The 48,248-nt window shown below is 43.2% G+C and carries 52 protein-coding genes and 1 pseudogene; 37 read left to right on the top strand and 16 right to left on the bottom strand.

Features of this window, described 5'->3' with window-relative positions; translation table 11 throughout:
* Positions 1-42 precede the first annotated feature (42 nt).
* From DSOL_RS17985 to DSOL_RS17970, 4 genes are all read left to right on the top strand, one after another.
* Positions 43-1,242 carry an iron-containing alcohol dehydrogenase gene (locus tag DSOL_RS17985; RefSeq protein WP_075366190.1) on the top strand — a complete coding sequence of 400 codons (1,200 nt, stop codon included), beginning with the start codon at positions 43-45 and terminating at the stop codon, positions 1,240-1,242.
* A gap of 5 nt (positions 1,243-1,247) precedes the next feature.
* The gene (locus DSOL_RS17980) at positions 1,248-3,146 is read left to right on the top strand and encodes an aldehyde ferredoxin oxidoreductase family protein (RefSeq protein WP_139314515.1); all 1,899 of its coding nucleotides are present in this window, start codon (positions 1,248-1,250) and stop codon (positions 3,144-3,146) included.
* A complete protein-coding gene (locus tag DSOL_RS17975) occupies positions 3,143-3,391 on the top strand; it encodes a MoaD/ThiS family protein (RefSeq protein WP_075366189.1) in 249 nt (82 codons plus the stop codon). Before DSOL_RS17980 ends, DSOL_RS17975 begins: the two co-directional genes overlap by 4 nt.
* A gap of 245 nt (positions 3,392-3,636) precedes the next feature.
* Entirely contained in the window at positions 3,637-4,494 is an 858-nt protein-coding gene (locus DSOL_RS17970) for a DegV family protein (RefSeq protein ID WP_075366188.1), read from the top strand.
* 101 nt (positions 4,495-4,595) lie between these two features.
* Here the strand turns inward: DSOL_RS17970 and DSOL_RS17965 are convergent, their stop codons facing one another.
* Entirely contained in the window at positions 4,596-5,759 is a 1,164-nt protein-coding gene (locus tag DSOL_RS17965) for an iron-containing alcohol dehydrogenase (protein WP_075366187.1), read from the bottom strand.
* 282 nt (positions 5,760-6,041) lie between these two features.
* Here DSOL_RS17965 and DSOL_RS17960 point away from each other — a divergent pair, with 282 nt between their 5' ends.
* Together DSOL_RS17960 and DSOL_RS17955 are read left to right on the top strand one after the other, a co-directional pair.
* Positions 6,042-7,766 carry an aldehyde ferredoxin oxidoreductase family protein gene (locus DSOL_RS17960; protein WP_075366186.1) on the top strand — a complete coding sequence of 575 codons (1,725 nt, stop codon included), beginning with the start codon at positions 6,042-6,044 and terminating at the stop codon, positions 7,764-7,766.
* Positions 7,767-7,799: 33 nt separating this feature from the next.
* Positions 7,800-8,024 carry a MoaD/ThiS family protein gene (locus DSOL_RS17955; protein ID WP_075366185.1) on the top strand — a complete coding sequence of 75 codons (225 nt, stop codon included), beginning with the start codon at positions 7,800-7,802 and terminating at the stop codon, positions 8,022-8,024.
* Positions 8,025-8,193: 169 nt separating this feature from the next.
* Here DSOL_RS17955 and DSOL_RS17950 read toward each other — a convergent pair whose 3' ends face one another.
* Positions 8,194-8,502, bottom strand: coding sequence for a thioredoxin family protein (locus DSOL_RS17950; protein ID WP_075366184.1), 309 nt, complete (start codon positions 8,500-8,502; stop codon positions 8,194-8,196).
* Between the two features lie 372 nt (positions 8,503-8,874).
* On the opposite strand from DSOL_RS17950, the gene DSOL_RS17945 reads away from it, so the two are divergent.
* Complete coding sequence (locus DSOL_RS17945) at positions 8,875-9,576, top strand: 4Fe-4S double cluster binding domain-containing protein (protein ID WP_075366183.1); 702 nt, start codon at positions 8,875-8,877, stop codon at positions 9,574-9,576.
* Between the two features lie 82 nt (positions 9,577-9,658).
* Positions 9,659-9,832: a hypothetical protein gene (locus DSOL_RS28075; protein WP_170871550.1), complete on the top strand. Its 174-nt coding sequence runs from the start codon at positions 9,659-9,661 to the stop codon at positions 9,830-9,832.
* A 39-nt stretch (positions 9,833-9,871) separates the two neighbouring features.
* Here DSOL_RS28075 and DSOL_RS17940 read toward each other — a convergent pair whose 3' ends face one another.
* Positions 9,872-10,072 carry an SGNH/GDSL hydrolase family protein gene (locus DSOL_RS17940; RefSeq protein ID WP_235838878.1) on the bottom strand — a complete coding sequence of 67 codons (201 nt, stop codon included), beginning with the start codon at positions 10,070-10,072 and terminating at the stop codon, positions 9,872-9,874.
* Between the two features lie 104 nt (positions 10,073-10,176).
* Complete coding sequence (locus tag DSOL_RS17935; RefSeq protein WP_075366182.1) at positions 10,177-10,605, bottom strand: GNAT family N-acetyltransferase; 429 nt, start codon at positions 10,603-10,605, stop codon at positions 10,177-10,179.
* A gap of 303 nt (positions 10,606-10,908) precedes the next feature.
* Here DSOL_RS17935 and DSOL_RS17930 point away from each other — a divergent pair, with 303 nt between their 5' ends.
* From DSOL_RS17930 to DSOL_RS17915, 5 genes and pseudogenes are all read left to right on the top strand, one after another.
* Positions 10,909-11,856 carry an ADP-ribosylglycohydrolase family protein gene (locus DSOL_RS17930; protein ID WP_235838877.1) on the top strand — a complete coding sequence of 316 codons (948 nt, stop codon included), beginning with the start codon at positions 10,909-10,911 and terminating at the stop codon, positions 11,854-11,856.
* A 289-nt stretch (positions 11,857-12,145) separates the two neighbouring features.
* The gene (locus tag DSOL_RS30345) at positions 12,146-12,472 is read left to right on the top strand and encodes a JAB domain-containing protein (RefSeq protein ID WP_486598770.1); all 327 of its coding nucleotides are present in this window, start codon (positions 12,146-12,148) and stop codon (positions 12,470-12,472) included.
* A 27-nt stretch (positions 12,473-12,499) separates the two neighbouring features.
* Positions 12,500-12,811: pseudogene (locus tag DSOL_RS30340) on the top strand (JAB domain-containing protein); the annotation flags it as partial.
* A gap of 59 nt (positions 12,812-12,870) precedes the next feature.
* Entirely contained in the window at positions 12,871-13,632 is a 762-nt protein-coding gene (locus DSOL_RS17920) for a transposase (RefSeq protein WP_075366181.1), read from the top strand.
* A gap of 43 nt (positions 13,633-13,675) precedes the next feature.
* Positions 13,676-14,038 carry a YccF domain-containing protein gene (locus DSOL_RS17915; protein ID WP_075366180.1) on the top strand — a complete coding sequence of 121 codons (363 nt, stop codon included), beginning with the start codon at positions 13,676-13,678 and terminating at the stop codon, positions 14,036-14,038.
* 91 nt (positions 14,039-14,129) lie between these two features.
* On the opposite strand, the gene DSOL_RS17910 is transcribed toward DSOL_RS17915, so the two are convergent.
* The 5 genes from DSOL_RS17910 to DSOL_RS17890 form a co-directional block, all read right to left on the bottom strand.
* Positions 14,130-14,888, bottom strand: a complete 759-nt coding sequence (locus DSOL_RS17910; protein WP_075366179.1) for an SDR family oxidoreductase — start codon at positions 14,886-14,888, stop codon at positions 14,130-14,132.
* Between the two features lie 243 nt (positions 14,889-15,131).
* Entirely contained in the window at positions 15,132-16,025 is an 894-nt protein-coding gene (locus DSOL_RS17905; protein ID WP_075366178.1) for an RluA family pseudouridine synthase, read from the bottom strand.
* A gap of 109 nt (positions 16,026-16,134) precedes the next feature.
* Entirely contained in the window at positions 16,135-17,352 is a 1,218-nt protein-coding gene (locus DSOL_RS17900) for a BREX system ATP-binding domain-containing protein (protein WP_235838876.1), read from the bottom strand.
* Positions 17,352-18,572: a BREX system ATP-binding domain-containing protein gene (locus tag DSOL_RS17895; protein ID WP_235838875.1), complete on the bottom strand. Its 1,221-nt coding sequence runs from the start codon at positions 18,570-18,572 to the stop codon at positions 17,352-17,354. The genes DSOL_RS17900 and DSOL_RS17895 overlap by 1 nt, the downstream gene beginning before the upstream one ends.
* A gap of 30 nt (positions 18,573-18,602) precedes the next feature.
* A complete protein-coding gene (locus DSOL_RS17890; protein ID WP_075366176.1) occupies positions 18,603-19,415 on the bottom strand; it encodes a hypothetical protein in 813 nt (270 codons plus the stop codon).
* A 303-nt stretch (positions 19,416-19,718) separates the two neighbouring features.
* Here DSOL_RS17890 and DSOL_RS17885 point away from each other — a divergent pair, with 303 nt between their 5' ends.
* Positions 19,719-21,329, top strand: a complete 1,611-nt coding sequence (locus DSOL_RS17885) for a DEAD/DEAH box helicase (RefSeq protein ID WP_083642713.1) — start codon at positions 19,719-19,721, stop codon at positions 21,327-21,329.
* Positions 21,330-21,512: 183 nt separating this feature from the next.
* Here the strand turns inward: DSOL_RS17885 and DSOL_RS17880 are convergent, their stop codons facing one another.
* Positions 21,513-22,121 (bottom strand): nitroreductase family protein, encoded by a 609-nt coding sequence (locus tag DSOL_RS17880; protein WP_075366175.1) that lies wholly within the window; start codon positions 22,119-22,121, stop codon positions 21,513-21,515.
* Between the two features lie 423 nt (positions 22,122-22,544).
* Here DSOL_RS17880 and DSOL_RS17870 point away from each other — a divergent pair, with 423 nt between their 5' ends.
* From DSOL_RS17870 to DSOL_RS17840, 12 genes are all read left to right on the top strand, one after another.
* Positions 22,545-23,264, top strand: coding sequence for a M48 family metallopeptidase (locus tag DSOL_RS17870; RefSeq protein WP_075366173.1), 720 nt, complete (start codon positions 22,545-22,547; stop codon positions 23,262-23,264).
* Between the two features lie 23 nt (positions 23,265-23,287).
* A complete protein-coding gene (locus DSOL_RS29015) occupies positions 23,288-23,644 on the top strand; it encodes an aldehyde ferredoxin oxidoreductase N-terminal domain-containing protein (protein WP_235838874.1) in 357 nt (118 codons plus the stop codon).
* A complete protein-coding gene (locus DSOL_RS29595; protein WP_282433555.1) occupies positions 23,598-24,137 on the top strand; it encodes an aldehyde ferredoxin oxidoreductase N-terminal domain-containing protein in 540 nt (179 codons plus the stop codon). The genes DSOL_RS29015 and DSOL_RS29595 overlap by 47 nt, the downstream gene beginning before the upstream one ends.
* The gene (locus DSOL_RS29590) at positions 24,122-24,472 is read left to right on the top strand and encodes an aldehyde ferredoxin oxidoreductase C-terminal domain-containing protein (RefSeq protein WP_282433554.1); all 351 of its coding nucleotides are present in this window, start codon (positions 24,122-24,124) and stop codon (positions 24,470-24,472) included. Before DSOL_RS29595 ends, DSOL_RS29590 begins: the two co-directional genes overlap by 16 nt.
* Entirely contained in the window at positions 24,430-24,891 is a 462-nt protein-coding gene (locus tag DSOL_RS29585; protein WP_282433553.1) for an aldehyde ferredoxin oxidoreductase C-terminal domain-containing protein, read from the top strand. The genes DSOL_RS29590 and DSOL_RS29585 overlap by 43 nt, the downstream gene beginning before the upstream one ends.
* A 196-nt stretch (positions 24,892-25,087) precedes the next feature.
* Positions 25,088-25,894 (top strand): DUF3786 domain-containing protein, encoded by an 807-nt coding sequence (locus DSOL_RS17860; RefSeq protein WP_075366172.1) that lies wholly within the window; start codon positions 25,088-25,090, stop codon positions 25,892-25,894.
* Between the two features lie 168 nt (positions 25,895-26,062).
* Positions 26,063-26,215: a hypothetical protein gene (locus DSOL_RS29010; RefSeq protein ID WP_235838873.1), complete on the top strand. Its 153-nt coding sequence runs from the start codon at positions 26,063-26,065 to the stop codon at positions 26,213-26,215.
* Positions 26,212-26,499: a VWA domain-containing protein gene (locus tag DSOL_RS29005; RefSeq protein ID WP_075366171.1), complete on the top strand. Its 288-nt coding sequence runs from the start codon at positions 26,212-26,214 to the stop codon at positions 26,497-26,499. The genes DSOL_RS29010 and DSOL_RS29005 overlap by 4 nt, the downstream gene beginning before the upstream one ends.
* A gap of 60 nt (positions 26,500-26,559) precedes the next feature.
* Complete coding sequence (locus DSOL_RS29000) at positions 26,560-26,754, top strand: hypothetical protein (RefSeq protein ID WP_075366170.1); 195 nt, start codon at positions 26,560-26,562, stop codon at positions 26,752-26,754.
* A 250-nt stretch (positions 26,755-27,004) separates the two neighbouring features.
* Entirely contained in the window at positions 27,005-27,115 is a 111-nt protein-coding gene (locus DSOL_RS30130) for a type II toxin-antitoxin system HicA family toxin (protein ID WP_427854428.1), read from the top strand.
* Between the two features lies 1 nt (position 27,116).
* Positions 27,117-27,200 carry a type II toxin-antitoxin system HicA family toxin gene (locus DSOL_RS30125; protein WP_427854429.1) on the top strand — a complete coding sequence of 28 codons (84 nt, stop codon included), beginning with the start codon at positions 27,117-27,119 and terminating at the stop codon, positions 27,198-27,200.
* A 23-nt stretch (positions 27,201-27,223) separates the two neighbouring features.
* Positions 27,224-27,625 (top strand): type II toxin-antitoxin system HicB family antitoxin, encoded by a 402-nt coding sequence (locus tag DSOL_RS17840; protein ID WP_075366169.1) that lies wholly within the window; start codon positions 27,224-27,226, stop codon positions 27,623-27,625.
* 110 nt (positions 27,626-27,735) lie between these two features.
* On the opposite strand, the gene DSOL_RS17835 is transcribed toward DSOL_RS17840, so the two are convergent.
* Positions 27,736-27,954, bottom strand: a complete 219-nt coding sequence (locus DSOL_RS17835; protein ID WP_075366168.1) for a hypothetical protein — start codon at positions 27,952-27,954, stop codon at positions 27,736-27,738.
* 149 nt (positions 27,955-28,103) lie between these two features.
* Here DSOL_RS17835 and DSOL_RS17830 point away from each other — a divergent pair, with 149 nt between their 5' ends.
* From DSOL_RS17830 to DSOL_RS17815, 4 genes are all read left to right on the top strand, one after another.
* Positions 28,104-29,420, top strand: a complete 1,317-nt coding sequence (locus DSOL_RS17830) for an ABC1 kinase family protein (protein ID WP_075366167.1) — start codon at positions 28,104-28,106, stop codon at positions 29,418-29,420.
* Positions 29,421-29,561: 141 nt separating this feature from the next.
* Positions 29,562-30,437: an ABC transporter ATP-binding protein gene (locus DSOL_RS17825; protein ID WP_075366166.1), complete on the top strand. Its 876-nt coding sequence runs from the start codon at positions 29,562-29,564 to the stop codon at positions 30,435-30,437.
* A gap of 29 nt (positions 30,438-30,466) precedes the next feature.
* Positions 30,467-31,273, top strand: coding sequence for an ABC transporter permease subunit (locus DSOL_RS17820; protein ID WP_075366194.1), 807 nt, complete (start codon positions 30,467-30,469; stop codon positions 31,271-31,273).
* 123 nt (positions 31,274-31,396) lie between these two features.
* Complete coding sequence (locus DSOL_RS17815; RefSeq protein ID WP_083642711.1) at positions 31,397-32,446, top strand: phosphodiester glycosidase family protein; 1,050 nt, start codon at positions 31,397-31,399, stop codon at positions 32,444-32,446.
* A 60-nt stretch (positions 32,447-32,506) separates the two neighbouring features.
* On the opposite strand, the gene DSOL_RS17810 is transcribed toward DSOL_RS17815, so the two are convergent.
* On the bottom strand, positions 32,507-32,833 hold the full coding sequence (locus DSOL_RS17810) for an SCP2 sterol-binding domain-containing protein (RefSeq protein ID WP_075366165.1): 327 nt from the start codon (positions 32,831-32,833) through the stop codon (positions 32,507-32,509).
* Positions 32,834-33,059: 226 nt separating this feature from the next.
* On the opposite strand from DSOL_RS17810, the gene DSOL_RS17805 reads away from it, so the two are divergent.
* The 3 genes from DSOL_RS17805 (at position 33,060) to DSOL_RS29765 (ending at position 39,226) form a co-directional block, all read left to right on the top strand.
* Positions 33,060-33,971: an Fpg/Nei family DNA glycosylase gene (locus DSOL_RS17805; RefSeq protein ID WP_075366164.1), complete on the top strand. Its 912-nt coding sequence runs from the start codon at positions 33,060-33,062 to the stop codon at positions 33,969-33,971.
* Positions 33,972-34,051: 80 nt separating this feature from the next.
* Positions 34,052-35,662 carry a gamma-glutamyltransferase family protein gene (locus tag DSOL_RS17800; protein WP_075366192.1) on the top strand — a complete coding sequence of 537 codons (1,611 nt, stop codon included), beginning with the start codon at positions 34,052-34,054 and terminating at the stop codon, positions 35,660-35,662.
* Between the two features lie 75 nt (positions 35,663-35,737).
* Positions 35,738-39,226 carry a hypothetical protein gene (locus DSOL_RS29765; protein ID WP_075366163.1) on the top strand — a complete coding sequence of 1,163 codons (3,489 nt, stop codon included), beginning with the start codon at positions 35,738-35,740 and terminating at the stop codon, positions 39,224-39,226.
* Positions 39,227-39,369: 143 nt separating this feature from the next.
* On the opposite strand, the gene DSOL_RS17790 is transcribed toward DSOL_RS29765, so the two are convergent.
* Together DSOL_RS17790 and DSOL_RS17785 are read right to left on the bottom strand one after the other, a co-directional pair.
* The gene (locus DSOL_RS17790; protein ID WP_075366191.1) at positions 39,370-40,152 is read right to left on the bottom strand and encodes an enoyl-CoA hydratase/isomerase family protein; all 783 of its coding nucleotides are present in this window, start codon (positions 40,150-40,152) and stop codon (positions 39,370-39,372) included.
* 239 nt (positions 40,153-40,391) lie between these two features.
* Complete coding sequence (locus tag DSOL_RS17785) at positions 40,392-40,901, bottom strand: DUF2680 domain-containing protein (RefSeq protein WP_075366162.1); 510 nt, start codon at positions 40,899-40,901, stop codon at positions 40,392-40,394.
* Between the two features lie 250 nt (positions 40,902-41,151).
* On the opposite strand from DSOL_RS17785, the gene DSOL_RS17780 reads away from it, so the two are divergent.
* The 4 genes from DSOL_RS17780 (at position 41,152) to DSOL_RS17765 (ending at position 45,254) form a co-directional block, all read left to right on the top strand.
* The gene (locus DSOL_RS17780) at positions 41,152-42,327 is read left to right on the top strand and encodes an amidohydrolase family protein (RefSeq protein WP_075366161.1); all 1,176 of its coding nucleotides are present in this window, start codon (positions 41,152-41,154) and stop codon (positions 42,325-42,327) included.
* A 160-nt stretch (positions 42,328-42,487) separates the two neighbouring features.
* Positions 42,488-42,946, top strand: coding sequence for a C-GCAxxG-C-C family protein (locus tag DSOL_RS17775; RefSeq protein ID WP_075366160.1), 459 nt, complete (start codon positions 42,488-42,490; stop codon positions 42,944-42,946).
* 154 nt (positions 42,947-43,100) lie between these two features.
* A complete protein-coding gene (locus DSOL_RS17770) occupies positions 43,101-44,795 on the top strand; it encodes a M3 family oligoendopeptidase (RefSeq protein WP_075366159.1) in 1,695 nt (564 codons plus the stop codon).
* 114 nt (positions 44,796-44,909) lie between these two features.
* Positions 44,910-45,254, top strand: coding sequence for a toprim domain-containing protein (locus DSOL_RS17765; protein WP_075366158.1), 345 nt, complete (start codon positions 44,910-44,912; stop codon positions 45,252-45,254).
* 261 nt (positions 45,255-45,515) lie between these two features.
* Here DSOL_RS17765 and DSOL_RS17760 read toward each other — a convergent pair whose 3' ends face one another.
* On the bottom strand, positions 45,516-46,202 hold the full coding sequence (locus tag DSOL_RS17760; protein ID WP_345788400.1) for a response regulator: 687 nt from the start codon (positions 46,200-46,202) through the stop codon (positions 45,516-45,518).
* Complete coding sequence (locus tag DSOL_RS17755) at positions 46,199-47,803, bottom strand: ATP-binding protein (RefSeq protein ID WP_075366156.1); 1,605 nt, start codon at positions 47,801-47,803, stop codon at positions 46,199-46,201. Before DSOL_RS17755 ends, DSOL_RS17760 begins: the two co-directional genes overlap by 4 nt.
* Positions 47,804-48,248: the final 445 nt, after the last annotated feature.

Here is a 48,248-nt window from a genome sequence, read left to right as displayed (position 1 = left end):
CTAATAAAATGCCATAACTTTAAGCAGAAAGAAGGTTTTGTAATGTATAAATTGTATTGCAGGATTTATCAAAGTGTTTTCAAATTGGTTTCTCACATACTACCCTGGCGTAAACCAGAGTTAATTCAGGGAGTGAACAGTTTAAACAAGCTGCCAAGGCTAATAAAAAGCAAGGGTATTAATAGCGTTTTGATAGTAACAGACAGGGTTATTGCATCACTTGGACTTATGGACGGACTGCTTAAAGGCTTAAATGATGAGAGTGTGGACTTTATTGTGTATGACAAAACTGTTCAGAACCCCACCATTGATAACATCGAGGAAGCATTGGTGATGTACAAAACAAACAATTGCCATGGTATTGTTGCTTTTGGTGGTGGCTCGCCAATGGATTGCGCGAAGGGTGTGGGTGCACGTGTAGCAAGACCCAAAAAGAGCATTTCTCAGATGAAGGGAGTATTTAAGGTTATGAAAAAAATCCCTCCTCTGTTTGCTATTCCAACAACCTCTGGTACCGGGAGTGAAACCACAATTGCAGCAGTGATAACTGATAGCAGGACCCATGAAAAGTATGCAATTAATGACACCTCACTGATTCCGGCTTATGCTGTCCTTGACCCGGTGCTTACAGCAAATCTGCCGCCGCATATTACTTCGACAACCGGGATTGATGCTTTGACACATGCAGTCGAGGCTTACATTGGCAGAAGTAATACAAAAGAGACGATAAAGTACAGTAGAGAAGTGGTAACATTAATTTTTGAAAATATCTTTGAAGCATTTTCCAACGGCAAAAACCTTGCAGCACGTGAGAAAATGCAAAAAGCTTCATTTTTGGCAGGCTTAGCATTTACACGTGCCTATGTTGGTAATGTACATGCGATTGCACATACGCTTGGTGGATTTTACTCAGTTCCTCACGGACTAGCGAATGCCATCATCTTGCCTTATGTTTTAGAGTATTATGGCAAGTCAGCACATAAACCTTTGGCAGAGCTTGCTGACTTGATTGGTTTAGGTGTACCAGGCGATACCAGTGAACAAAAGGCTGTAACGTTTATTGAAGCAATTAAGAAACTCAACAAGAGTATGGAGATTCCAAACAAGGTGAACGGTATTGTTGAAAGCGATATTCCGTTGATGGTAAAACGTGCTTTATCAGAAGCCAACCCACTTTATCCTGTGCCAAAGATTATGTCAAAAGAGGATATTATGAGTATTTATTATAGTATTAAGGAGTAGATAGCGTGTTTGGATATGCTGGAAAAATTGCTAAGATAAATTTGAGTAGTGGTATAGTTGAGGACTACCTTGTATCCGATAAGGATAGAGAAATGTTTTTAGGAGGCAAAACGCTGGCTGCAAAGATTATTTATGATTCTTTTAAAAGCAAGGTGGAAGCTTTTTCTGAGGAAAACATTATTGTCATCACGACTTCACCTCTTACTGGCTCAACGTCGCCATCTTCGTCTAGATTTAATACGTCTACAATTTCACCTTTGACAGGTCTGTTGGTTTCCTCAAATTGCGGTGGAAGCTTTGGATTGCATCTTAGGCGCGCGGGTTACGATGGACTGATTATTTGCGGAAAAAGCAAAGAAAAAGTATATATTGATATTACAAACGAAGAAATATTAATTAAAAATGCTGATCATTTATGGGGTAGAAATACTAGTGAAGTACAAGAACTCTTGGGTGGAAAAAACATAGGTAAGTTTGTTATAGGGATTGCTGGCGAAAATATGGTCAGGTATGCTGCTGTGATCAGTGAGGAGCGTGCTGCGGGGCGTGGCGGAGTTGGTGCTGTGTTTGGTTTCAAGAATCTTAAAGGGGTTGTTGCCAGTGGAAAAGAAAGAATAGAAACTTTTGCTAAGGAAAAGTTTAAAAACCACAACTTGAATTGGATTAAAAAGCTGAAAAAACATATACTCACAGGCGAGCAGTTGCCAAAGCTTGGAACCGCGTCACTTGTGAGTATGATGAATTATCGCAATCTTCTTGCTACAAAGAATTATTCAAGGGGTAGTTATGACGACTTTGAAACGATTAACGGTGAAACCTTAAGGCAAGATTATTTAATCAAAAACAAGGGCTGTTTAACTTGCCCAATTCAGTGTGGCAGGGTGGTTAAAGCCTATGGAAAAGAGGTTAAAGGACCTGAGGTAGAAACATTGGGCTTGCTTGGCAGCAATTTGCTTAATAATGATATGCAAAGTATATTAAACCTGAATCATCTATGCGACGAGTATGGACTTGATACCATTAGCTTTGGTAGTTGTGTTGGTTTTGCTATGGAGCTCAATGAAAAAGGCTTATGGAATAATGGTTTGACCTTTGGTGACTGCTCACGTCTGGAAGAATTGGTTAAAAAAGTAGCAACTCGTCAAGGGATAGGTGATGAGTTGGCAGAGGGAACAAAACGTATTTCAGACAAATATGGCGGTAGTGATTTTGCCATGAATGTCAAGGGGCTTGAAATTGCAGCTTATGAACCACGTGCAGCACAAGGAATGGGATTAGGTTATGCAACGGCAAACAGAGGTGGTTGCCATTTAAACGGGGGGTACCTTGTTGTGCTTGAAGGACTGGGATTGAACATTAGTGGAAAGGTTTCCAGGGGAAAAGCTGCCTATACCGTCTTCTTTCAAGATTTGATGGAGGTAGTATCAGCAGGTGGTACTTGTCTATTTACCACCTATTCTTTATTACCACAGGCTTTGGTAAATAACCCAAATAAGAGCATTGTAAGGTTTATTAACAAGACAATACCTTCTTTTGGTTGGTTAGTGAGTTCTTTGCATAACCACACCTGGTTAATGAGCTTTAACATCAAGGGTATACTGCCGCATCCCTATTCAATTAAATCAGTGTCAGGCTTCAAAATGACGATTGGAAGCTTTATCATGACAGGTGAAAGGGGCTACAATCTAGAAAGGATTATCAACCTTAGACAAGGACTGAAGGGTAGTGACGATACCCTGCCAAAGAGACTTACAAGCGAACTTCAAAGGGCAGATGATACTGACAGTAAGGTTAAACTGCAAGAAATGATTAAAGACTACTACAAAATCAGAGGCTGGGATGAACAGGGAGTGCCAACAAAACGCAGACTGAAAAAGCTGGGGTTGGAAGGCTACTGTGTATGATTATTGTTAAGTTTTTTGGGTTGATTAGTGTTGACAGCAATATAAGGCAGCTGCTTGTAAAAGAAGGCACAGTAAGACAGGTGTTAAATGAGGTCATGCAAAGCTGCCCAAACATCTCGGAACAGCAGTTAATGCAGGTAATTATGTTTGTCAATAAACTGCACATTAGTGGGAAGAAACGTTTTTCTGTAGTACTCAAGAATGGTGACGAATTAGCATTAATAAGTCCTTCAAGCGGAGGTTGAGGCGCGGGTAATATGATGATGGTACTTACAGGTATAAAGAAAACCCTATTATGGGAGATTTTATCTGTCCAGTAATGGGGTTTCAGTTTATGACGCCCAAATAACATAGACAGAACGGATAGTGATCGATTAGAATAGGTATAAACTGTGATAATTTGAGATCAAGGTCGTGAACTATCATATAACAAAATATGCCTATAGAGATTGAAGTATTAGATAGGCAAGAAATGAAAGAGAGACAAAGCATGGCTGTACAAATTTTAACAGATAGCACAAGCTACTTAAGCGAGGATATTAGAGAAGAGTTAAATATCAGGATGGTGTCGTTAACTCTTTCCTTTGGTAAGGACAGCATGAGGGAAGTTGATATAGATAACGATCTGTTTTATAAAATGATGGTTTTAAAAGGAATTCCAACATCCTCACAGCCTTCAGTTGGTGAATTATATAATGAAATGATAAGTGTAGTAGAGATGGGCGATAGTCTATGCTGCGTTTTCTTGTCTTCTGACATGAGCGGAACTTTAGCAACCAGCCAAATTGCAAAAGAAATGGTTTTGGAAAAGTATGAAACGGCAAAAATAGAGATCGTCGATTCTAGGTCTAACTGTATGCAGCTTGGCTATGCTGTCATCATGGCAGCAAAAGCGGCAAAAGCAGGTAAGACATTGGAGCAGGTTAAAGAAGCTGCGTTAGAAAACATAAAAAGAAGTCGGTTTTTATTTATACCTGAAAATCTTGAATACTTAAAGAAGGGTGGAAGAATCGGCGGAGCAAGTGCTTTAATCGGAAACCTTTTTAAAATTATCCCGATATTGACGGTAGAAAACGGGAAGACCTCAATAATGACAAAGGTTCGAACGAAGAAAAATGCTGTTATGGCTATGATGGATAAGATGCTTCAGGATATCAGCAAGTTTGGTTTAGGTGAGATTGTAGTTCTTCATATTAATTGTCTAGACGAAGCAAAAGAACTTGCAAAAGAGATCATAAAAAAGCTAAAAATAAATATAGATGTTATGGATATCGGACCAGTCATTGGATTGCACGTAGGTCCAGGTACAATCGGAATTGCTTATTATACGGAAAAGGTCATGAGATAGACAAAACGAACGCCTTCGAAATATTGAAAGGCGTTCGTTTTTTAGTTTTAATGTTCCCTAAGGAAAAGCTGATTCAATTCGATTCTCGGAAGGGCGTTGGATTATAATGCGGACTTTAATATTTGAAGGACATCTTGTGCGCTAATGGGTCGGAATTCTCCTAAAGGACCATGCTTTGTCGCGGCATTTGCCATTAGTCCAAGATTTTCATCGTCAATATTTACCGCTCTAAGGGTTGTCGGTAGACCTAGGGAGACGAAGAAGGCTTTAGTTTTGGCAACCGCTTTTCGGGCAACGGTGTAGGCGTCTTCCTGAGGGTTCAATCCCCATACATTGACCCCATAGTCCTTAAAGACTTCGACCGTACTATCGTCTAGAACATAGCTCATCCAATGTGGGGTTATTATTGCAAGTCCAACGCCATGAGTAATATCATAATAAGCACTGAGTTCGTGCTCAATGGGGTGGCAGCTCCATTTTCGTTCTTTTCCGTAACTCAGAAGGCCGTTAATGGCGAGGCTGGAGGCCCACATTAAGTTAGCACGAGCTTCATAGTTTTCCGGTTCTTCCATAGCGAGAGGACCATATTTAATACAGGTTTTCAAAATTGCTTCGGCCATTCGGCTTTGCAAATAAGCACTCCGTTGGTTACTGAAATACGATTCAAGAACATGGCTCATAATGTCTGCCGTACCCGCTGCAGTATGGTGTTTGGGGACTGTATATGTGTACGTGGGATCTAGGATTGAGAATTTAGGGGCCATTGCTGGATGTCCCATCCCAATTTTTTGATTCGCATGGGGATTGCTAATCACAGCAATAGGATCCATTTCAGAACCTGTTGCGGCGAGGGTCAAGATCGTACCGATGGGTAAAGCCTTTTCAATTTGGGCTTTGCCAATCATTAGATCCCAGGGATCTGCTTCATAGTAGAACCCTGCAGCGATCACTTTAGCACAGTCAATAGTGCTTCCACCCCCGATCGCTAAGACAAAGTCAATTTGATGTTTACGGCAGAGGTCAATTCCAGTACGGACGGTCTCAATCCTTGGATTGGGATCCACACCTGAAAGCTCCCAAAACGGAAGGTTATTTTCGGTTAGAAACGCTACAGCTTTGTCATATAAGCCAATTTTCTTAATGCTTCCCCCACCGTAGACAAGGAGTATTCGGGAGCCATATTGGCTTATTTGGTCTGCTAATTTCTGGATTTGGTCTTGTCCGAAGAAGATTTTGGTCGGAATTGAGTAGTCAAAGTTTAGCACAGTATTTCCCCCTTTTATGCTACATTATTATTTTATTGGATTAAGTTATCCTTTGCAAGTTGATGCATGTTGGAGAGTATTAGGCCCCTTAATAATGCCTTAGCTAAACAGAAGAAAAAATAGATAGGGCAGTTTTTAGATTATTTGGTTGTTCGAATGCCGTACAGACATGATACGTAATTTGGTTAAAAAATACCTTATAGAATAGTAAACGTGCTTTCTTCAAATGATATCCGTATGTGAAGCGAGTTCACAAAATTGAGGTTCTTGGAGGGTGTATTCGTGAAAATTTATCGAATCAACATGTCCAATCTTTCGTTTGTTGCGGAGGAAGTACCTGAAGAATGGAAACTGCTTGGCGGTCGTGGGCTAACTTCGGTTATTGTGGCCAAAGAGGTTGACCCAACCTGTCACCCATTAGGCAATAAAAACAAATTAGTGTTTGCGCCGGGTTTGCTGGCGGGCACAATGGCCGCTAACTCTGGACGTCTATCGGTTGGGGCTAAAAGTCCATTAACCGGTGGCATCAAAGAGAGCAATTCAGGAGGGACGGCGGCCCAACGACTGGCGAAGCTAGGGGTAAAAGCCCTAATCATTGAGGACATTCCAGAAGGAGACCAATGGTACTCTCTCCATGTTCATAAGGACGGCGTAAAAATCAAAGAAGAGACCGAACTTCTTGGAAAGGGTAATTATGAAGTGATCCATACTTTAACGTCTAGATATGGGGAAAATACGGGAGTCATCACCATCGGGCAGGCTGGAGAATATAAAATGTCCGCCTCAAATATTTCTGTCAAAGACCCTAAAGGGCATATTCGCAGCTTAGGACGAGGTGGACTTGGCGCGGTGATGAGTTCTAAAAGAATAAAGTATATAACATTGGATGATAACGATGGCAAAGGAATCAAGATCCTCGACAAGGAAACGTTCAAAACAGCAGCTCAGATTTTCAATAAGGGGTTACTTAGTCACCCAGTAAGCGGGAATGCTCTGCCTAAATATGGAACCAATGTACTTGTCAACATTCTCAATGAAGCTGGAGGATTACCGACTAAGAACTTCAGGATGGGTCAATTCGAGGGGACCGAAAAGATCTGTGGCGAAACCATGTATGATACCATCATGAGCAGAAAAGGAGATCCCACTCATGGATGTCACGTCGGTTGCGTCATTCGTTGCTCCCAAACCTATAATGACAAAGACAACAAATACCTCACCTCTGGTTTTGAATATGAAACGATTTGGGGATTCGGGGCGGGTTGCACAGTCGACGATCTCGATATTATCGCGAATATTGATCAGATCTGCGATGATATTGGCATAGATACTATTGAAACTGCTGGAGCCATGATGGTGGCTATGGAAGCAGGTATCCTCCCTTGGGGGGATGGACTTGGAATGCTGAAATTATTTACAGAAGAGATTAAAGAAGGCACTTACCTTGGTCGTATTCTTGGTAATGGAGCCGATTTTACGGGTAAAGCCTTTGGGGTAACCCGCATTCCGACGGTCAAACATCAGAGTATGCCAGCCTATGACCCACGGTCGGTCAAGGGTATTGGTGTGACTTACGCCACGACAACGATGGGCGCCGACCATACTGCAGGGTACTCAGTTACCTCAAATGTGTTAAATGTGGGGGGGCGTATTGACCCATTAGCTAAGGAAGGGCAGATTGAACTTTCCAGGAACTTGCAAATTGCGACGGCTGCTATTGATAGCGCAGGGTTATGCATTTTCACTGCCTTTGCAATACTGGATTACGAACCAGTCTCTCATGCCCTAATTGATATGATTAACGCTGAGTATGGGTCGAACTGGTCCGTGGATGATTGGTTTAATATGGGACGTTTTGTGCTCAAGACTGAAAGGGCTTTCAATCAAGCAGCTGGATTTACCAATAAGGATGACCGTCTACCAGAATTCTTCAGTGAACCAGTACCTCCCCACAATGTTACTTGGGATTTTACTGGTGAAGAGCTGGATCAGGTTTATAATTTTTGAGATACAAAGGAAATTTAGTAAGGAGGCCTAGAAATGGAAGTCAATGTAAAGCTCTTTGGAGACCTTCGTGAAGGTCGGTTTGAAGAAAAAACGACTCAATTAGAGGAAAACAGCCGAGTGATTGATGTCATAAAGAAGCATAATCTACCGCTAGAAGATGTGGCCATCTGCATGGTCAATAGTCATCAAGCCGAATTTGGGCAAATCTTGCTAAACCATGATACGGTCGCGTTTTCTCCACCAGTCGGTGGAATGTAATAGAGAGCTCAGGAACAAAAGTAATGATAAAAGGAGGCTAGCAGTGCTAACCTCCTTTTATCATTACTAAGTAATAGAAACATAAGTTAAGAGTCTGCATTTATGTCTTGTTTTAAATGTAACTGAAGAGACCGATAGAGTCCAAAGGCTTGGCGTAAGCCAGATTTCCTTATTGAATAAGAAAACTGTGTACTTCTTGTTCTGGATGATAACCGACCATCGTGTCCTGAGGTTTGCCATCTTTAAACAAAATCATGGTCGGAAGATCCTGTACTTGATACTTATCTTTGACTTCCGGAACCTTATCAACATTGACATAATAAATTTCCACTTTATCTTGAAGAGTATCGGAAACATGTTCTACGATCGAATGGAGTCGTTGGCAGTTGGGTGATTTCTCAGAGCCGAATTCGAGCGCAAACGGGGTTGGGTTATTTAAGACGGAAGGCAGTTTACCAGAGAAAATTTCTTTTATCATAAGCACACATCCTTTCTTGGGATATCCATAGTCTTCTCAGAAAAGGAAAATTTAAAACTCATGATTTCAGATATACACTTAAATTCACCGCTACCAGTCCTTCAAGCTTGTTGTCAGCAATCACGCTGATTGATTGCGGGGACGCCCTTCATGTTTACTTTGAAAAGTAACGCGTTACTCTGTCAGATAATCGACCTGTTCTTTGCCTTGCTGAGAGGATTTAGAAACCGCTTTCTAGAATATTTAGAGAAAGGTGGCAAGGGAAAGCGGGAGCGTTGAAGAAGAGCTAGGCGAGAAATAACAGGTAGCAGGATGTTGTCAGATTCACATAGAATACAAGTTTAAGAAACTAAATGAAGTGGAGTGGACACCATGGTTAGTGCTTTGGAAATTAAACAGAAAGCAATTGAATTAGGGGCGGATTTAGTTGGAATAACTGACTTACGACGTGTTGAAGGAATTCCTACCTTACCTCAGGGACTCCTTGAGCCGTATACCCATGCAGTCGTGATTGCTGTTGCTATTACTCCGGATGTTTTTGAACAGATTAGAACTGAACCAACACCCCTGTATCTTCACCATTATCTGGCAACTAATACGCTTTTAGACAATATTAACCTATGTTTGCAAAGACAAATCATGAACGAGGGATTTCACGCACTTGCCATTCCTGCTTCTCAAATTGTTGATAAGGTTAACTGGATGGGTCATATTTCTCATAAAGCCATGGCTAAGGCAGCCGGTCTCGGTTGGCAGGGAAAAAGTCTTCTGCTTGTTACTCCAAAGTATGGTCCTCGCGTGCGGTTAGCGACCTTACTGACCAACGCACCATTTGAGCCTGATCCTTTACTGCCCAATCGATGCGGTATATGTCAAGAATGCCAAGAAGCATGTCCCGCAGCTGCTATTAAAGGGGCTTCCTGGGAGGATCATCCTCAAACGAGGGAGGAGGCTCTTCACTTTACGCGATGTGTGGAGAAAGTAAATGAAGACTTTGCGAAACGGCCCGAAATCGGCAAACCAATCTGCGGGGTTTGTATTAGCGTATGTCCATGGGGAAAACCGAAGAAATAATCCGAGAATGATCGAGTTTGAGGGTTTGACCATTTAAGTCAGGGTATGTTCTAACTAATAAAACAGGAGGGGAAACCATTAAATGTTGACTTTTTTCGCTGGGCTAGGGTTAAAAGGAATCTTGGTCGTAGTTCTTGGGATTTTCGTGGTAGTATTTATTCTTAAAAAGTTATTTAAATTGGTACTTACCATTGCAGTGATTATTGCGCTTGTTCATTTCGGATTACCTTTTCTCCAAACTGCTATGTCGAGGTAAACAACGAATCACATGGTCTTACACTATAGCTAGTAACTTCTATGATCCCGTGATGATCGCCTCAACCGACTTACTGATTCGATTGGAATGCGCTTGATATCCTGCAGAATTCGGGTGCAGCCCATCCTTGGCGAGATAGCGACCTAGATTAAATTTCAGCAGGTCATAGGTTGGAATAAAAATCCCCTTCCCATCGTCTTCAATGAGGAGCGAAACAGGGGGACAGGTCCCTTGTTTCACGAGAGGCAGGATTCAGTTTAGAGGATTTGAAAACCGTTCTCTAGAATAGTTAGGGAAAACATGAAAGGAGAATTGGCAGGTCAAAAATCCAAAGCACGAAAGGACTATGAACTAACAATAAGATAAAACCCTGCTTTTTCGTAAAATTCAATACGCCGCCTACGTGAATTCGCTTCCTCCAGCGTTTTAGCATGATCTGGCCGTTCCACTTCCACGAGAATGGCCTGTTTGTGCTCATACATTACACGCGATGTTTTCATAAAAGCGGACCCAATTCCCTGTCCCCTAAACTCCTTAAATACTGCCAAAAGACTAATAAGGACATAGCCATTGTTATGGCTGTCGGCACAGACAGAATAGGCTAGATCTTGTTTCCCTTCACAGAAAACCAGTGCCTTCTGAAGGTGATCTTGAAGTTGTTGATATATCACAGCATACGGTGCATACTCTCCACAAGAAAAATCCCGTTGAATTCGTTCATAAAAGCCCGTAAGTTCTGCTAGCTCCATCGGACGGATGTAAAACTTGGACATAATGACCATTCCCCTTTGACTACATACCGAGCCTTTCCGCAACATCCTGATAGTTTGGATTTGAGGAAATTGAGTATTCCATATGGGATATCACGATGCATCTGATGGCGCAACCACTCGTTGCTTCCAAGGAAACTATCGATCGAGACATCAAAAAATCGATGTATGATATCTATCTCAATCTGATGGGATAAGAGCTAATCTATAAGATGCAATTCAAGGTGTGAGAGAAGTTTTGATCAATTAGCCATGAAATCAGAACAAAAACGGGGAACCTGTCCCCTTGTTCGAGGAGATTTAAATTTGAATGAGAAAGCAGTAATAGGCGGAATCATAGGAGTAGTTGTTGGGGACGCATTAGGATTACCTGTTCAGTTCATGACCAAAACAGAAATAAGGAAAAAGCCAATCACGGAAATGACCGGAGGAGGTACATTCCGCCTTGAACCGGGTGCTTGGTCTGATGATAGTTCTTTAACTTTGTGTCTGGCTGAAAGTCTGTTTGAGGTTGGCTACAATCCTAAAGATATTGCTCAACGTTTTGTGCGTTGGTATCGGGATGGTTATATGGCTCCGTTTGGTGAGTCCTTTGATATTGGTGGTACTACAGTAGAAGCGATGGAGAGATTAATAGCTGGAATTGATCCACTTGAAGCGGGTCCCACGGATGTGAGGAGTAATGGAAATGGAAGCCTGATGCGAATTCTCCCAGCGACTATTTATTTCGCTCATGAGCCCGAGGACACAATGATTAACAGAATTTGTGAGGTTTCCAAGATTACGCATGGTCATCCACGCAGCCAGTTGGCCTGTTGTTTATATTCCCTGTTCATTAAAGAATTGTTAACAGGGGGTAGTCCAGATGAAGCATACAACACCATGAGAATTAAATCCCAAACCTTGTTTGTGGACTCCGAATTAGGTAAGGAGTTAAATCATTTTCAGCGCATTATTAATGGCGAACTCCCCAATCTTACTGAGCATGACATAAGATCGGGGGGCTATGTAGTCGAAACTTTGGAAGCTGCCCTTTGGAGCTTTCTCACCACATCAACATTTAAGGACTCTGTCTTAAAAGCCGTTAACTTAGGTTGGGATACCGATACAGTTGGGGCCATTACCGGTAGTTTAGCGGGCGTCTATTACGGGTTTACGAACATTCCAACAGACTGGCGGAGAAAACTAATTAAATATGAAGAAATACTGAGTCTTACCAACCAATTTGCTGAACGAGTACTTCAGCAGCAGTAAAAGGGGAAACAAGGGGACAGGTTCTCTGTTCTTGCTATTATTTTCTGATCAGGACCTAAGCATTTTAAGAAAAAATGTGGAAAGAGCTCTCTGGGAAAATAACATTTTGTATACACGTCAGTTGGAGCCCAGACTGTTCTCACTTCATTCACTATTTTGGAATGTAACTCTATAAATTATACGGCAAAAACTTATAGAATTGATCAAAGCATTGCAGGTTAATTTGGAAATGTGTAGAAATACAGTAAGGTTAAGGAGTTTGACCATTACTAGGGCGGGGGGCCAATCTATGCATGAAGGACACAGAAGCAGGCTGAAAAATCGATTTCTCGAAGAAGGATTAGATGGCTTTGAAGACTATCAAATCTTAGAACTTCTGTTGTTCTATGCCATACCTAGAAAGGATACCAACGAACTCGCTCATTCTTTGATCAACAAGTACGGTTCCCTGTCCGGGGTTTTGGAAGCCGACCCTAAAGACTTAGCAAAGACTCCTGGTTTGGGAGAAAACTCAACGGTCTTGCTGGCGCTCATTCCTTCTTTGGCGCGTATTTATCTCAAAGATCGATGGGGAATAAGACCGACCCTAAACAGCACAGCAAAAGCGGGGGAGTAAGTCTTAACTCTCTTTGCAGGAAGAAGCTATGAATTTTTTTATGTCATCTGTCTGGATGCACAGCATAACGTGATTTATCCGGCGCTCGTCCATGAGGGTACCATAGACCAAGCACCGGTTTACCCCAGAGTCATAGTGGAAACGGCTTTGCGACATAAAGCCCACAGTGTTATCCTAGCCCATAATCATCCGGGAGGGAGTCCTTCGCCCTCGCCTCAAGATATTGAAGTTACGAAAAGAATCAGGGTTGCATTGGAGCCCATTTCTATATCTGTAATTGATCACATCATTGCTGCTGGGGAAGCCTACGTCAGTTGTGCAGAAAAAGGATTGCTTTAACATGGGGAAAACAGGGGGACAGGTACGTTGTTTTACAATCTGTTTGAGGTGGTGACAAAATGCCGAGAAGAGCAAGGAAAGAAAGTCCAACGGGTATTTATCACGTCATCATGCGCGGCATAAATCGGCAGAGCATTTTTGAAGATAATGAAGATAGACAAAAACTTATTGAGACGTTTGCTCGATACAGAGAGATGAGTTGCTATAAGCTATATGCCTATTGTTTAATGGATAATCATATACACATTTTATTGCAAGAACAATCAGAGCCTATAGGTGCGGCGATGAAGCGCATCAGCTCAAGCTATGTGTTGTGGTTTAATAAGAAGTATGGACGATGTGGGCACTTATTTCAGGAACGATTTAAGAGCGAAATAGTGGATACAGACGGCTATTTCCTGACAGTACTACGCTATATCCACCAGAATCCAATCAAGGCAAAGATGGTAGAGGATATCTCCCACTATCCATGGAGCAGTTATGGAGACTATATGAGCCAAGGGCATAGGGTTGATAAGGAGTATGTTCTTAATATGTTTTCAGGAATAGCAGTCGAATCTTTAACGTTATTCGGAAAATTTTCCAGAGAGAAGAATACCGAAGAATGTCTCGATATTGAAGAAAACAAAATTGGCATGACTGATGAAATGCTTAAAGAAAAAATTAAGGAACAGTTCGGAATTAATGCCTTGCATATTGCGATTGAAGAGAGAGTAAGGCAAGAAGAGATTCTTAAGGAATTAAAACAATTGGAAGGGGTCAGTATACGACAAATTGCGCGAATAACGGGTGTACCTCAAACGCGAGTTTGGAAAGCTTAAACCGGGGACCTGTCCCCCTGTTTCTAGTAAAGGGAGGAAGACAATGAATCTCATTGGTAATGTTATTTGGCTAATATTTGGAGGGATCATCGCCTCGATTGTATGGTTTTTAGCAGGGTTAATAATGTGTATAACAGTCATTGGCATACCATTTGGTGTTCAATGTTTCAAGATCTCGAAATTTGTGTTGTGGCCTTTTGGAAAAGAACTAGAACTTGGACATTTTGGAGCAGGAGGACTAACTTTTAATATCATCTGGCTCATCGTTTTTGGATGGGAGTTTGCCATAGCTCATCTCGTTATAGGCGCAATTTTTTGTATAACAATTGTAGGCATACCATTTGGACTTCAGCATTTCAAATTTGCTAAACTTGGGCTCATACCTTTTGGGGCGAAAATACACTAGACATAATGCACAAAAACCCCGGCAATGCTGGGGTTTTGCGTTTGGCATGCAATTATTCTTCCACAATCAAACAAGCGTTGAGATATGTTGGTTAATATGCAGTCCAGCCTGCATCCGCTGTGATGACAGAGCCATTAACAAAACTTGAATCATCAGATGCTAAAAAGAGAGCAACTCTAGCAATTTCTTCTGATTCACCCATTCGGGGATTTAAGTTGATACCAGCCATTGCTTTTCCCATACCAAATTCATTTGGAGCGTTTATAGTAGTACCTATATTCGTATTGACTCCTCCAGGAGCAATTGCATTACAACGGACCCCTAAAGTAGCATATTGAAACCCTACATTTTTTGTCAACCCAATAATCGCATGTTTAGAAGCTGTGTAGGCCGCACCTGCTCTGGAGCCAAATAAACCTCCAGCAGAAGCAATATTTATAATTATCCCACTTCCTTTTTGTATGAAGATGGGAAGTGCTTTTCTTATGGCACGCATCGGTCCGGTAGTATTGATGGCAAAAACCCGTTCCCAAAGTTCATCCGTTACCTCAGCAGCAGGATAAAAATTGTCCATGATACCAGCATTATTGACGAGAATATCTAAAGTTCCATAAACCTTAACTGCTGTATCAATTAGATTTTGGATATTTTCTTCTTTTGTTACATTGGTCGCAACAGCAGTCGCCAAGCCACCATTTGACACAATCTCTGCAACGGTTCCATTTGCTCCTTCTAAATTGATATCTGATACGACAACTTTGGCACCTTCTTTTGCATAAACGAGTGCGATTGCTTTTCCCATACCAGATGCAGCACCTGTTATTACGGCTACTTTTCCTTGAAGTCTCATAGTTTTTCCTCCTTCTGATGTACTGTAACCATAAAATAAACTATTTTATAATAGTTTATTAATTCTAAATTATATGCTCAATCATTGGAAATAGCAATATCAACGTTGCTCATTATATACCTCATTCAATTTTCTATACAATTATCGTAACCTCCAATGTTCTAATGGAAAGTAGGGGATTAAATACCTTGTTTTGACCTTATTTATTTGAAACAACGTACCTGTCCCCGTGTTTCCCTTGTTTCACCCGGTGTAATTCTCAATCACTCGTAGAAAATTTGCTGGAAACGGAGCTTCGACTGCAATTTCACGCTGCTCAACCGGATGCGGGAAGTGCAAAGAAAAGGCGTGTAAGGCTTGTCCGGAAATGAGAGCTGAGCTTTTTCCGTACATCCTGTCCCCGACAATTGGGTGCCCGATATGGGTTAAATGAACACGGATCTGATGCGTTCTGCCGGTGGCCAGAGTTAGTTCTAACAGGGAAGCTCCGGAAAAGTTCTGAACCGTCTTGTAATGGGTTATGGCCTGGTCCCCTTTTTGGTTAACTGCGCGCCGGTTCGGCTTGGTGGGATGTGGACCAATCGGCTCATTGATTGTTCCGGCTGGAGGATCCACAATTCCATTCACCACGGCTTGGTAAGTGCGCTTCAGGTTTCCTTCCTTCAGGGATGTCTCTAACAGGGCTTGGGTATGGCTGTCTTTGGCAAATACAACACACCCCGAAGTTTCTCTGTCAAGGCGGTGTATTGGACGAACTGTGCAGATTTCTCCCAGTTGTTGATAATAATGGGCGAGGTAATTGCTTAACGTACCTAGGAAAGTTTGGCCCGCCGGGTGTACCAGTAGCCCAGAGGGCTTGTTCAATACTATTAAATATTTATCTTCATACAATATTTCGACTGACCCTGGCTCCGGTTCGACCCCGTAGGATGAGTCCTCAAGAGCCAAAACGCGCAAAACATCTCCCTTTTTAACTTTCTTCTGCAAGAAAACGGTTTTTTTGTTTAGCAAAATTCCCTTTTGCCGGGTCAGCTTCTGAATTTTTCTTCCCGAATACTTCAAAACTTGTTTTAAGTAGACCTCTACCGTAAGGCCCTGATGCTCTTCAGCGATCGAGTATGCAGTATATGACTTCATATCACTAGTTCCAATCTATTCGCTTTTTTAAACAGGGGGACAGGTTCCGCGTTTGGGTATTCATTGCCTGAAACAACGTACCTGTCCCCCTGTTTGTCCCCTTGTTTGCCTAATTTTCATCTACGATACATTCATCCAAAGAGGGTAATTCCTCTTCCTGATACTGTGGTTCTCCAAGGTCATTGATGCGAATATCCCCGATCTGTCCGTACTGATAAAGCTGATCCAACAATTCTACAGCGGAGCGGATTCTGGTTCTTAACAGATAGCCCCTGTTTTCTGAGGCTTTCAAAACCTCACGCACATCAAGCTTAGGCTTCCAGTTGTAGGACCGACCGTGAAAAACCTGGAGCTGTTCCAGAACGGCTAGGATTTCATCTTGGTTAAGCGGTTGAAGCTGGGGGGCATTAATAATATGGTTGAGAACCTTCTCAATAGGCTCGCGCTGGGCGCGGTCCACATACGCCGTGGAAAGGTTTTCAAAATCATGTTTGGCCTCTATCACATCTTCACGATAGGATGCTCCCAAAGCAAACATCGTAAAGGTAGATTCTAGGCGCGAATATCGCTCAGGGAACAAGAAGGATGCCATATTATTATAGGCGATGAGGCGGGCTTTTTTGCCAAGACGACCTATCAATTCAGTTTCATCAAACAATACTACCCAACCATTGTAACCTAGCAACTTAAACATATGGCTTAACATCGTAAAGTAGTCCATACTGTGACGCGTTTTGCTAAAGGGGACGGCAAAGCGGACCGGTTGGGCAAAAATCCTTTTGTAGATCTGACGTAGGTAAGCATTATTGATGAAGTCGCCCTCCAGGTCCGCCATCAACAAATATTTGTCATCCGGGTCATCAACGTGCAGATAGGATCTTAGAACAAAAAACAACTTGTCAGTTACCAAGTGCTTACTTGTAAAGGATAGCAGATCCAGAGCGTTGGGGTTATTAGGAGTAATATCCTGTAAGACATGTTGGAATCCGGGTTGTAGGCGTTGAGGCAGATAAGTGTTGCTGACCAGTTTCTGATAGACCAGATAGGGTTTATCAAACGGGGTCTCTTTGCTCAGGGAAAGCAGGCTGACGACCATATTGTTGCTATGGGCCAAGTTAAACACGGTATTTAAAAGGTGGGTTTTGCCCTCTCCGTACTTTCCGGAAACGACCATACCGCTGGATTCTCCAGTATCTCTGACCCGATCTAGCTTGCGCGAGATCTGCTCCATTAATTCTGGACGGGCTGAGGAAAAATAGTGCCCTACCGCCCGGGAAGACACTCCCGAACGCAAAGCTTCAATGATCCTTTGAGCTTCGAAATCCATTATTCTGCTCCTTCCTGCAAAGTCGTCAGAACTACCCGCCTAGGCAAAGATACTTTACCAAAGCGCGACTTAGCGTGGAGTTCTTCCGCTGTGCTCAAGCTAATAGGGATGGCTCCTTCATCAAGGCGGTTGATGACCTGAGCCAAGCGGGTAGACATTTTCAGAATATTTTTCGGCGTATAGACCTCATCAATCAGGCGATCAAGATCCACAATGTCGGCGAAACGGTTAAAACGGGTACCTTCAATTTCATTCTGAATGCGCATCCAAAGAGCTTGATAGGACTTCAAACCCTTAGTGTCGTCGTCCATAAGACTGCGCTCAAACGAAAAAACGAACATAGTGTGTTTTAAGGTATCAATCTCATCAATCAATTCGCGGATACTTTCGTAAGCATCTTCACGTTTCAAACGAGTATAACGTAGGGTTTCCGCATGTTCTGCATCAACCAGAACTTCCATATTATCAATAGAAATAACGAGACCCTTGTAACCAGCCAGGCAGCAAACCTCTACCAGGGAACGCAACATGTGCCTAGCATTATATTTGGTGATTTTGCTGGGGGACAAACCCAGTCGGCGAAGAGAGGGCAATGGGGCTTCTCGACTTCCTTCCAGCCACAGCATCAACAGCTTGCGACTGGCTTCTTCCAAAGTGGGGTGCCCTAAAATACCCCCAGTTAATAGGGCACAGGCCAAAGCGAAATTATTGTCTATCAGGGGGTTGGAAAGAAATTGCTTTTCTAACTGTTCCCTTATCTCCCGTTTGGTCAAGGGGTCGAGTTTTCCCTGACTGGACAAATAATCGGCAAAGCTAAAATTTTCCGGAATAGTATTGGGCTCATACCCCAATTGCCGGATGACCTCATGACTGCACAACTGCAAACGTTCCAACAGGTTGACCTGACGCAATATTGCAGTATAGATATCCTTAAAATCATGGATCCATAATTCCCGTGCCGAGAGACAAACCGAAATATAGCCCGTGTTTTCCGCTTCCATGGCCAGCAACTCTAAAAAGTGAGTTTTTCCACTACCAGTGCGGCCTGTCAAGAACTTTATCTTGCTCCCTCCCAAGGCCAGATAGTTCGCCAAGTATTTTTCCTTCCAAAAATCCATAATAAAGTCGCTGCCCACTGATATTTCCCTCAAAATATTACGGTTACCTGGAGCCTGTCCCTTCCTCAAACGTGCCAGGGCTGAGTGAATATCATTTCCCAATGCACTTACCCCCCTAAATTTTCATCCGAATCAGCTCAAATCCAATTCAGGTACTGCGACCTCGAAAAAACGGATGGTTGCCAGATACTGCTCCCTACCATCCTGATCTAGAATGCGAATAGCCTTATTTATGTTGCGACTGGGGCCAAATTGAAACTGCCGTCCATCCTCGGTGGAACGTATATCTGTAGCATAAAGGCGAGCTAGGTCAAAAGCGAAGCTCTGTTGGTCATAATCTTTGCGAAAACGTCGCATAGGGGTTAAAAGAGTGTAGAGGCTCTTTAAATAAATATCCCCTACTACTGAAGTTGACAATTTTCCCTGGTTTTGTTTTAAGAGCATCAAGTCGTAAGCTGCAGCCAGCTCTTTGACAAAGCCCCGGGGATCAAATGCTGCCTTCAAAAGTTTGTCCCGGCTAGCCTTCACATCTTGCACAAAGGCCAAGGGGCGCAAACATTGGATACGTTTACGGTCCAAGTATAAATCCAGATTTTCGGTATCCACCCTAACTCTGAAGGGAAACATTTCATAATTAGGATAGTCTCCTTTTACGTCCACCTCCAGACGATCGCAATAGGCCAACATTTGTTCCGCAAAGTCGCCATTTTCCACATAAGCGCGAATCCCAAAGTCATCGACCTGATTCTGCATCCCTTCCATCAAGGTTTCCTGTTCTTTCAAGTAGACGCGCATAGCTCCCAGATCTTTATTCCAGCTCTTCAGATCACCCTTTTCCATGTTTTTACTCAGGCTCTTAAAAAGTTTTTGCAGACTATTGATCTTGTCCTTTAGTTCTTTTTCGACAACCACCATTTGTTTGAATAAATCCTCATAATCCGTCATATTATTGCTCCTTTATCTCATTCCTTTTTATTTCTGGTTCTGACCAGCTTAAACAGAGTATAATTAATAATCAAGTTTTTTTGCAAGAATTCGACATGAAACAATTGATTTCCTTCCGAGTTTGCTGCGATAATATTATTAGGTCCTATTAATAGCACACATAGTAAGCTAGAATAAAGAAGGATAGACCCCTATGCCGCTTAAGCGGCACCAAAAGAAGATGAAAATAAAAATAAATGCATTCACTCGAACATCGTGCATCGAACCACGAACCACGATATGCGGGACAGGTGAGAAAAAAGTATGGCAATTGACGTTTATGGTCAACTGAAAAAACAGCTATTTCCATGGCAGGAGGAATGCCTGGATATTTGGTTTCGCAAGCAGGGGAAAGGTATTATAAATGTCGTTACCGGGGCAGGCAAAACTGTCTTGGCCTTGGGAGTCATAGCTAGGCTGGACTATGTCTTGTCCGCAGAGCAAGCACCTGCTTTAAAAATCAAGATTGTCGTGCCCAAGGTTTTTCTGGCCCATCAATGGGTTCAGAGTTTGCAGGAAGATCTTGCGGTTTCCAAGGAGGACATTGGGATTTATTCTGGGATGCACAAAGACCCTCCTACTCGGAAGTATATGATTTATGTGGTCAACTCGGCCCGCTACACGTTATCTCAGCATATACTACAGGACTATCAAAAAGGTAACCCCGTATTGCTGATCGCGGATGAATGTCATCACTATAGTAGCCCGGAAAATTCGCGCATCTTCAATTTCATTACGCAAATTCCAACTAAAGATCAAACGACACATTACTATGCTTTGGGTTTATCTGCCACCCCAGAAACAGCTGCATTTAACGAAAAACTGGTTCCTGCCTTGGGGCCAGAACTCTTCAAATACGGTTTTGTCGATGCCTTAAATGCCAATATCATTAGTTCCTTTGCTATCTTTAACCTAAAATTGAAATTCACTCCCTACGAAGAACAACAATATCTGGACTTAAGTGAACAACTAACCCGTGCTCTAGAAGCCCTTATCCATCATTGTCCATTTCTAAAAGGCTTAAACAGAACGCGTTTTTTTGCCAGCTTGGAGCAATTAGCTCAAGAATCTGAAAAAGCCTCCATAGCCTCTCTGGCCCGTACAGTACTTACCCTTTCCATTAGGCGCAGGGATCTGGTCTACCGGGCCGAGTCCCGGATTAGCTGTGTTCAGAATCTCTTGATCCAACTTCCGTCCATTGCAAAGGTCTTGATTTTTAGCGAAAGAATTGACGTGGCGGACCGCATCTATAACGAGTTACAGCTTCAGTTTCCCAAACAGGTGGGGCGTTATCATTCTAAAATGGACGCAAGGAGTAGAAATAATATCCTGCGTAACTATCAAGATGGACAAATTCGCATCCTGGTAAGTTGCCGTGCCCTTGATGAAGGCTTAAATGTACCTGCAACCGATATAGGTATCATCGTTTCCTCCACGAGCAGCAACCGACAACGAATCCAGAGATTGGGTAGGATCTTGCGCCAATCAGGTAAAAAACAAACGGCTAGACTTTATTACCTGTATATCGATTCCTCCAACGAAGAGCAGGACTTGCTAAGCGATATTTCCCACGACCTGTCCGGAGTAATACCCATCCTTGACTTGGAATATAATCAGGATACACAGACCTTCATTCATTCTGCGTACCAAAACTTGGCAAATCGAGTTCTGGCTTACACCCAGTTGAAAGACTGGAGTCAGGAGATAATAGCTGAAATAACTCGAAACCTGGAACGAGGCAAATTAGGTTGTGATTGGTGGCTCTCCAATCAGGACTGTCGCTTGAAAATCCAGAACGCTTCCTCCCGAACGGAACGAAATTACTGGGTGAGCATGCTCTTACTAATACAAGCTAGCCATGGTAGGTTAGCATAAGATCAGGACAGCGAATTTTCTCCTTATCATTGCTCGTATTGGTGCACTTTTTTCAAATGAAGTTATCATAGCTTCTTTTCATATAACAGAGGAAGAGACTAACTCAGCTAGCTCTTCCTCTGTTTAAACTTGGGTTCACTTGAGAATGTTCACTTGCGTTTAGGGCGTGCCATGATTTCGGCCTTAAACCTCTTTAAGTAAGATCTGACTCAACTCAATTCTAGGACGAGCCTTGGGGTTTTGATCAGGGTAACCGACGGGGATTAAGGCCACGACATTATAAGTCTCGCCTAACCCTAGGATCTGTTTTACTTTCTCTTGGTCGAACATCATAACCCAACACGTACCAAGACCAAGGTCAACAGCACGTAATGTAATATGATCAATAGCAATGGCTGCGTTTAAGCGAAGATAGGCCTCGGCGGTAGCTTGATCCATTGGTCTGCGCTTAGCATAGCTTTCTGGGTCCATCTTATCGAGGGGAGTATCTGCGAAGGCCCCTGCTTCCTTGAGTTCTCGCGCCCGAGTGCCTATGCCTCCCAAGGACTCTGCGTCAACACAGCATGCAATGACGACAGGTGCCTGGCTGACAAACGGTAAAGGAGTAGCTTGGCTCAATTGCGCACGAACGGCATCACTTTTAATCACAACAAAGCGCGTAGGTTGAATATTACTACCAGATGGAGCTAATTGCGCGGCTTCGATAAGTTGAGTTACAAACAACTCAGGGATGGGATCGGATTTAAATTTTCGAATGCTTCGTCTGGATTTCATGGCATCGAGTAATTCCATTAAAACCATCTTCTTTCTCAAATTATTTAACTTCATATTGATTGAACCATTATATATTATTGGATTAAGTAATCTTTTGCAAATTTCGCAGATTATAATCAGACAATCTCAAAAGATGTCCTCTCAGGCCTATCTACAGAGGAGAGGGAGGAGGAAATAAAACACCTCGGACGCTCTTTCCAAAAACTCAGCCTTCCAGCGACCAATCACAACTGTGTTTTCCTCCCTCAATAATTGAAGGACTACCTGAGCTTTAAATTCTGGAGTGAAATTAATACCTTTATTCTGGGTATCGGCTCGGATATCCATGATTGTGGGGAACTAGTAAGGGCCTTGAATCATGCCGCCTACTATGCTAGCGACAAAGTGTAAAAATTTATGGTAAGATGAAGAAAAGTGGGGGTTGGTGAGGAGGATTCTCCGGTGGATCAATTAAGCGTTGGGGATGAAATAATTCCCTACGAAGAGCGACGGAGTGTGCGGTATCGAAGGATTACGCTGAGCATATTGGACGATCGTGTTCGAATTTCGGCACCTAAGAATGTATCCGCAAAGCAACTGAAAGAACTATTGAGCGCCAAACAAGAATGGATCTTAAAACATTGGCTCGCAAGTCGCGAGACTCTAGAATGTCCTCAAAGACAGTATATCGAAGGGGAAGAGTTCCCTTATCGGGGTAAAATTTTGGGACTTAGTGTCAGAAGACACGCTCGCCAATCGATTCGGGTAAACTTAGAAGGGCAGGTGCTTGTGGTGTTTCTACCCTATGACTTACCCGACTATCAATATCTGTCCAATGTTCAATACGCTGTTATGAATTGGTATAAAGTTCAAGCGCGCAGAGTACTCAAGAGCAAGCTTGATGAACAGGCAAAGCGAATGCAGGTCACTTATCAAGATTTTCGACTGAAAGATCAGAAGACGAGGTGGGGGAGCTGTTCTGACCGAGGTAATCTTAATTTGAATTGGCGAATTATCATGGCCCCTGAAGAGGTGATCGATTACCTCATTATTCATGAACTGGCGCATTTGACGCATCCCAACCATTCGGAGAGATTCTGGCAGTGGGTGGCGACGTTTATGCCGGAGTATGTGTCTTGGAAAGAGTGGCTGAAATACCATGGGCAAGAATTGGTGCTATAAGGACAAAGGGAGATGGAATGTCGATGAGCAAAATCTTACGGGTGAATATGTCAACTTTGAGTGTTGTGATCGAGGAGTCCAAAGAAAACTATCGCCTTCTCGGTGGTCGCGCGTTTATCGCCAAATATATGCTGGAAGAAGTGAAGGCAACCTGTGAACCTTTAGGGCGGCATAACCCGTTAATTTTTACTCCAGGACTTCTTGGTGGCAGTAAGGCTTTCAGTTCTGGGCGAATTTCCATTGGAGGGAAAAGTCCGTTAACAGGTGGAATCAAAGAAAGCAATGGGGGAGGGGTCGTTGGCTTAAAGCTGGCTCGGGCTTGGCTATCAAGCGGTGATTATCGAGGATCTCCCCAAAGATGCTCAGAACTATATCCTTAAAATTAAAGTGTCAGGGGCGGAACTGCTTTCAGCTGAAGAATATTGGGGCTGTGGGGTGTATGAGACCGCGGCCCGTTTGAGACAAGACTTTGGCGAGAAGGTCGCCATTTCTTGTATAGGGCCGGCTGGTGAACACCGCCTGCTTACTGCAGGAATTGCTAATACGGACGCTGATGGGGTGCCGAGTCGGTACAGTGGCCGTGGGGGTCTCGGTGAGGTCATGGGTTCCAAAGGGCTAAAAGCCTTAGTGCTTGATGATACAGGAGTTGGTTATCTCGAACTCAAACGACCCGAGGAGTTTAAAAGCGTAATGCAGGAATATGCTGAACTTCTTAAAACATCTCCCGTGATTAAAAATTATGCTGACTATGGGACGGCTGCGTTGGTGAATGTGACTAACGCTCTTGGAGGGCTGCCGACACGCAACTTTTCCACGGGTCAGTTCTCAAGAGTGGACAAGATTAGTGGGGAAAAGATGTGGTCGCTCCCTTAGAACATGAGACGATTGCCATCATGGGTTCGAATCTGGAGATTGATGATCTCGATTTCATCGCTCGACTCAATTATTTGTGTAACGACTATGGACTGGATACGATCGAAACGGGTGCGGCACTCGGTGTGTCGATGGATGGCGGGCTTCTTACCTTTGGGGACAAGGAGGGGGCAATCCGTCTAGTGGAGGAAATCGGCAAGGTAACCTTAACCGGAAGCGTTTTGGGTAATGGGGCGAAGCTAGCTGGCAAGGTATTAGGAGTGCTTGAAGTTCCTGTGGGAAAGGGCTGGCGATGGCTGCGTATGAGCCGCGGGCCATCAAAGGGACAGGGGTGACCTATGCGACCTCTCCGATGGGTGCAGATCACATTGCTGGGAATACCATTCGATTGAGTTTAAAACATAACGCCCCTGAAGGACAGGCGGCTCTATCTCAGAAGGCGCAGTATACAGTGCCCATTTATGATTATTTGGGGTTGTGTTTATTTTCCATGGGAGTCCTTGGTGCTCATCGGGAAATCCTCTGTCAATTGGTCAATGCCCAATTAGGGACGGGCTATGGGATTGAGGAGCTTCAAGCACTTGCTAGGAACACGATCCAGTGGGAACGAGCTTTTAATCAAGCAGCAGGGTTTACCAAAGTGGATGATCGTTTGCCGGAACACTTTACAGAGACCCCGAATCCTGCGGCTGAGAATGCAGTGTTTGACGTGCCAGAGGACGAACTGGATAACGTTCATCAAGACATGGCTTAAGAGCAACTAACAGCATAAACAGGGGGACAGGTTCCACGTTTGGGTATCCATTGCCTGAAACAACGTACCTGTCCCCTTGTTTGTTACCCTTGTTTGTTAGAGATTTTACCGTAGAATTGCAGGTTAATCTCGATAAGTGGAGAAATACCGTAAGGGTAGGAGTTCGACCATAACACGAAAGGAATGGCGTTGCTATATGTCACTACTTAACAATCCACTTGAAATTTACAAGTTACTTCCAAAATCAAATTGTAAACTGTGTGGGATGGCGACATGCCTGGCGTTTGCCGCTGAGGTAATCAAGGGACAAAAACGTCTCGATGAATGTCTTCATCTAAAGAGCAATATAATTGAGGAACTAGATGGAAAAATCATCAGACAAATGACTCCCGAAGAGCAACTGAAGCAAATACTCGTGCCGTTGAAAAAAGAAATTGCTACAATAGCTTTTTCTGCATCCGTGAAGCGATTAGGGGCTACGCTTTCTGACGATAAGTTGACCCTTAAGTGTCTTGGAAAAGACTTCACGGTTGATTCCGAGGGAAATCTGATATCTGACTGTCATATCAATGTATGGGTGACGGTACCATTACTTAACTATATTATTTACAGTGCAGGAAATGATCCTTCCGGAAAATGGGTTCCATTCAGGGAACTTAGTAATGAGACGATATGGGATGCATTTTTTGAACAGAGGTTTGAAAAACCTTTAAAACAACTTACAGATGCCTATCCAGATCTAATCGAGGACATAATTTATATTTTTAGCGGTAAGCCCGTGGATACTAGTTTTTCCTCTGATATTTCGCTTGTATTGCACCCTCTACCAAAGGTTCCAATGCTCATTTGTTACACCAAACCAGAAGAGGATTTAGAATCCAAGCTCAATGTTTTTTTCGATACGACAGCGGAAGACAATCTCAACATTGATTCAATCTACAGGCTTTGCGTTGGGCTCTTGATGATGTTTCAAAAGATCTCTTCTAGGCACATTAAACCATAAAGTGCTACAGAACCCCCAGCAATGCTGGGGGTTTTGCATTTAATTATGTCACAAAAAGGATTAGGCGGATTCCAGTGGATTAACACGACAGACCAAACAAATTATTGCTACACCCTGTGCTATCCTAAATGCATAAGCATTAAATGTGTAAAGGAAGGATGAAGGACTATGGATCAGGTTCAAATTGAGATGGCTTTAGACAAGAATTACTTGCTACCCGACAAAACCCAAAAGGCTTACCTCATGGTGAAGCTCACCGCCCCGGAATTGGTCGGTACAAAAACCTTAGTGGTGGAATGCTCACCGGATTTTAAGAAGTGAAGAAGACTTTGCTCACAGACGGTATGGCCTATGCAGGGATTACAACCCCCCTAGCGCTAGCCAAAAAAGCTGAGGAAATTGCGCAAAGTGGTGTCCAAGTATCCACATTTGGGTTGGGCGAAGATTTTGAAGAGGATTTATTGCAGCAGATGGCAGAAGCAGGGAAAGGGAATTTCTATTATATTGAAACTCCAGATCAAATTCCTGGTATCTTTGAACAAGAACTGACCGGTTTGCTCAGCCTCATTGCTCAAAATCTAGTCCTAACGATTAAGCCCTCCTAACAAGTCAGAGTTACAGGTATTCTCAGGTATCCTTCAACAGATGGAAGAAATCATCAAGTCATGATGCCTGATCTCTACAGTGGGGAGACAAAAGCTTTGCTCCTAGAGCTCTCCATTACCCCTCTGTCTAAAGGATACCATTCCTTATTTTCCGTAGATGTAGAATACACGGATGTGCGGGAAAGTCTTGAACTAGTTCGATTAACTGCTGGCTTTGGGGCAACTTGCGATAATGAGCAAGTATCAACGCGCTGAATCCTATGGCCTGTGAGATGAATGATCTAGAACTCCACGCGGAAATCACGAAATTAATCGCATCGCTACAGTTCATGTCTGAAGAAGGATATGATAAGTCCCTCCGTAAAAAGATGTCCTCTCAGGCCTATCAACAGAGGAGAGGGAGGAGGAAATAAGCGTGTTTTAAGTACATCATTCCAAAATATTGCGAAATATTGACACGTATTATTAGTACGCATTATTCTATTGTTAGAGAGAGGGAACGACATTGAAAGGGTACTCATCAACGGAAATACTTCGAATCCTCTTTAATGATGGCTGGATAGAAAAGAATCAGCGCGGTTCACATATTCAACTAGTTCATAAAACTAAACTATAAAGTGACGGTACCTCACCCTAAAAAAGACCTAGACCCGAAGACTGTGAGAAGTATACTCAAACAGGCAGGGATTACCGAACAATGAGTTTTGCGAAAGGAGCCTAAGAAATGGATAAATATTTGTTTCCTGCCATCTTTGAACCCAGGGAAACTAAAGGCTATACTGTGACATTCCCGGATTTACCAGGATGCATTACCGAGGGTGACTCTTTAGAAGAAACACTATTGATGGCCAAAGAAGCTTTAGAACTTCATCTTTATGGAATGGAAGAAGACGGCGATCCTATTCCTTCTCCTGCTTCCCCTGAAAAGATTGTCGTATCCACTGGTGCCTTTGTTACGATTATTGAGGCTTGGATGAAACTAATACGAGATGAGATGGCAGATAAGGCGGTTAAGAAAACCCTTACGATTCCTAAGTGGCTAAATGATTTAGCTGTCAAAAATCATTTAAACTTTTCTCATGTTCTGCAAAGCGCCCTTAAAGATCACCTTGGGCTTAGAGAATAATTCAATAGACATTATAAGTATAGTGGACAGAAGGAACAAGGGGAAGGAACAAGGGGACAGGTTCGTCGTTTCGCAGAAAGAAAACGACGAACCTGTCCCCTTGTTTGCGATTACCGAACTTTTCTAAAGGGCATACGAGGTGAGGATTGAACACGGTTAAATAGATCGTTAGAAGAGTTGATTCCTTTTTTTGCTAAGAAACGTTGCATACCCATTGGCATTGGGCGATCGGCTTGGTTAAGGAAATCTGTGTTTTCTCTTACTTCTGGGCTCCCAGCTTCCCCAAGGGCTCCGCTTTGATTTAAGAATTTATTTCTCCCCAAAAACATATTATTTTAGCACCCCCCTCTTTACCAATATATGCCAATATACAGGCCTTGGTTTTACTTTCTCTTATTTTTTGCGCTTTACTGTCACGTTACGCTCAATGCTCCATAAATATATTAAGAGTATGTTTAGGAAACGGGGAGTATTCAGCATGTTTGAAACACCTGCAAGACATTTTGCCCGCTTGCATGAGATCCTTTCCGTACTCATCCGGCATGGATTTGGTTATATGCTTAGCTCGGGGAATCTTATGCCGCTGCAGGAGAAAAACTTAGCCCTTGTGGGAGTGCATCTAAGAAATGCTTTATCAGAACTTGGTCCGACGTTTATCAAACTGGGACAAATAGCGAGTACCCGTTCAGATCTTCTTCCTCAACCGATTATTCAAGAATTAGCGAAACTCCAAGACCGAGTTACCCCGCTTTCTTTTAGAGAAGTACGACGAGTAGTCGAAGAATCTCTACAGGTTCGCCTCGAGTCTGCCTATCGAGAATTTAATCCTGTTCCTCTTGCGGCTGCGTCGATTGCACAAGTGCATTATGCAGTTCTTCACAACGGAGAAGAGGTGGCTGTAAAGGTTCAACGCCCATTCATACGTGGGATGGTCAAAACAGATTTAGAGATATTCAAAATATTTGTAACGAATATTGAACAGAGAACCCATTGGGAAAAACGCTATCCTGTTCGCCTAATTCTTGAGGAGTTTTCTAACACTATTCAAGAGGAATTAGATTTCTTACATGAGGGGCGAAATGCGGAAGAGCTTTCAAAATGGAGTAAGAGGAATTCCAATAGTTTGATTCCGAAGATTTACTGGGAATTCACCCATCCCTCAGTTTTAACTCTGGAGTATATTGAAGGGATTCCTCTGCACCAAATTATGGATTCTAAGAAAGCAACTTATAACGCTCATCGCATCGCAGATCGTTTGAGCAAAGCACTCCTTCAACAAATCCTTAGCGAGGGATGTTTTCACGGTGATCCTCATCCTGGTAATGTTCTTATCTTGCCTGGAGAAAAGATTGCCTTGCTTGATTTTGGGATGACAGGACATCTATCCCGTGCCATGAGGTATCAGCTCTTGTCCCTGATTTCTGCACTCGTTCGTGGAAAGGATGCCCAAATTTTAGAGACACTCTCGCAAATGGGGATAGTACCTGAGCAAATCGATCGGCTTACGTTTTTAGCGGATATTTCTACGTTACGTCACAAACATTTGCAAGTTTCTCAGAGAAAATTAGCTATGGGAGAATCTATTCAGGACTTTTTTGAAATTATCTTCCGCCATGGGATTCATATTCCCTCTGAGTTTGTCCTCGTAGGCAAATCTTTGTTGACCCTAGATGGAATTCTAAATACCTTAGATCCCACATTAAGCTTGGTTGAGCAGGCCAAGCCTTTCAGCCGAAAGTTGATCTGGGAAAAGTATAGTCCAATGAGACTGCTAGAAAGGATTTGGGTGAACTAGGGAGACAGACACAACAGGTTTCCCCAGAAACATACAATAGGATATGAATATAGATCAATCATAATACGATGCCCCTGTTGTTTAAAAGAATTTAGGGGTGTTTTGATGTGTAAGGAGTTCGTCTAAGGAAGCAGGGAGGAAATGATCGAGGTTAGTGACCTGAGCAAAGTTTATCGTGAGGGACGAGGAATAAGGAACATTAACATTCGGATCGATCCAGGAACCGCGTTTGGGTTTCTTGGGCCGAATGGGGCAGGAAAGACCACGACTATCCGATTATTGATGGGATTTTTAAAGCCTGATTCGGGACAAGTAACGATCAATGACCGTGATTGTTGGCGAGAAAAAACGGAAGTCAAGAAATTTGTCAGTTACCTTCCGGGTGAACTTCATTTCATCGAGAACTTGTCGGGCTTAGATTTCTTAGATCTTATCGCAGGAATGCACGGAGAACGGCCTGACATTAAGAAGACCCGTGATTATTTGGTAAGTGCTCTCGATTTAGATTTAAAATTACCCATTCGAAAGATGTCAAAGGGGATGAAACAGAAGTTAGGGATTATTTCGGCCTTGATGCTGGATGCTGGTGTTCTCATCCTTGATGAACCGACCTCTGGACTAGACCCTTTAATGCAAAAGGTTTTCATCGAATTAATATTAGAGGAAAAGAAGAAAGGGAAGACCTTATTTATGTCTTCCCATCAATTTTCAGAGATTGAGCGGACGTGTGAGCGCGTTGGAATTATTCGGGAAGGAAAACTCCTTGCCGTTCGAAGCATTTCACAGCTAAGAGAAGTGGAGTATCACACGTTTGAAATTGAGGTCGAGAGCGAGGAGGATTATGAGCTTCTGAGGGGAAGTGGGTTAGATATAAGTCTGGTCCGGGGGCAATGCTATGTCATTCGTGTCGCGGGTGAACTGGATAGACTATGGTTGGCTCTCGCTCAAGTTCGAGTCAAACGCTTTAGGCAACGATCTCTAGAATTGGAAGAGGCATTTATGGATTTCTATCGATAGTTGTTTTGTAGTTGAAAGGGGGGGTACTTCTGAATAGAGCATTGTTTCGGGCGATGTTTAGGCAGTATCAAAATAAAGTAGTCGTCATTTCAGCAGGTATTTTCCTTTATGAAGGACTTATAACCTGGGTTTACCCTGTGATTGCTAAGAATCCCGCCGTCACTGAGATCGCAGAGGCTATACCATCTGCGGTAAAGACCGTATTTGGGGTATCTGAAAACGCTCGGACGGATACGTTCGAGGCCTTTATATCAGCCCAGTTTTTTGCTAGAATCTGGGTGATTCTTATGGCTTTATATGGGATTGAAACTGCGAATGCTTTACTTGCCAAGATGGTGGATAATGGATCTTTGGCTTTTCTGCTATCCACTCCGGTATCTCGAAGTGAGGTTCTTTCAACCCAAGCAGGGGTTCTTATTGGCACGAACGCTATTTTAGTCGCAGCCACAATCGTTGGCTTATATTTTGGCACCTTTTGCTCAGGGATCGAAATTAATCATTGGCGTTATTTCCGTTTAGGGCTTTTAGGAGTTGCTTTTTTTTCAGTGATTGAACTTTATAGTCTTTTCTTCTCAGCTTGGTTCGTTGAGGAAGAACGGGCTTTAACGTATGCTGTGGGATTAACGCTAGCCTTTTATGGGCTGGATATTGTTGGCGGACTCAGTAATAAATTGTCCTGGCTAAAAGGTCTCTCACTCTTCCAATGGTTTCAGCCGCAAGAGGTATTAGAAGGAACGATAGACCCAGCGTTGCCGATCATCGGGCTTAGTTCCGCGTCAGCTCTACTTTGGTATTTGACAAAGAAAGTTTTCGATACTAAGGATCTTGCTCTTTAGTATCATCTGGTTTCTGCTAGTTTTTTCACTGATTCTTCATAAATAGTTCATACTTCTTTAACCAATAAGGTGTATATTATAGTTAATTGACGAAAATACAACTTTTTGGGAGATGGAGGTAACATGGGCAGTACAGGGATTCCTAGGTCTTCGCAACCAATCATGCAGCCACGACTCCCTGGAAAACCTGCAGGGGTCTATCATTACAGCCGGAAGAAAAAGCAGTTGACCCGACTCATGGCATGGATTTTCAGTAGTTTTACCCTACTATTTTTACTTTTAATGGGTTTTCTTTATGCACCTCTTCAACCCTTCGAGTCGCTTCGTAGCCTGTGGGTGGAAAGTGCGATGACGACCATGAACCATCAGTACTTGGCAAAGTGGTTTTTTGACGATGCAGAGATTCAAAAAATACTGGACAGTAACAAAGCCGCAGTTCTGGGAAACTCTAATCCATCCTCGATCAGTGCTCTCAGCACGAACAAAAATAATGGCACAGAACTCATTGACGTCAGTCAAAATGGATTTAAAGGATACTTGCTTAAGGTGAATAATCCAGGACGCGTCAAGGTGGCAGCGACGCGTTATCTCGGCACGATCGGAGAAAAGGCAGAAGACATTGCCAAGGATACTGGGGCGGTCGCAGTCATTAACGGGGGAATGTTTAATGACCCGCAGGGAAATGGAAACGGTGGGCACCCTCAAGGCATTCTCATCTCGGACGGTAAAATTCTATACAAGGATTCAGGAGTATCAAGCTATGATATCATTGGCATGGACCAAAGTAATGTCCTTGTCCTTGGTCATTATACGTTAACCCAAATCAAGCAAATGGGTATACGGGATGCCGTCACGTTTGGCCCTTTTCTTGTCGTCAACGGTAAGCCGGCCATCACTCATGGAGACGGAGGATGGGGGATTGCTCCTAGGACGGCTATTGGGCAAACTCGAGATGGCACTATTTTGATGCTAGTCATCGACGGACGCCAGGTTGGTTCCTTGGGCGCGACCTTAAAAGATGTACAGAATATCATGCTTGAATACGGCGCTTACAACGTCGCCAATCTTGACGGTGGTGCCTCAACCGTTCTCTATTATGACAACCAGATAGTTAATCATCCATCAAGTCAGTACGGTGAACGTCATGCGCCATCCTTTTTCATTGTCAAGTAAAACATAGGCGATATTTCTTTTGAAATATCGCCTACTGAGGGTTGAACTTGTATCAAAGCCTTATTGATATGCTTTCACGATTTCTTGAAGTTTTAACGCCAACCCCATTTTACCTTCAACCTTTAAACTACCCGTCATAAAGGCCATCGTGGCATTTAGTTTATCCTTGAGTAACTTAGAGAAATTTTTCTCATTAAGAATTAATGTAACCTCTGGGGTATGTACTTTCCCTTCCACTACTTCCACCTGGCTGTTCTTGAAGACAATTTGTAATGAACCACTTTCCTCAAGATCCACCTGGTAAACACGATCTTTTTCTTGTCTAATATGCTCTGGGTTTGCATTCATTTTCTCCACAAGTGCATGTAGCTCAGCTTTGACCATCATTTTATGCTCCCCTCTCTTAATGAGTATTTATGAACAGCTATTCATTTAGAATATTACCACAAACTGTTTGATTTTTCAAAACTTTATGCAAGAGGAACAGGGGGACAGGTACATCGTTTGCCAGTGAAACGACGTACCTGTCCCCCTGTTTAGAATGTCGCGAATTAATAACGGGTGTGAATGGAATGATAAATTAAAAATGGTTAAAAGCCTTTTGGAGGATAGTATGCCTGAAATACCTGAGATGGAGATATACAAAGACTATTTGAACAGATGTGTTAAGGGTAAACGGATTGACGAAGTTAATGTCTTACGCGCTAAAAGTGTTAACTTAGAAAGTACGGATTTTTGCCAGGTAGTCATTGGCAGGCTTATTACAGAAATTATGCGGAGGGGAAAATACCTTGTTTTTCAGCTTGATGACGGTCATTATCTCTTGACTCACATGATGCTTAATGGTAGGCTTTTTTACGTAACTACAGAAAATTTGGAAACATTACAAGGGTCTACCTCGAACCAATCCCCAAAAGCACTTATGTCTGAGATTGTACATAGTAATGCAGAGGATTTACGACAAAGAATCAAGGGGCTTCCGGGAAAAGTAAGTATAGTTTTCGGTTTATCTGACGGTTCGGTGCTTTTATTCTGTCGTCTCACACTGGGCTACTTACACTACCTTGGGCAAGATCAACTTGAGACGAAATTGCGTGAATTGGGAAGTGATCCTTTAGATCCAAATTTTAATGCCCAAGGTTTCAGTCAATTGCTTGAGGGAAAAAAGGGCATGATTAAACCTTGGTTAATGAATCCCAAAAATATCGCTGGAGTGGGTAATGCCTATTCTAATGAAGCCCTGTTTAGGGCGGGCATTTTACCGACTCGTTCGATTTCTGGGATAAGTCTTACTGACAAAATGAATTTATATAATTCCTTGGTAACCGTTGTACAGGAATCTATCCGTCTTGGCGGAGATATGGAGGAGCCTTTTGCCCCATGGGACGATTTTACTGGGGGATATAACCCTTTTTTCGGGGTCTATGATCGGGTCGACAAACCATGTCCAGTTTGTCATGAGCTTATCCAAACGTCCGTAGTTGGGGGGCGAAATGCGTTTTTCTGCTCACACTGCCAAAAATAGTGGTTATTAATGAAACAATTTAAAGAGAAATCTTGGCTATTCACACAAGAGATTCTAAATTAATGGGAGAGGACCGCAGTATGTTAAACTTTGATACACTTCACAATCCCTATTCATCACACCGAATGACCACGTATGCTAAAAATGGAATGGTTGCATCTTCCCAGCCACTTGCAGCTGAAGCTGGGTTATCTGTCTTAAGAAAAGGCGGAAACGCAATTGATGCAGCGATTGCCACTGCCGTATGTCTGACGGTTGTGGAGCCGACCTCTAATGGAATAGGAGGGGACGCTTTTGCTTTAATCTGGACAAAGGGCCAACTTTTCGGTCTTAATGCCAGTGGACCTGCACCCCGATTGCTGACTCTGCAAGCTTTGGAAAAAGCCGGGCATAAGGAAATGCCCATTTACGGATGGATTCCCGTTACCGTTCCTGGTGCGCCTGCAGCATGGGCCGAATTATCCGCCCGTTTCGGAAAGCTTCCTCTGACCGAAGTGATGGCACCTGCAATTACTTATGCCGAACAAGGTTACCCCCTTTCCCCAACGGTCGGTAGGAATTGGGAAATCGCCTTCAACCGATATGCTCACGATCTTAAAAACGTTCAATTTAAAGATTGGTTTAAGACCTTTGCGCCCCAAGGACGAGCACCAAAAATCGGCGAGCTCTGGCATTCACCAGATCACGCCCGCACCTTACAATCAATTGCAGAAACGAAAGCTCGATCTTTCTATAGCGGAGTTATTGCAGATAAGATTGATACATTTTCAAAAATGCATGGTGGCTATCTAAGAAAGAGCGACTTAGCGGCGTACACACCAGAATGGGTCACCCCCATCAGTATTAATTACCGGGGGTATAAAGTCTGGGAAATTCCTCCCAATGGACATGGGCTCGTAGCTCTAATGGCCTTAAATATTTTAAAGGGATTCGATTTTGAGGTGAAAGAGAGCGCCGACTCGTACCATAGGCAAATCGAGGCCCTTAAGCTTGCTTTTGCCGATGGAAAGAAATACATTGCCGATCCATCTAAGATGAAAGTCAGTCTTGACGATTTGCTATCGAACGAGTATGCCACGGAAAGACGGAACCAAATTGGTGAAAGAGCACTTCAACCCGAACCCGGAAACCCACCCAAAGGGGGGACCGTATATTTGGCAACCGCAGATGGTGAAGGAAACATGGTTTCATACATACAAAGTAACTACATGGGTTTTGGATCCGGCTTAGTTGTCCCTGAAACAGGGATTAGTCTTCATAATCGCGGAAACAACTTTTCCTTGAATCCATACGATGACAATTGTCTTGAACCTGGTAAACGTCCCTATCATACCATCATTCCCGGTTTTTTAACTAAAGATGACCATGCTGTCGGACCTTTTGGAGTCATGGGTGGTTTCATGCAACCCCAAGGACATGTCCAGGTCATCATGAACGCCCTTGATTTTCACATGAACCCTCAAGCAACGCTTGATGCTCCACGTTGGCAATGGATTAATGGAAAAACCATCGAAATTGAACATGCCTTCCCTGATCATATCGCTCAAGCCCTTGCCCGCAGGGGACATGACGTTCGGTATTCCTTAGATGCTTCCAGTTTTGGACGTGGCCAAATTATCTGGAGAAATTCTAAGGAGATTTTAGCGGGTGGAACCGAGCCGAGAGCCGATGGGCATATTGCAATGTGGTAACAACATGGGGGACAGGTACGTCGTTTCACAAGCAAACGACGTACCTGTCCCCCTGTTTGGAGGGAGGTGAAGTGCATGGCTGCGCGAGTGCGTTTTTTGCATTGTGGAGGATTTCAATTTGACAGTCCCGCTTGGGAAGGACCAGAGGAGTGGGCGTCACTGCGCAATCAAGATTTGTGGCAGACCTTTGAAGCTGTTCTCGCCCTTTGTCGGTCAGAAAAAATCGATCTTCTTTTTCTAACCGGAGATTTATTTGAGCAGGAATATGTGCGCAAAGAGACTGTCGACCGGGTAGTGAGGACACTAGCTAAACTAGACGAAACAAGAATATTTATTACTCCGGGAGAAAGGGACCCGCTCGTTAATACGTCGGCTTATCGCTTAGCTTTATGGCCCAACAAAGTGCATATCTTCTCAAAGGGTATCAACTCTGTTAAAATTCCTACCTTAAACGTGACAGTATATGGAGCAGGATGGACTGCTTATCGTCAAGACGGCCCTTTCCTGGACGGCTTTCAGACCAAGGAGGACGGAACGCTTCAGCTTATGCTTCTTCATGCAGTGGTTGACCCAATTGAGAATCTGAATAAATTCATCCCGATCATACCAGAACAGATTGCCGCAAGTGGTCTGGACTACTTGGCGTTGGGGCATAAAGAGGAATGGAGCGGAATCCAACAAGCCGGAGAAACCTTTTGGGCTGATTGTGGTTCTCCTGAAGCTCGAAGTTTCCGTGAGAGCGGACCACATGGAGTTCTACTGGGAGAGATTGGGGAAGAAAGAGGATCAACCAAATTCGAATTCCGAGAACTGGGTCAGCGCCGTTATGTAGAAAAGGCTCTCTTAGTGCAAGCCGACATGGAAGGACTTGCGGCGAAACTTTTGGCAGAAACAAGCATTTCTGAACAACAAAGGGATTTGTTTAGGATCAAGTTGTCAGGAGCTATTCGAGAAGGAGATGAAGCAGCTGTTCAGTCATTACAGAAGCTTTTAGCGGATAAGTTTCGCTATCTCGAAATTATATCTAGTGATGGGCGATTATCCGAATCGGGATCGAAAGTAGTTACCACTGTGGAAGGAAGGACTGAAAATGGAGATGGCAATGGCCTTCCTACCCTGAAACAAGTATTTAGCGCGAATATGCAAGAGCGTCTTGTTGCTGAGAGTGCTGAGAAATTAAAGCACTGGGAGCTAGTACAGAAAATTGGGCTGGCCGCACTTGGGCAGGGGCGTGAAGACGATGAGGAAAAAGGTTGTCACAGGATGCTTGATTTTCTTCTGGAACTATTCTATGATTTCAAGACCCCATCGACTTTAAAGGCGGATAATCGCCAAGGTATAATGGAGGTATGGGTGTCCGAAGACAGTTTTCGTTATCATATTCGGCGACAATTTATCCAGCAAGGTGATGAACGGGAAGGCTCTTCAACTTTGGTGATCGAGGATGAAACCGGAAAAACTGTGTCCTTGCCAGATTCAATGACGTTAGGGGAATATTTATTTGGGGTTAAGATTGAATCTTTTCTTCAGGGAGGGGTCGTAGAATGGCCTGAACGAAACGAAGAGGATAACTTTTATCAACGCGTCCGCAACCTTCGACAAGGAGGGGATGAGAGATTCTCGCTGACTAAAGTGAGGGCTTCTATCGCTGGAGCACAAAAAAGAGTGAACGATCAGAGGGAGAGCATGGTACTGGTTAAAGCTGAGTATGATGCTCTACGGCATGATTGGGAATCCGCGCACCGCCAGCAAGAAGAGAAACGTGTATGCTTGATTGAAATAAAAAATCTGCAAGAAAGAGAGAAGATTTTAGCGGAGAGTTTGGCTGCTGCAGCAAAATTACAAGATCGTCTAGCTGTACTTACTCAAAACCCCGACTATCGAGAGTTACGCCAACTTCAAGGCGAGCTAGCCCGGTTAGAAGATTCTTATCTAAAATCAGAGTTGAATTTGAGGACTCTTACCTGTGAGTCTCGAGTCGATTGGGCTATGATTGAAAGCCTACGTGAGGAGTGCAAGGAGTGGGCATTTGTTCAAGATCAAGTTGGGCGCTTAGCAGCCATAACCAAAATTCGGGCACAAGAAATTAAAGAGACGGACATCCTGCTGCACACGTCTGGATACCAAGGTTTGGAGGAAGACGCGGATCAGCGTTTGCGCCGAGTAGAAGAAGATAGGGATGCAGCACAAGAGGAACTTGATAAGCTCATCCTCACAAAACATGAAATCGAGGAAATCCAAAGTAAAGTCAAGAACGAGCGCGCTCGACTCCATGAGTTAGAGGTTATGACTGAAGTGACGGATGCTGTTAAAACTAAAATTGCAGACAGAGAAAGGCATTTGACGCAGTGGCAAAACTCTAAAGTTGGCAGCTTGCTTGATCGGGCATGCCAGGAACAGTTTGGCGGCAAAAGCATTGGTGAAAGACTATCCTTTCGCCTTGCCCAAGACTATCAGAACTATCAAGTGTCAAACTACAAGGAATTCCAAAGCAAACTTCAGGAATTTCATGAGCGGCGGCAGCGGGTTGAACGATTGCATGCTGAATTGGAGAGACTGCAAGCAAATGTGAATCGGGAAGAAAAGTTACATAAGATCGTGAATTCTCATACTAAAATTTTAAACCAAGCGTATGCTGCGACCAAAACAGCGAATTTGTCAGCATGGCTGAACGGCTGGCAGGACTACATACGAAAAATACATCGCCTACAACAGAGTCGTGAGGCGCTGCAATTAGAAATCGTAAAGCAGCAAATGGAAGAAGATAAAATGGCTGCTTGTGCGGAACAACTGCAGCTTAAGTTGGAAAATTGGGGGACACCAGCAACAAATCGTGAGGAAGTCCTAGCTGAAGTTTTGAAGGTTGCTAAGCAATTGAGAATAAAAGAAGAGACGGAAAAGGAAGTCGCTGTTCTCGCTAAGAGGTATCGCGACTTGCTCGGGGATCGCAATATTGAGCAACTCGCTGAGATTTTGGAACCCTTGGCTGAGTTGGAACGTGAAAGCTGTCTGTCTAAAGAAGAAAGGCAGGCGGATCTGGCAGATATCAATAAAGAACGGCTAGAAGTCCGCAGACAACTGAAAACTGCGGAACATCGTCTTCAGGGTAGCCAAAAATACCTGTCGTTATCTGCACTGGAGAAAAAGATAGAGAATGTTAAACAAAAGTGGATGGCGTATGAGGATTTGCAGCACGCATTACTTGATGTTCAGGCCTTACTGGAAGTTTCCTGGCGCGAGTGGCAAACCAAATATGGAAAGGAACTCGAACGAGAAGCGGAGTGGATCGTCAATAAGATTTCCTCTTCCTCGACTCAAGGGACCTATTTTTCCTATCGAATGGCCGTTGCCCAATTAGCACTCCACTACACTACAGAGGCACCCCTTTTCTTATACGTCGAAGAAACAAAGGAGGAACAAAACCTTTGGGAGGACATTTTGGGGTATCTTCATAACCTTTCCGTTTCTAGAAAGGTTGTTCTAGTTACTTCGGATGAAAAATTATGGCGGAGAATTTTAGCTTCCGACTGCCGACTGGCAGAAAAACCTCCTCAAAATAAATAGGTTTGAGGAGGTGCTTGGTAGTGCGCCAAATAAAATGCCTCAAATAACTTTTCGCACAGAAGGATTGTATTACTAAAAAGAAACAGGCGGCAGAATGTTAATCTGCTGCCTGCATGTGTTTATGCCGTTATAGAGTGAGGGGACTATCTTCCCTTGAATACAGGTTTCCTTTTTTCAAGGAAGGCTGTAACCCCTTCACGCAAATCTTCTGTACCGCAGCAAAATGTGGATTGCGCTTGTTCGAAGAGCAATGCAGATGCTACACTACTTTCATTAGCGACATTAATACCCTTTTTGGCAAAGCGAATTGCTACTGGAGGGAAATTCGCCATTTTATGGGCCAGTTTCATCGCCCGCTCATTTAACTCTTCCTTTTTAACCAATATTTCAATTAAGCCAATCCGCAAGGCTTCTTCAGCATCAATCTCTTCGCAGCCAATAATAAGCCGCTTGGCCTGACCAATACCAACCAGGTGTGTTAAGCGAGTCGTTCCTCCCATATCGGGAGATAACCCAAAACGTACTTCGGGAATTGAAAACTTAGCATCATCAGCGGCGATTCTGATATCGCAGCCAAGAATAAGTTCAGTGGCGGAACCATAGCAAAGGCCGTTGATGGCTGCAATGACAGGTATGTTCAGGTCTTGCCAGAAGGAGTACAGCTTTTGCAGCCATACCAGATTATCCATAATAAACTGAGAACTAACCCCCTGTAAGAAATTAAGATCAATTCCTGCCGAAAAGTGGTCACCGTTGGCATTAATGACAATTCCTCCGAGTTCGTGGTCACTATTAATCTCCTTTTGGATTTCCTCTAATTCATAAAGAAAATCCGTGCCCACTAGGTTGAATCCTTTGGCATTGTCTAGAGTAATAATTCCGACTTTACCATCTTTGTTGAACGTCAAATGTTTCCCATAACTCATTTTCATCCACACCCTCTCGATTTCGTCTAATTAGCTTTAATATACTTTGCCGAGAGTATGAATGTCAATTCATTTTTGATACCAGTCAGAAAGTATAAGTTTTGGGTCGCATAAGTGCAACTAAGGCGACCGCCTTCGCTAAGGCTTGGCGCTAGCCAAGTTTTCTTTAGAAGAGTCTGAATTTTAGGAGCTGCAAAATAAACTTATTTTCTATTTTGCAGCCAACTTCTTGAAAATATTTAGTTTGCGGCTGTTCCTGAGTTAATTCCGGTCCCAATTCCAGTACAGATTCCACTTCCCATACCATTCCCGCGTCGTCCCGATCCGTTTCCTTTCCCTAAACCTTGCCCCGCTCCAAGACCCGTTCCTTTTCCTAGGCCGAGCCCATAGGTCTTGCCGAGCTGTGCACTGCCAGTTCCATCACAGGTTACCTGATTGGTCTCAATGGCAGAATAGATTTGATCGGCTTGCTGCTGGGTTAATTGACCATCTTTCACTCTTTGATCGAGAATTGCCTTTTTCTGCTCGAGCGTTTGCGCTTGGAATTCAGCCAGCTTGCCAGCGTCTTTGGCTATGGTTCCATAGGTTTTTCCTGACGCTCTCTGCTGGTTTACCTCGGTAACTGTTTGCCCTGTTAGACCTGCCGTAATCTCAGCAGGCGACTTTGTCACCGCTGCATAGGCTGTTCCGACTACCCCTAAAACCCCGATGATCGTAGCTGAGGCGATAAGTTTCTTGATGTTTTTCATTAAGTTCACTCTCCTTATTAGTTTTGTTTGACCCTACGGGTTTATAATAGAAAAAATATGTGACAAAAGTTTGACAAAAGTTTGAACTGTCTGAGGCATCCCAGCTTGTCATGTTCGAGGTCATTCGCGTCAATATTTTTTTACAAGTTTAAGCTCACGCTTATAATTAACTCATTAAACTCAAAGTCGGTGTGGGGATTAATTATTCGACAATACCGAATTATAGTCCCAAGAAGGGGAGATGTCAGAAATGGGTGAACCAACGTTTATCTCGTGCAGTGCTAAAAGAAAATTAATTCAAATCCCTGATCAAGGAGCAGCAGTTATAGCAGGGTATTGGAGCCCTGAACTAGGTTTGTGCACTCAATCCGTGCTCTTGAAATGGAAGGATGGTAGGATTAGCTCATTGCAGCCTTTGAGGAATTTAGAGAGTTGCTCTGAAAAGAAACTCCCATGGGATTCGTATATCATTTTGCCCGGATGGTTAGATGTCCATGTGCATTTGGCCCTTGACAGCCTGGACTTTTATCAGTGTTTGGAAAACTGGGCACATCCTTCTCTGATCGAGGAAAACATGAAGGGTTATTTACAACACTATCTGGAGATGGGAATTGTAGGTATTCGTGATGGCGGTGACTTACCGGGCTTTTCTTGGCTCGCGAAAAACAGAGTGAATGAAGGAGTGTGGACCGGACCTAAGGTTATATCCGTGCATGAAGCCGTGAATCGAGCGGGTATGTATGGCCGTTTTCTGGGACGGGGTTTTAAAGATATCTTGGAGTGGCAGGAAAAGGAGAGAGACTTCTTCGATCAAGGCATCGACCAACTTAAAGTCGTCGTAACAGGACTGATCAAGTTTGATGATTACCAGGTGGTCGGACCCACTCAGTGGACAGTTGAGGAATTACGAGAGTTGGTTGAGGCGGCTCATCGGCGCGGGATTCTCGTTATGGCCCATGCCAGCGGGGAAGAGGGAATTTCTGTGGCTATTGCAGCAGGAGTCGATTCGATTGAACATGGCTATTATATGACGACCCAGCATATTGAGCTAATGAGAGAGGAAAAGATTGCTTGGGTTCCAACCGTTGCTCCAATCGGGAATATTTTAAAATATCCCTCAGACCGATATTCTTCCCATGAAATCGATACTTTAAAACGTATTTTAGAGACACAACTTGCTAAAATAAACGAGGCTTATCGTCTCAATGTTCGACTTGGTGTGGGAACGGATGCCGGTGCTTATCGGGTACCGCACGCTAAAGGCTTTTATGATGAGCTGGACTGGATGGCTCAGACAGGAATTCCAAAGCTAGAGGTCTACCGCCTAGCAACCCAAGAAAATGCTCGTATCTGCGGTGTTCCAGAATTAGGGAGATTAAACATTGGAACTCCCATGAATCAACTTCAGCTTGTGAATGACTTGTAATCCTCGGAGAGCCATTTTCATGAAACGTGTTGTCTTGTTGAAAAGGAGATGAAAAATTATTCTGAATAGTAGGAATATACGAGTTTACCTAGAATAGCTATAGGTGAGAAAAATATAGAGTTCACTATGGATAACGGCAAGGGAAGAGGGGGAAATCAATTTGGACGATATGGCATTGGAAGCTCGTTCGCGAGCAGGTAACAAATTCAAAGATGGCTTAAATTGTTCTGAATCTATTCTTCATGCTTTTAATGAAATGATGAACAATCCTTTAAACCCAGAGAGTTTGAAAATGGCAACGGGCTTCGGCGGGGGATTGGGACATGCCGGCTGTATGTGTGGAGCCTTGACGGGCTCAGTGATGATTTTAGGACTTTTAAAGGGTCGCCTTGACCCCACTCAATCCCGAGAACCGGGCTATGATGCTGCCCATGACTTTCATGATCGTTTCTCAAATGAAAATGGTGGGACTTGTTGCCGGGTATTGAATCCTCATGAGTTTGACTCACCTGAACACTTACGCCGTTGTCTTAAACTTACTGGGGGCACCGCTAAATTACTGATGGAGTTCATCCAAGAAAAGGATTTAGTGGACTCTGAATTCGCTTGGACCGTTTAATAGTTTCTCGAATAAGGGGATTTCTTGTAATGCACAGCAAAGAGATTAAGGCTTGAACTTGATCTCTTTTTCTTATGCAAAGGTTAAATGAAGATAGCTATTTGAATCTAGGAACTATTCCATATATGATAAGACATAAGGAAGGTGAGTGCCCATGAAGTTTAGCGAGTTTTTATATCGAAGGCCAAATTTGCAGGAGTTTGAAACTAAGTTCTCCAATTATTTGGCTAAGTTCGATCAGGCGGAAGATTTCGAACAACAAAATACGGTGATGGTAGAGATTAATGAGTTAAGAAGTGAATTTGAGACAATGGAGCAGCTCGTGATAATCCGCCACACTGTTGATACAGCGGACCCATTTTATGAGGAAGAACAAAATTATTTTGATGAAGTTACGCCGGTTTATCAGGGCTTGATTTCCCAGTATTATAAGTCACTCGTGAACTCCAAGTTCAGGCAGGGCTTAGAAGAAAAGTGGGGAAAACAGCTTTTTACAAAAGCCGATCTGACCCTTAAAACGTTTGCCCCGGAAATCATAGAAGACTTACAACAGGAAAACAAACTATCAAGTGAATATACTAAACTCATCGCTTCCGCTAAGATTATGTTCGAAGGGGAAGCGAGAAATCTACCGGGCTTAGTTCCATTTCAATTATCAACCGATCGTGCCACACGAAAACGAGCCAACGAAGCCAAATATGCATTCTTTACCGTTCATGAAAAAAAGCTTGATGAACTATACGATGACTTGGTCAAGGTCCGAACTCGCATGGCTAAGAAGTTGGGTTATACGAATTTCATCGAACTCGGGTATGCTAGAATGCTTCGCTCAGACTATGATCCTGATATGGTGGCAAACTTCCGCCGGCAAGTTCAGAACTCTATAGTCCCAATGGCAAGTAAACTGAGAGAAAGACAGAAGCGAAGGCTGGGGACGGCGACTCTGCCTTATTATGATGAGAAATTTATTTTTCAAACGGGCAATGCAAAACCTAAAGGAGATCAAAAGTGGATTGTGGACAATGGACAGCGCATGTACAACGAGTTGTCCGTAGAGACAGGTGAGTTCTTTAAGGTCATGGTGGACAATGAGCTGATGGATTTGGTTGCTAAAAAGGGTAAAGCCGGTGGCGGCTACTGTACCTATATTAGCGACTATCAGGTCCCCTTTATCTTCTCCAATTTTAACGGTACTTCAGGGGATATTGATGTCTTGACACACGAGGCAGGGCACGCTTTTCAAGTCTATTGCAGCAAAAATTATCGCATTCCAGAATATCATTGGCCTACCTATGAGGCCTGTGAAATCCACTCAATGAGTATGGAATTTTTTACTTGGCCCTGGATGGAACTTTTCTTTAAAGATGACACAGCTAAATACAGATTCACCCATTTGAGCGAGGCCTTACTCTTCATTCCTTACGGGGTTACGGTTGATGAATTCCAGCATTTCGTCTACTCTCACCCAGAGGCTTCTCCACAAGATAGGAAAGCAGCGTGGAGAGAGATCGAAAAGAAATACCTACCCCATCGTGATTATGAGGACAACGACTATCTAGAACGTGGGAGTTACTGGCATCAACAAGGGCATATTTTTGGCGATCCCTTTTATTACATAGACTACACCCTGGCTCAAATTTGTGCCTTTCAATTTTGGAAACGGTCTCGAGAAGACCAAGAGACGGCTTGGGCAGATTACCTCAGGCTTTGTCAAGCTGGGGGCAGTAAGTCTTTTGTGGAACTGGTTAGGACAGCCAATTTGGTTTCCCCTTTTGAAGACGGTTGCATCGCATCTGTGGTTAATGTTATTCAAGACTGGCTTGATGGAGTGGATGATTCTAAGCTATGACAAAGTAATCGAGAGAGAAGAGGGGGAAAGTATATTTAGGCAGCAAAGGGTAGAAGCTAATCAGGAGAGTGGTCATAAAATGGCACTATTGATTGGAAAGTATTGGGTGGGATAATGGGCAAAGTTATTATTGTAGAAGGAAAAACCGACAAACTGCGTTTGCAGCAGCTCTTGGACGAACCAGTAGAGATCGCTTGCACCCATGGGACGTTGGGATTAGACAAGTTGGAACAGTTGATAGCAGAGTTTAGTGATGATGAGGTTTGTGTTCTCCTGGATGCCGATCATGCAGGAGACAAGGCTCGGCGCTTATTTAAGCAAGAATTTCCCAACGTTCGTCACTTATACACCCACCGGATGTATCGTGAGGTGGCAACCACTCCGTTGAATGTTTTGGCACAGATCCTTGAGGGAGCCCACTTTGCCGTGAATATCCCGGACGATGAAGACATTTATTGAATAATAAACGATCAAAACATTCTAACAATTAAAAAAGGGAAGTCCTTCGGTCTAGAGGATTTCCCTTTTTATATTGGAAAAACGTAAGGACAGGAAGCGGTAGTTTATTTTTGTTGCAAGGTGAACACCGTATTTTAAGGTAATTCTTCATAGAACCTATAACTAATACGATATCCTTAGAATTCCTTTGGTTGGCAGACTACTAGTTTTCTTATTTCCTATAAGTAGATAATAGAGGATTGTTCCTAAACTTGAGGTTAATTAACGGTTAACCTTGTATATATTGACAGGACGACCGACAGAACCATATTGACTCTCGAGACAAACTCGTCCATTTTTCCCTAAGTATTCTAGATAACGTCGGGCGGTAACGCGCGCTAAGCCAACCCCTTCGGCCACTTCCTCAGCGGAATATCCTTGTTTTCCGTTACCTAGAAACGTTATAACCTGTTTAAGGGTAATTTCACGTAAGCCCTTGGGTAGGACATCACTGTCTGGGTTATTCAAGACTGGGAACGAATTCATTCTGGTTAGATTATCTAATTGTTCCTGATCGATAATCCTTTGGTCCCTGAATTTATTGGAATAAGCTTTATATTTTTCCAAAGCAGCCTTAATTCTTTCAAATTTAAAAGGCTTAATAATATAATCGACCACGCCAAAGCGTATGGCATCCTGTACAATATTCACTTCATCAGCAGCAGTTATCATGATTACGTCGGTAGGGGTACCCTGCCGACGTAATTCTTTTAAGATCTGGATGCCACTCATATCCGGTAAATAAACATCTAGAATGACAAGACGAGGTTTGTGCTTTTCAATTAGTTCTAAGGCTAGACGACCTGTTCGCGCTGAATTTACAATTTGGAAACCTCCTACTCGAAGAATAAAGCTTTCGTTAACAGACATGACCATCGGGTCATCTTCTACTAAGATCAAGTTGATCATACTAATCCTAACCCCCTAAGCTCGTTTCCCTGTAACGGTATCTTGATCAGAAACCTTGTTCCCCACGTCCCCGATTCCACTTCTAGGGTCCCCTCTAGGCTATCTACAGCTTGTTTTACCAAAGAAAGTCCGATGCCGTGATTAAGCGCCTCCTTAGTGGAAAATCCCCATTCGAAGATATGGTCCTTGTTATCTTCTTCTATACCTATGCCAGTATCTTCCACGCTTATCACTAGTTCTTTTCCTTCGAAAATAAGACAATGAACTTCAGCCAAGTCCCTGCCTCGGAGTGCTTCAAAGGCATTATCCAATAAATTACCAAGGATTAAAACCAGCTTGCTGCTTTCGATACGCTCCGGTAAATCTCCTAAATAGCAGTCTGGATCAAAATACAGCTTGGCATGAAGTTCCTTAGCTCGGTTGTATTTTCCTAGAAGAAGTCCCGCTACACTCGTATTTTTAATCTTCCTACTGACAAATCCGATAATCTCCTGTTGTTCTTCGGTTACCGAAAAAATGTAATCCAAGGCTTGTTGATCGTTTCCCAGTTGCAGCAAACCAGCGATGGTATGTAGCTTGTTTTGTGATTCATGATTTTGTACGCGGAGAGCTTCGATAAACGTCTTTACACCTGTAAGTTCCTCAGCCATCTTCTTGACTTCTGTCTTTTCCCTGAAGGTTAGCACTACTCCTGCCATTTTTTCCTTAATTCGAACGGGAAGAATATTGGCCAGGACTAACGTTTTATTAATGACCAATTCCCAATTCTCTCGAACCTCCCCACTTAACATGGTTGGGACTAACCCCGGTATACCAACAACATCTTCTAAAGGGAGACCGATCTTGTCAGTGTCGTTACCTGTAATCCGACGGGCTTCATTGTTAAGAAGTGTCACATTTCCGAGGGTGTCAATGGCGATAATTCCTTCTTCGAGGGACTGAAAGATAGCGACTCTTTCTTCAAGAAGTTTAGCTATCTCTTGAGGTTCTAGACTAAACATGTTCTTTTTTATGTCACGGGCTAAATATAAAGATCCCAAACTGCCTATAAGTACACCTATGAGCAAGGATATATACAGTTTGAAACGCAAACTTTGAATAATTTCACTAAATGTAGGGGTAAGAATTCCTACGGTCGCCACCCCGACTTGCCTAGTTCCCTCATCCGTCTTGATCGGAACAAAGGCTCTGACAGCAGGGCCAATGACTCCGATGGCATGGGAAAGATATTCTTGGTTCTTCAAGGAGGCTCCTTCGTCCCCATCAGCGAAAACAGTCCCGATTCTATCCTGGAGAGGATGGGAGAAACGGATGCGGTTCATGTTGAAAATGACAATATAGTCCACTCCAGTGGCTAGGCGGATTTTTTCTGCCACTGGTTGAATAACTTTAGAACCGTTCATTGTATCTAAATTTTCCTGCACATCCTTTAATTGAGCCACCGTTCGGGCAATTGCCATTGCCCGCATTCCTATCTCTTGTTCTGTCGAACTGGAAATTTGTTCAATGATCACGATGCCCACTAGCAAAACAGAAATTAGAACTAATGAAAACGATAGCAAGGCAATTTTGGTGCGTAGTTTTAAATTGGTTCTTTTCAATACCTCACCTACCCCTTAACACGAAGAAGGTCATGACGATAAAGACTTTGAGCTTTTGGATTAGCACCCGTTTCTACTCAACAAAAACTTATTGTAATATTACCACATTTCAAACAATTAAACTCAACTTTCGTTATGAATGACCAAAATGATCATTATTACCAATATGAACACAATATTGCCAAATATTCAGATTATTGATAGTTTAGAATCATCAGAATATACGAGTAAGACTTATACTTACCCATCAATATTTGATCCTATTGTCTCAAATATTGATAGATCATGAGGTTAAACATGGTGGCAAAAAATCTAATCGTTCTATTGTTGATATTTTTATTATTAGGGGGTGTAGTCCTAGAGTCATTGATGAACAGCAAGTCGCAAAAAACGAAAAAATTGTAATCAAAAGTTTTCCCATGTAAGTTTCATGAGAATACCTCAG

Source organism: Desulfosporosinus metallidurans (assembly GCF_001936615.1).
In the GTDB taxonomy this organism is placed as follows: Bacteria; Bacillota; Desulfitobacteriia; order Desulfitobacteriales; family Desulfitobacteriaceae; genus Desulfosporosinus; species Desulfosporosinus metallidurans.
Note: the sequence above shows the minus strand (reverse complement) of the source record. Positions and strands in the feature narration are given on the sequence as shown.

Excerpts from the sequence above, each read along its gene's own strand:
- DSOL_RS17985 (WP_075366190.1), top strand. The coding sequence starts at position 43 with ATGTATAAATTGTATTGCAGGATTTATCAAAGTGTTTTCAAATTGGTT.
- DSOL_RS17975 (WP_075366189.1), top strand. The coding sequence starts at position 3,143 with ATGATTATTGTTAAGTTTTTTGGGTTGATTAGTGTTGACAGCAATATA.
- DSOL_RS17970 (WP_075366188.1), top strand. The coding sequence starts at position 3,637 with ATGGCTGTACAAATTTTAACAGATAGCACAAGCTACTTAAGCGAGGAT.
- DSOL_RS17955 (WP_075366185.1), top strand. The coding sequence starts at position 7,800 with ATGGAAGTCAATGTAAAGCTCTTTGGAGACCTTCGTGAAGGTCGGTTT.
- DSOL_RS17950 (WP_075366184.1), bottom strand. The coding sequence starts at position 8,502 with ATGATAAAAGAAATTTTCTCTGGTAAACTGCCTTCCGTCTTAAATAAC.
- DSOL_RS17945 (WP_075366183.1), top strand. The coding sequence starts at position 8,875 with ATGGTTAGTGCTTTGGAAATTAAACAGAAAGCAATTGAATTAGGGGCG.
- DSOL_RS28075 (WP_170871550.1), top strand. The coding sequence starts at position 9,659 with ATGTTGACTTTTTTCGCTGGGCTAGGGTTAAAAGGAATCTTGGTCGTA.
- DSOL_RS17935 (WP_075366182.1), bottom strand. The coding sequence starts at position 10,605 with ATGTCCAAGTTTTACATCCGTCCGATGGAGCTAGCAGAACTTACGGGC.
- DSOL_RS30345 (WP_486598770.1), top strand. The coding sequence starts at position 12,146 with ATGCATGAAGGACACAGAAGCAGGCTGAAAAATCGATTTCTCGAAGAA.
- DSOL_RS17920 (WP_075366181.1), top strand. The coding sequence starts at position 12,871 with ATGCCGAGAAGAGCAAGGAAAGAAAGTCCAACGGGTATTTATCACGTC.
- DSOL_RS17915 (WP_075366180.1), top strand. The coding sequence starts at position 13,676 with ATGAATCTCATTGGTAATGTTATTTGGCTAATATTTGGAGGGATCATC.
- DSOL_RS17910 (WP_075366179.1), bottom strand. The coding sequence starts at position 14,888 with ATGAGACTTCAAGGAAAAGTAGCCGTAATAACAGGTGCTGCATCTGGT.
- DSOL_RS17905 (WP_075366178.1), bottom strand. The coding sequence starts at position 16,025 with ATGAAGTCATATACTGCATACTCGATCGCTGAAGAGCATCAGGGCCTT.
- DSOL_RS17900 (WP_235838876.1), bottom strand. The coding sequence starts at position 17,352 with ATGGATTTCGAAGCTCAAAGGATCATTGAAGCTTTGCGTTCGGGAGTG.
- DSOL_RS17890 (WP_075366176.1), bottom strand. The coding sequence starts at position 19,415 with ATGACGGATTATGAGGATTTATTCAAACAAATGGTGGTTGTCGAAAAA.
- DSOL_RS17885 (WP_083642713.1), top strand. The coding sequence starts at position 19,719 with ATGGCAATTGACGTTTATGGTCAACTGAAAAAACAGCTATTTCCATGG.
- DSOL_RS17880 (WP_075366175.1), bottom strand. The coding sequence starts at position 22,121 with ATGGAATTACTCGATGCCATGAAATCCAGACGAAGCATTCGAAAATTT.
- DSOL_RS29015 (WP_235838874.1), top strand. The coding sequence starts at position 23,288 with ATGAGCAAAATCTTACGGGTGAATATGTCAACTTTGAGTGTTGTGATC.
- DSOL_RS29585 (WP_282433553.1), top strand. The coding sequence starts at position 24,430 with ATGGCTGCGTATGAGCCGCGGGCCATCAAAGGGACAGGGGTGACCTAT.
- DSOL_RS17860 (WP_075366172.1), top strand. The coding sequence starts at position 25,088 with ATGTCACTACTTAACAATCCACTTGAAATTTACAAGTTACTTCCAAAA.
- DSOL_RS29010 (WP_235838873.1), top strand. The coding sequence starts at position 26,063 with ATGGATCAGGTTCAAATTGAGATGGCTTTAGACAAGAATTACTTGCTA.
- DSOL_RS29000 (WP_075366170.1), top strand. The coding sequence starts at position 26,560 with ATGATGCCTGATCTCTACAGTGGGGAGACAAAAGCTTTGCTCCTAGAG.
- DSOL_RS17840 (WP_075366169.1), top strand. The coding sequence starts at position 27,224 with ATGGATAAATATTTGTTTCCTGCCATCTTTGAACCCAGGGAAACTAAA.
- DSOL_RS17835 (WP_075366168.1), bottom strand. The coding sequence starts at position 27,954 with ATGTTTTTGGGGAGAAATAAATTCTTAAATCAAAGCGGAGCCCTTGGG.
- DSOL_RS17830 (WP_075366167.1), top strand. The coding sequence starts at position 28,104 with ATGTTTGAAACACCTGCAAGACATTTTGCCCGCTTGCATGAGATCCTT.
- DSOL_RS17825 (WP_075366166.1), top strand. The coding sequence starts at position 29,562 with ATGATCGAGGTTAGTGACCTGAGCAAAGTTTATCGTGAGGGACGAGGA.
- DSOL_RS17815 (WP_083642711.1), top strand. The coding sequence starts at position 31,397 with ATGGGCAGTACAGGGATTCCTAGGTCTTCGCAACCAATCATGCAGCCA.
- DSOL_RS17810 (WP_075366165.1), bottom strand. The coding sequence starts at position 32,833 with ATGATGGTCAAAGCTGAGCTACATGCACTTGTGGAGAAAATGAATGCA.
- DSOL_RS17805 (WP_075366164.1), top strand. The coding sequence starts at position 33,060 with ATGCCTGAAATACCTGAGATGGAGATATACAAAGACTATTTGAACAGA.
- DSOL_RS17800 (WP_075366192.1), top strand. The coding sequence starts at position 34,052 with ATGTTAAACTTTGATACACTTCACAATCCCTATTCATCACACCGAATG.
- DSOL_RS29765 (WP_075366163.1), top strand. The coding sequence starts at position 35,738 with ATGGCTGCGCGAGTGCGTTTTTTGCATTGTGGAGGATTTCAATTTGAC.
- DSOL_RS17790 (WP_075366191.1), bottom strand. The coding sequence starts at position 40,152 with ATGAGTTATGGGAAACATTTGACGTTCAACAAAGATGGTAAAGTCGGA.
- DSOL_RS17785 (WP_075366162.1), bottom strand. The coding sequence starts at position 40,901 with ATGAAAAACATCAAGAAACTTATCGCCTCAGCTACGATCATCGGGGTT.
- DSOL_RS17780 (WP_075366161.1), top strand. The coding sequence starts at position 41,152 with ATGGGTGAACCAACGTTTATCTCGTGCAGTGCTAAAAGAAAATTAATT.
- DSOL_RS17770 (WP_075366159.1), top strand. The coding sequence starts at position 43,101 with ATGAAGTTTAGCGAGTTTTTATATCGAAGGCCAAATTTGCAGGAGTTT.
- DSOL_RS17765 (WP_075366158.1), top strand. The coding sequence starts at position 44,910 with ATGGGCAAAGTTATTATTGTAGAAGGAAAAACCGACAAACTGCGTTTG.
- DSOL_RS17760 (WP_345788400.1), bottom strand. The coding sequence starts at position 46,202 with ATGATCAACTTGATCTTAGTAGAAGATGACCCGATGGTCATGTCTGTT.